Origin of the sequence: Massilia sp. CFBP 13721 (genome assembly GCF_014842025.1) — a bacterium.
GTDB lineage: Bacteria > Pseudomonadota > Gammaproteobacteria > Burkholderiales > Burkholderiaceae_D > Telluria.
In genome coordinates, this window is sequence record NZ_JACYUY010000020.1 from 57,672 (window position 1) to 113,317 (window position 55,646).

The 55,646-nt window shown below is 65.3% G+C and carries 55 protein-coding genes (2 of these 55 cut by a window edge); 33 read left to right on the forward strand and 22 right to left on the reverse strand.

Annotated elements, in window-relative coordinates; genetic code table 11:
• Nucleotides 1–912, forward strand: the 3' end of a protein-coding gene (locus tag IFT60_RS18315) for a hydantoinase B/oxoprolinase family protein (protein WP_192054196.1). Its footprint begins 2,685 nt before the window's first position; 912 of the gene's 3,597 nt are visible here — the last part of the coding sequence; its start codon lies off the left edge, out of view; the stop codon is at nt 910–912.
• A gap of 381 nt (nt 913–1,293) precedes the next feature.
• On the opposite strand, the gene IFT60_RS18320 is transcribed toward IFT60_RS18315, so the two are convergent.
• Nucleotides 1,294–2,916: a response regulator gene (locus IFT60_RS18320; RefSeq protein ID WP_192054198.1), complete on the reverse strand. Its 1,623-nt coding sequence runs from the start codon at nt 2,914–2,916 to the stop codon at nt 1,294–1,296.
• Between the two features lie 157 nt (nt 2,917–3,073).
• On the opposite strand from IFT60_RS18320, the gene purL reads away from it, so the two are divergent.
• A complete protein-coding gene (gene purL / locus IFT60_RS18325; RefSeq protein WP_192054200.1) occupies nt 3,074–7,096 on the forward strand; it encodes a phosphoribosylformylglycinamidine synthase in 4,023 nt (1,340 codons plus the stop codon).
• Between the two features lie 237 nt (nt 7,097–7,333).
• Here purL and IFT60_RS18330 read toward each other — a convergent pair whose 3' ends face one another.
• The 6 genes from IFT60_RS18330 to IFT60_RS18355 form a co-directional block, all read right to left on the reverse strand.
• The gene (locus IFT60_RS18330) at nt 7,334–8,113 is read right to left on the reverse strand and encodes a peptidylprolyl isomerase (RefSeq protein ID WP_192054202.1); all 780 of its coding nucleotides are present in this window, start codon (nt 8,111–8,113) and stop codon (nt 7,334–7,336) included.
• 82 nt (nt 8,114–8,195) lie between these two features.
• On the reverse strand, nt 8,196–8,984 hold the full coding sequence (locus IFT60_RS18335) for a peptidylprolyl isomerase (RefSeq protein WP_192054204.1): 789 nt from the start codon (nt 8,982–8,984) through the stop codon (nt 8,196–8,198).
• A gap of 230 nt (nt 8,985–9,214) precedes the next feature.
• Nucleotides 9,215–9,511 (reverse strand): BolA family protein, encoded by a 297-nt coding sequence (locus IFT60_RS18340; RefSeq protein WP_192054206.1) that lies wholly within the window; start codon nt 9,509–9,511, stop codon nt 9,215–9,217.
• Complete coding sequence (locus IFT60_RS18345; RefSeq protein ID WP_192054208.1) at nt 9,508–10,146, reverse strand: septation protein A; 639 nt, start codon at nt 10,144–10,146, stop codon at nt 9,508–9,510. Before IFT60_RS18345 ends, IFT60_RS18340 begins: the two co-directional genes overlap by 4 nt.
• A gap of 13 nt (nt 10,147–10,159) precedes the next feature.
• Nucleotides 10,160–10,555, reverse strand: coding sequence for a peptide-methionine (R)-S-oxide reductase MsrB (gene msrB / locus IFT60_RS18350; RefSeq protein WP_192054210.1), 396 nt, complete (start codon nt 10,553–10,555; stop codon nt 10,160–10,162).
• Between the two features lie 33 nt (nt 10,556–10,588).
• Nucleotides 10,589–12,079 (reverse strand): protein adenylyltransferase SelO, encoded by a 1,491-nt coding sequence (locus IFT60_RS18355; RefSeq protein WP_192054212.1) that lies wholly within the window; start codon nt 12,077–12,079, stop codon nt 10,589–10,591.
• A 192-nt stretch (nt 12,080–12,271) separates the two neighbouring features.
• Between IFT60_RS18355 and IFT60_RS18360 the strand changes: the two genes are divergently transcribed.
• Together IFT60_RS18360 and IFT60_RS18365 are read left to right on the forward strand one after the other, a co-directional pair.
• Nucleotides 12,272–13,921: a 3-(methylthio)propionyl-CoA ligase gene (locus IFT60_RS18360; RefSeq protein ID WP_192054214.1), complete on the forward strand. Its 1,650-nt coding sequence runs from the start codon at nt 12,272–12,274 to the stop codon at nt 13,919–13,921.
• Nucleotides 13,921–14,346: a hypothetical protein gene (locus IFT60_RS18365; protein ID WP_192054216.1), complete on the forward strand. Its 426-nt coding sequence runs from the start codon at nt 13,921–13,923 to the stop codon at nt 14,344–14,346. Before IFT60_RS18360 ends, IFT60_RS18365 begins: the two co-directional genes overlap by 1 nt.
• A 73-nt stretch (nt 14,347–14,419) precedes the next feature.
• On the opposite strand, the gene IFT60_RS18370 is transcribed toward IFT60_RS18365, so the two are convergent.
• The gene (locus tag IFT60_RS18370; RefSeq protein WP_192054218.1) at nt 14,420–15,187 is read right to left on the reverse strand and encodes a hypothetical protein; all 768 of its coding nucleotides are present in this window, start codon (nt 15,185–15,187) and stop codon (nt 14,420–14,422) included.
• 254 nt (nt 15,188–15,441) lie between these two features.
• Between IFT60_RS18370 and IFT60_RS18375 the strand changes: the two genes are divergently transcribed.
• From IFT60_RS18375 to IFT60_RS18395, 5 genes are all read left to right on the forward strand, one after another.
• Entirely contained in the window at nt 15,442–15,837 is a 396-nt protein-coding gene (locus IFT60_RS18375) for a hypothetical protein (RefSeq protein ID WP_192054220.1), read from the forward strand.
• Nucleotides 15,838–15,983: 146 nt separating this feature from the next.
• A complete protein-coding gene (locus tag IFT60_RS18380) occupies nt 15,984–18,071 on the forward strand; it encodes a 3-hydroxyacyl-CoA dehydrogenase NAD-binding domain-containing protein (protein WP_192054222.1) in 2,088 nt (695 codons plus the stop codon).
• 183 nt (nt 18,072–18,254) lie between these two features.
• A complete protein-coding gene (locus IFT60_RS18385) occupies nt 18,255–19,886 on the forward strand; it encodes a sensor histidine kinase (RefSeq protein ID WP_192054224.1) in 1,632 nt (543 codons plus the stop codon).
• A 44-nt stretch (nt 19,887–19,930) separates the two neighbouring features.
• Entirely contained in the window at nt 19,931–21,169 is a 1,239-nt protein-coding gene (locus IFT60_RS18390; protein WP_192054226.1) for an MFS transporter, read from the forward strand.
• Nucleotides 21,166–21,789: a helix-turn-helix transcriptional regulator gene (locus IFT60_RS18395; RefSeq protein WP_192054228.1), complete on the forward strand. Its 624-nt coding sequence runs from the start codon at nt 21,166–21,168 to the stop codon at nt 21,787–21,789. Before IFT60_RS18390 ends, IFT60_RS18395 begins: the two co-directional genes overlap by 4 nt.
• A gap of 80 nt (nt 21,790–21,869) precedes the next feature.
• Here the strand turns inward: IFT60_RS18395 and IFT60_RS18400 are convergent, their stop codons facing one another.
• On the reverse strand, nt 21,870–23,570 hold the full coding sequence (locus IFT60_RS18400; protein ID WP_229510973.1) for an MFS transporter: 1,701 nt from the start codon (nt 23,568–23,570) through the stop codon (nt 21,870–21,872).
• Nucleotides 23,571–23,861: 291 nt separating this feature from the next.
• Between IFT60_RS18400 and IFT60_RS18405 the strand changes: the two genes are divergently transcribed.
• Genes IFT60_RS18405 through IFT60_RS18420 form a run of 4 tightly spaced genes read left to right on the forward strand, consistent with a single transcriptional unit; the run spans nt 23,862 to nt 27,119 of the window.
• A complete protein-coding gene (locus tag IFT60_RS18405) occupies nt 23,862–25,040 on the forward strand; it encodes an acetyl-CoA C-acyltransferase (protein ID WP_192054230.1) in 1,179 nt (392 codons plus the stop codon).
• 55 nt (nt 25,041–25,095) lie between these two features.
• Complete coding sequence (locus IFT60_RS18410; protein WP_192054232.1) at nt 25,096–25,398, forward strand: Dabb family protein; 303 nt, start codon at nt 25,096–25,098, stop codon at nt 25,396–25,398.
• Nucleotides 25,399–25,429: 31 nt separating this feature from the next.
• Entirely contained in the window at nt 25,430–26,212 is a 783-nt protein-coding gene (locus IFT60_RS18415; RefSeq protein ID WP_192054234.1) for an SDR family oxidoreductase, read from the forward strand.
• A 10-nt stretch (nt 26,213–26,222) separates the two neighbouring features.
• Nucleotides 26,223–27,119 (forward strand): SDR family oxidoreductase, encoded by an 897-nt coding sequence (locus IFT60_RS18420; RefSeq protein ID WP_192054236.1) that lies wholly within the window; start codon nt 26,223–26,225, stop codon nt 27,117–27,119.
• 64 nt (nt 27,120–27,183) lie between these two features.
• Here the strand turns inward: IFT60_RS18420 and IFT60_RS18425 are convergent, their stop codons facing one another.
• The 4 genes from IFT60_RS18425 to ygfZ form a co-directional block, all read right to left on the reverse strand.
• Nucleotides 27,184–27,327, reverse strand: a complete 144-nt coding sequence (locus tag IFT60_RS18425; protein ID WP_192054237.1) for a hypothetical protein — start codon at nt 27,325–27,327, stop codon at nt 27,184–27,186.
• Nucleotides 27,328–28,048: 721 nt separating this feature from the next.
• Nucleotides 28,049–28,792 (reverse strand): NRDE family protein, encoded by a 744-nt coding sequence (locus tag IFT60_RS18430; RefSeq protein ID WP_192054239.1) that lies wholly within the window; start codon nt 28,790–28,792, stop codon nt 28,049–28,051.
• A complete protein-coding gene (locus tag IFT60_RS18435) occupies nt 28,783–29,067 on the reverse strand; it encodes a DUF4936 family protein (RefSeq protein ID WP_192054241.1) in 285 nt (94 codons plus the stop codon). The genes IFT60_RS18430 and IFT60_RS18435 overlap by 10 nt, the downstream gene beginning before the upstream one ends.
• Before the next feature lies 1 nt (nt 29,068).
• A complete protein-coding gene (ygfZ, locus tag IFT60_RS18440) occupies nt 29,069–30,130 on the reverse strand; it encodes a CAF17-like 4Fe-4S cluster assembly/insertion protein YgfZ (RefSeq protein WP_192054243.1) in 1,062 nt (353 codons plus the stop codon).
• A gap of 151 nt (nt 30,131–30,281) precedes the next feature.
• Here ygfZ and mltG point away from each other — a divergent pair, with 151 nt between their 5' ends.
• The 11 genes from mltG to lpxO all read left to right on the forward strand — a co-directional run bounded on the left by mltG (nt 30,282) and on the right by lpxO (nt 38,775).
• Nucleotides 30,282–31,283, forward strand: coding sequence for an endolytic transglycosylase MltG (gene mltG, locus IFT60_RS18445; protein WP_192054244.1), 1,002 nt, complete (start codon nt 30,282–30,284; stop codon nt 31,281–31,283).
• Nucleotides 31,280–31,906, forward strand: coding sequence for a dTMP kinase (tmk, locus tag IFT60_RS18450; protein WP_192054246.1), 627 nt, complete (start codon nt 31,280–31,282; stop codon nt 31,904–31,906). The genes mltG and tmk overlap by 4 nt, the downstream gene beginning before the upstream one ends.
• Nucleotides 31,907–31,933: 27 nt before the next feature.
• A complete protein-coding gene (locus IFT60_RS18455) occupies nt 31,934–32,965 on the forward strand; it encodes a DNA polymerase III subunit delta' (protein WP_192054248.1) in 1,032 nt (343 codons plus the stop codon).
• Between the two features lie 35 nt (nt 32,966–33,000).
• Nucleotides 33,001–33,378 carry a PilZ domain-containing protein gene (locus IFT60_RS18460; protein ID WP_192054250.1) on the forward strand — a complete coding sequence of 126 codons (378 nt, stop codon included), beginning with the start codon at nt 33,001–33,003 and terminating at the stop codon, nt 33,376–33,378.
• A 29-nt stretch (nt 33,379–33,407) separates the two neighbouring features.
• Nucleotides 33,408–33,929 (forward strand): GNAT family N-acetyltransferase, encoded by a 522-nt coding sequence (locus IFT60_RS18465; RefSeq protein ID WP_192054253.1) that lies wholly within the window; start codon nt 33,408–33,410, stop codon nt 33,927–33,929.
• Between the two features lie 461 nt (nt 33,930–34,390).
• A complete protein-coding gene (locus IFT60_RS18470; protein ID WP_192054255.1) occupies nt 34,391–35,173 on the forward strand; it encodes a TatD family hydrolase in 783 nt (260 codons plus the stop codon).
• A 1-nt stretch (nt 35,174) separates the two neighbouring features.
• Entirely contained in the window at nt 35,175–35,849 is a 675-nt protein-coding gene (locus tag IFT60_RS18475; RefSeq protein ID WP_192054257.1) for an ankyrin repeat domain-containing protein, read from the forward strand.
• Between the two features lie 202 nt (nt 35,850–36,051).
• Nucleotides 36,052–36,984: a class I SAM-dependent methyltransferase gene (locus IFT60_RS18480; protein ID WP_192054259.1), complete on the forward strand. Its 933-nt coding sequence runs from the start codon at nt 36,052–36,054 to the stop codon at nt 36,982–36,984.
• 163 nt (nt 36,985–37,147) lie between these two features.
• Nucleotides 37,148–37,348 carry a hypothetical protein gene (locus IFT60_RS18485; protein ID WP_192054261.1) on the forward strand — a complete coding sequence of 67 codons (201 nt, stop codon included), beginning with the start codon at nt 37,148–37,150 and terminating at the stop codon, nt 37,346–37,348.
• A 124-nt stretch (nt 37,349–37,472) separates the two neighbouring features.
• On the forward strand, nt 37,473–37,697 hold the full coding sequence (locus tag IFT60_RS18490) for a DUF6139 family protein (protein ID WP_192054263.1): 225 nt from the start codon (nt 37,473–37,475) through the stop codon (nt 37,695–37,697).
• Nucleotides 37,698–37,875: 178 nt separating this feature from the next.
• Nucleotides 37,876–38,775, forward strand: a complete 900-nt coding sequence (gene lpxO, locus IFT60_RS18495) for a lipid A hydroxylase LpxO (protein ID WP_192054265.1) — start codon at nt 37,876–37,878, stop codon at nt 38,773–38,775.
• Nucleotides 38,776–38,823: 48 nt separating this feature from the next.
• On the opposite strand, the gene IFT60_RS18500 is transcribed toward lpxO, so the two are convergent.
• The 3 genes from IFT60_RS18500 to IFT60_RS18510 all read right to left on the reverse strand — a co-directional run bounded on the left by IFT60_RS18500 (nt 38,824) and on the right by IFT60_RS18510 (nt 41,333).
• Entirely contained in the window at nt 38,824–39,261 is a 438-nt protein-coding gene (locus tag IFT60_RS18500; RefSeq protein WP_192054267.1) for a universal stress protein, read from the reverse strand.
• A 130-nt stretch (nt 39,262–39,391) separates the two neighbouring features.
• Entirely contained in the window at nt 39,392–39,991 is a 600-nt protein-coding gene (locus tag IFT60_RS18505) for an outer membrane beta-barrel protein (protein ID WP_192054269.1), read from the reverse strand.
• A 244-nt stretch (nt 39,992–40,235) separates the two neighbouring features.
• Nucleotides 40,236–41,333 carry a branched-chain amino acid aminotransferase gene (locus IFT60_RS18510; protein ID WP_192054271.1) on the reverse strand — a complete coding sequence of 366 codons (1,098 nt, stop codon included), beginning with the start codon at nt 41,331–41,333 and terminating at the stop codon, nt 40,236–40,238.
• A 140-nt stretch (nt 41,334–41,473) separates the two neighbouring features.
• Between IFT60_RS18510 and IFT60_RS18515 the strand changes: the two genes are divergently transcribed.
• The 3 genes from IFT60_RS18515 (at nt 41,474) to IFT60_RS18525 (ending at nt 43,810) form a co-directional block, all read left to right on the forward strand.
• Complete coding sequence (locus IFT60_RS18515) at nt 41,474–42,337, forward strand: MaoC/PaaZ C-terminal domain-containing protein (protein WP_192054273.1); 864 nt, start codon at nt 41,474–41,476, stop codon at nt 42,335–42,337.
• 86 nt (nt 42,338–42,423) lie between these two features.
• On the forward strand, nt 42,424–42,900 hold the full coding sequence (locus tag IFT60_RS18520) for an acyl-CoA thioesterase (RefSeq protein WP_192054275.1): 477 nt from the start codon (nt 42,424–42,426) through the stop codon (nt 42,898–42,900).
• A gap of 103 nt (nt 42,901–43,003) precedes the next feature.
• The gene (locus IFT60_RS18525) at nt 43,004–43,810 is read left to right on the forward strand and encodes a DODA-type extradiol aromatic ring-opening family dioxygenase (protein WP_192054277.1); all 807 of its coding nucleotides are present in this window, start codon (nt 43,004–43,006) and stop codon (nt 43,808–43,810) included.
• Nucleotide 43,811: 1 nt separating this feature from the next.
• On the opposite strand, the gene IFT60_RS18530 is transcribed toward IFT60_RS18525, so the two are convergent.
• Entirely contained in the window at nt 43,812–44,543 is a 732-nt protein-coding gene (locus tag IFT60_RS18530; protein ID WP_192054279.1) for a siderophore-interacting protein, read from the reverse strand.
• Between the two features lie 102 nt (nt 44,544–44,645).
• Here IFT60_RS18530 and IFT60_RS18535 point away from each other — a divergent pair, with 102 nt between their 5' ends.
• From IFT60_RS18535 to IFT60_RS18550, 4 genes are all read left to right on the forward strand, one after another.
• Nucleotides 44,646–45,068 carry a MarR family winged helix-turn-helix transcriptional regulator gene (locus IFT60_RS18535; RefSeq protein WP_374001165.1) on the forward strand — a complete coding sequence of 141 codons (423 nt, stop codon included), beginning with the start codon at nt 44,646–44,648 and terminating at the stop codon, nt 45,066–45,068.
• Nucleotides 45,069–45,138: 70 nt separating this feature from the next.
• Nucleotides 45,139–45,534, forward strand: coding sequence for a DUF2946 domain-containing protein (locus IFT60_RS18540; protein WP_192054283.1), 396 nt, complete (start codon nt 45,139–45,141; stop codon nt 45,532–45,534).
• A gap of 183 nt (nt 45,535–45,717) precedes the next feature.
• Nucleotides 45,718–47,844: a TonB-dependent receptor gene (locus IFT60_RS18545; RefSeq protein ID WP_192054285.1), complete on the forward strand. Its 2,127-nt coding sequence runs from the start codon at nt 45,718–45,720 to the stop codon at nt 47,842–47,844.
• Nucleotides 47,845–47,859: 15 nt separating this feature from the next.
• Entirely contained in the window at nt 47,860–49,404 is a 1,545-nt protein-coding gene (locus IFT60_RS18550; RefSeq protein WP_192054287.1) for a PepSY domain-containing protein, read from the forward strand.
• On the opposite strand, the gene IFT60_RS18555 is transcribed toward IFT60_RS18550, so the two are convergent.
• The 4 genes from IFT60_RS18555 to IFT60_RS18570 form a co-directional block, all read right to left on the reverse strand.
• The gene (locus IFT60_RS18555) at nt 49,350–49,760 is read right to left on the reverse strand and encodes a c-type cytochrome (protein ID WP_192054289.1); all 411 of its coding nucleotides are present in this window, start codon (nt 49,758–49,760) and stop codon (nt 49,350–49,352) included. The genes IFT60_RS18550 and IFT60_RS18555 overlap by 55 nt on opposite strands.
• Nucleotides 49,757–50,236, reverse strand: a complete 480-nt coding sequence (locus IFT60_RS18560; RefSeq protein ID WP_192054291.1) for a hypothetical protein — start codon at nt 50,234–50,236, stop codon at nt 49,757–49,759. Before IFT60_RS18560 ends, IFT60_RS18555 begins: the two co-directional genes overlap by 4 nt.
• A gap of 70 nt (nt 50,237–50,306) precedes the next feature.
• A complete protein-coding gene (leuA, locus tag IFT60_RS18565; protein WP_192054293.1) occupies nt 50,307–51,995 on the reverse strand; it encodes a 2-isopropylmalate synthase in 1,689 nt (562 codons plus the stop codon).
• A 380-nt stretch (nt 51,996–52,375) separates the two neighbouring features.
• Complete coding sequence (locus tag IFT60_RS18570) at nt 52,376–52,726, reverse strand: hypothetical protein (RefSeq protein WP_192054295.1); 351 nt, start codon at nt 52,724–52,726, stop codon at nt 52,376–52,378.
• 386 nt (nt 52,727–53,112) lie between these two features.
• Between IFT60_RS18570 and IFT60_RS18575 the strand changes: the two genes are divergently transcribed.
• Nucleotides 53,113–54,243, forward strand: coding sequence for a branched-chain amino acid ABC transporter substrate-binding protein (locus IFT60_RS18575; RefSeq protein ID WP_192054297.1), 1,131 nt, complete (start codon nt 53,113–53,115; stop codon nt 54,241–54,243).
• Here the strand turns inward: IFT60_RS18575 and IFT60_RS18580 are convergent, their stop codons facing one another.
• Nucleotides 54,244–55,326: a serine hydrolase domain-containing protein gene (locus IFT60_RS18580; RefSeq protein ID WP_192054299.1), complete on the reverse strand. Its 1,083-nt coding sequence runs from the start codon at nt 55,324–55,326 to the stop codon at nt 54,244–54,246. It abuts the gene before it with no gap.
• A 230-nt stretch (nt 55,327–55,556) separates the two neighbouring features.
• Here IFT60_RS18580 and IFT60_RS18585 point away from each other — a divergent pair, with 230 nt between their 5' ends.
• Nucleotides 55,557–55,646 carry the beginning of a putative bifunctional diguanylate cyclase/phosphodiesterase gene (locus IFT60_RS18585; RefSeq protein ID WP_192054301.1) on the forward strand. 2,013 nt of this gene lie beyond the right edge of the window, so only the first 90 of its 2,103 coding nucleotides appear in the window; the start codon lies at nt 55,557–55,559; its stop codon lies off the right edge, out of view.

Consider the following 55,646-nt stretch of genomic DNA (forward strand, 5'->3'; position numbering starts at 1 on the left):
GGGCTGGACGTGGTGCGCGCCTACATGGGCCACGTGCAGGACAATGCCGAGGAAGCGGTGCGGCGCGTGATCACGGCCCTGAAGGATGGCGCATACACGGTGGAACTCGACAACGGCGCCCGCATCGCCGTCGCCATCACCGTCGACAGGATGGCGCGCAGTGCCCGCATCGATTTCACCGGCACGTCGAGCCAGCTGCCGAACAACTTCAACGCCCCATCCGCCGTCTGCATGGCGGCGGTGCTGTACGTGTTCCGCACCCTGGTCGCCGACGAGATTCCGCTCAACGGCGGCTGCCTGAAACCGCTCGAGGTCATCATTCCGCCCGGCTCGATGCTCAATCCCCACTACCCGGCGTCGGTCGTCTCGGGCAACGTCGAGACCTCGACCTGCATCACCAACGCCCTGTACGGCGCGCTCGGCGTGATGGCGGCCTCGCAGGGCACGATGAACAACTTCACCTTCGGGAATGCCCGGTACCAGTACTACGAAACGATCTCCGGCGGCAGCGGCGCAGGCGACGGCTTCGACGGCACCGACGTGGTCCAGACCAACATGACCAATTCGCGCCTGACCGACCCTGAAATCCTCGAGTTCCGCTTCCCGGTGCGCCTGGAAAGCTATGCGATCCGCCCCGGCTCCGGCGGCGCCGGACGCTGGCACGGCGGCAACGGCGGCGTGCGCCGGGTGCGCTTCCTGGAACCGATGACGGCGGCGATCCTGTCGAACAACCGCATCTACGCGCCGTTCGGCATGGCCGGCGGCGAACCCGGCGCGCGTGGCGTCAACACGGTGCTGCGCGCGGATGGGCGGGTTGAGCAGGTCGGGCACATCGGCAAGGTCGAGATGGGGGCGGGGGACATGTTCGTCATCGAGACGCCGGGCGGGGGAGGGTACGGGCAGGTCGATTAATGTAGGGTGGACTCCGTCCACGCGGTACGGCCGTCGATCATCGTTAGTGCCTAGCGCAGCATGTCGACATGCATGCGTTCGACCGCGTGGACGGAGTCCACCCTACGCCTGCCTCGACGTACGAGTCCGTACGCGCTGTGCGGGGTGGCGCGCCTTCATGATCAACGACGCCGGATTCCTCGCGACCGTAGGGTGGACTCCGTCCACGCGTGACGGTGGATCAGCCCGCTGCCAACCCGGAGGCGCGGGCCGTTCATGCGTCACGCGTGGACGGAGTACGGCGGTCGAGCAGGGTTGGCGCCCGAGAGGAACGTTTCGACATGCATGCGTTCTACCGCGTGGACGGAGTCCACCCTACGACGCACGTGTCTCCATCAAGGCTCACCCCGTAATCCCGTACTTCCTGCGCATGGCCGCATATTCCGCCTCCAGCGGCGCCAGCCGCGGATGCTGCGCATCGATCGCCCGGATCTTTTCTAGCTGCGCCAGGCACAGTTCCCCCAGCGGGTGGTCCCAACCGAGTTCGTTGATCTGCCGGAGCACGCCGCCGGCCACGGCGATCACGACCTGCAGGTTCGACGGCGCCATGTGCAGGGCTTCGAGCAGGGTTTGCACCGCGCCGCGCACGTCGCCCATGTTGCGCTTCTCGTCGGCGACGCCGAGCAGGATCTGGGCCTGGGCCTTGATCTGCTGCTGGACGCCGTCGACCAGGTCGCGCCGGCCCGCGTCCAGGAACAGGTCAAGGGCGTCCTGCGCGCTGACCCCGCTCCCTTGGTCGTTCACCACCGCCATCATGACGTCCTGCGCGCCCTTGTCGAAGCGGTGGTCGAGGCAGGCGCGCACCAGGCCGAGCTTCAGGCCCGTCGACAGACCGCTGCTGTTGCGCACCGCCCCAACGGCAGCCTGCAGGTCGGACAGCGCGCCGGCGCGGTTGCCGGCGGCATCATGCACGGCGGCGTGCGCCACGGCGACGCAGGCGTCGAGTTCGGGGCTGGTCTTCATCGAGCGCTCCAGTTCGCGCACCACGCCGGCCGCGCCGAGCACGTCGCCGCGCTTGACCAGCACCTTGACCAGGCGGACGTGGTCTTCGGGATCGCGAAACTCCGAATAGCGCGCCTTGGTCACCACCTGCCTGAACGATTTCTCGGCGGCGGCGGCGTCGCCGGCTTCGAGCGCGACCTCGCCGAGTTTGCGCAGGCGCCGCACCATGTGCGGCGAGATGGCGACTGCTTCCTCGAGGATTTTCTGGGCCTGCGCGTGGTTGCCGGCCGCCTCGTGGCAGCGCGCCAGCAGGTCGTAGGCGGCCATCAGGCGCGGATTGGCGGCCACCAGCACCTGCAGCGTTTCGCGCGCGTCGTCGACCTGTCCCAGCGCGAACTGCGTGCGCGCCAGTCCCAGCCCGGCCCAGCCGAGCGGCTTCCAGGCCAGCACCTTGCGGTAGATTTCCTCGGCCTCGCCGTGTTCGCCCAGGTTCACGTGCAGTTCGGCGCGCAGGCGTGCGAACTCGAGCGCGTGGCGCGGATGGGCGATCTCGGCGGCGGCGGCCGAGCGGATCGCTTCGCGCAGGTTGTTCTGGGCGATCAGCTGATAAGTCGGCAGGAACAGCGCGCGCCGTTCGAGCGCGCGGGCGATGCGCGCGCCCAGCGTCTCGGCCGTGAACGGTTTCAGGACGTAGTCGGTCGGCGCCAGCTCGGCCGCGCCGATCACCTTGCCGTAGACGGCTTCCGAGGTCAGCATGATGAAGATCGACCAGGGCCTGATCAGGCGGTGGTGGCGCAGGTCTTCCAGCAGTTGCTGGCCATCCTGGCCTTCACCGCTCCCCAGGTCATACTCGCACAGCACGATGTCGTAGCCGCGGCGCGTCAGCTGGCGCACCGCGGTGCCGGCATTGACCGCATACTCGACCTTGCTGATGCCCGATGCGTTGAGCATGTTCTGCAGGTTGCTGCGCATGCCCGGATTGGGGTCGATCACCAGTACCGACAGGTTGCTGTTTTCTTGCATCGTCTCTCTCGTGGGCGCGGGGCGCGCCAGTTTCAAACGCTACAATACCGCCGACGCACTCCGCCATCAAGCCGGGCGCATAGGTACTATTGTCAAGGCTGTATAATAGCGGGCCATCTTCCACCCGCAGCCACGCTGCATCAACCGACTTCCAGCCATGTTGATTCTGCCGGGTTCCAATGCCCTGTCCGTATTTCGTAGCCAACGCCTCCTGAGCCAACTGCAAGCTGCCGCCCCCGCGATTGCCGCGGTCCAGGCGCGCTTCGTCCACTTCATCGACAGCGCAGCGCCGCTCTCCATCGATGATACCGAGCGTCTCACCGCCATGCTGACCTACGGCGAGCCGGTTCCCGAAACGCTGTACGAGGGCAGCACCGCCGAGTTCTTCGTGATCCCGCGCCTGGGCACGATTTCACCCTGGGCCTCGAAGGCGACCGATATCGCCCACAACTGCGGCATGACGCACGTGCACCGCATCGAGCGCGGCGTGGCCTACAAGGTGGTGCTGAAAAGCGGTATCCTCGGCAGCAGCATCGGCGCGCCGAAGAAGCTGTCCGACCTTGAGCTGGCGAATGTCGCCGCGCTGCTGCACGACCGCATGACGGACACCGTGCTGCGCAATGCCGACGACGCTGCGCAACTGTTCCAGGAACTGGAAGGCAAGCAGCTCGAATCGATCGACGTGCTGGGGCAGGGCCGCGACGCCCTGCTGCGCGCGAACACGGAACTCGGCCTGGCGATGTCGCTCGACGAGATCGACTACCTGAACGAGGCGTTCACCAAGGCGCAGCGCAACCCGACCGACGTCGAGCTGATGATGTTCGCCCAGGCCAACAGCGAACACTGCCGCCACAAGATCTTCAATGCCGACTGGATCATCGACGGCGTCAAGCAGGACAAGTCGCTGTTCGGCATGATCAAGAACACGCACCAGCTGCAGCCGAAGGGGACGGTCGTCGCCTACAGCGACAACTCGTCGATCATGGAAGGCGCGACCGTCACACGCTTCTTCCCGCAGGCCGGCGGCGAATACGCCCCGATGACCGAGCTGACCCACACGCTGATGAAGGTGGAGACGCACAACCACCCGACCGCGATCTCCCCGTTCCCGGGCGCCTCCACCGGCGCCGGCGGCGAAATCCGCGACGAGGGCGCCACCGGCCGCGGCGCCAAGCCAAAGGCGGGCCTGACCGGCTTCACAGTGTCGAACCTGCTGCTGCCCGATGCGCAGCGGCCGTGGGAAAACGCGGCGGACGTGACTTCGGCGCAGAAGGGTGAAGCACCGGTCTACGGCAAGCCGGAACGCATTGCATCCCCACTGCAGATCATGATCGACGGTCCGCTCGGCGGCGCCGCCTTCAGCAACGAATTCGGCCGTCCGGTCCTGGGCGGCTATTTCCGTACCTACGAGCAGAACGCGCAGGCGGCCGGCGGTGTCTATGGCTACCACAAGCCGATCATGATCGCCGGCGGCATCGGCAACATCTCCGACCAGCACACGTTTAAAAACGACATCCCGCCCCGCAGCCTGCTGATCCAGCTCGGCGGTCCCGGCATGCGCATCGGCATGGGCGGCTCGGCCGCCTCGTCGATGGCGACCGGCACAAATACCGCCGACCTCGATTTCGACTCGGTCCAGCGCGGCAATCCGGAAATGGAGCGCCGCGCCCAGGAAGTCATCAACGGCTGCTGGCAGCTGGGCGCGGACAATCCGATCATTTCGATCCACGACGTCGGCGCGGGCGGCCTGTCGAATGCTTTCCCGGAAATCGTCAACGACGCCAAGCGCGGCGCGATCTTTGACCTGCGCAAGATTCAGTTGGAAGAGTCGGGCATGGCGCCAAAGGAAATTTGGTCGAACGAGTCGCAAGAGAGATATGTATTGGCAATATCGCCTGAGAACCTTCCTTTGTTTGCATCGCTGTGCGAGCGCGAGCGTTCGCCATTCGCCGTCATCGGCGTCGCGACCGAGGAACGGCAACTGCAGGTCGTCGACAAGGAAGCCGGCAACAACCCGGTCGACATGCCGATGGACGTCCTGCTCGGCAAGCCGCCGAAGATGACGCGCGACGTCGAGCACGTCAAACGCGATCTGCCGGCCGTCGACCTCACCGGCATCGAGCTCGAAGAAGCGGCGCGCCGCGTGCTGCTGCTGCCGACCGTGGCCGACAAGTCCTTCCTGATCACCATCGGCGACCGCTCGGTCGGCGCCATGACCGTGCGCGACCAGATGGTCGGCCCGTGGCAGGTGCCGGTGGCCGACTGCGCCGTGACCGCCATGAGCTACGAAGGTTTCAAGGGCGAAGCGATGGCGGTGGGCGAGCGCACCCCGCTGGCCGTGATCGACGCTGCCGCTTCCGGCCGCATGGCGGTGGGCGAGGCGATCACGAACATCGCTTGCACTCCGATCGCCAGCATCGAAGACATCAAGTTGTCGGCCAACTGGATGGCCGCGTGCGGCCAGCCCGGCCAGGACGCGGCGCTGTTCGACACCGTCAAGGCGGTCGGCATGGAACTGTGCCCGGCGCTGGGCATCAGCATCCCGGTCGGCAAGGATTCGCTGTCGATGCGTACAACCTGGAACGATGACGGCGAAGCGAAATCGGTGATCTCGCCGGTCTCGCTGATTGTCTCCGCGTTCGCCCCGGTGCCGGACGTGCGCCGCTGCCTGACGCCGCAACTGCGCACGGACGTGGGCGACACGGTGCTGGTGCTGATCGACCTCGGCCGTGGCAAGAACCGCATGGGTGCCTCGGCGCTGGCGCAGGTCACCCAGCAACTGGGCGATGCGGTGCCGGACGTCGATTCGCCGGACGACCTGAAAGCCTTCTTCGCCGCGATCCAGCGTTTGAACGGTGAAGGCAAGCTGCTCGCCTACCACGACCGTTCCGACGGCGGCCTGTTCGCCACGCTGGTCGAGATGGCCTTTGCCGGCCGCGCCGGCGTCTCGGTCAATCTCGACATTTTGACCATGGAAGGCGAGCACGCCTCCGACTGGGGCGACGCCAAGAACTGGGCGGCGCAGGTCGGCGAGCGCCGCAACGAGATGACGCTGCGCGCGCTGTTTTCGGAAGAACTCGGCGCCGTGGTCCAGGTGAGGGAAAGCGACAAGCGCGACGTGATGAATGTGCTGCGCGAGCTGAACCTGGGCGCCTGCAGCCACATCATCGGCAAGGTCAACGAACGCGGCGCGATCGAATTCTCGCGCGACGCCAAGGTGATCTACAACCAGAAGCGCAGCACGCTGCACCGCCTGTGGTCCGAGACCAGCTGGCGCATCGCGCGCCTGCGCGACAATCCGGACTGCGCCGATCAGGAATACGAACGCCTGCTCGACGAAGCCGATCCCGGCATCACGCCGAAGCTGACCTTCGACCCAAGCGAGAACATCGCTGCGCCCTTCATCGCGACGGGCGTGCGTCCGCGCGTGGCGATCCTGCGCGAGCAGGGCGTCAACTCGCACATCGAAACCGCCTGGGCGATGCACCAGGCCGGCTTTGCGGCGGTCGACGTCCACATGAGCGACCTGATCGCCGGCCGCACCACGCTGGCCGACTTCCACGGCGTGATCGCGGTCGGCGGCTTCTCCTACGGCGACGTGCTCGGCGCCGGCGAGGGCTGGGCCAAGACCATCCTGTTCAACAACGGGCTGGCCGACCAGTTCGCGGCCTTCTTCGCGCGCCAGGATACCTTTGGGCTGGGCGTGTGCAACGGTTGCCAGATGCTGGCCAACCTGAAGCCGATCATCCCGGGCGCCCACGCCTGGCCGAAGTTCACGCGCAACAAGTCGGAACAGTTCGAGGCGCGCTTCGGCATGGTCGAGGTGCTCGACTCGCCCTCGATCTTCTTCGCCGATATGGCCGGCACCCAGGCCCCGTTGGCGATCGCCCACGGCGAAGGCTTCGCCGACTTCTCGCTGACCGGCGATCTGTCGTCGGTGGTGCAATCGCTGCGCTACGTCGACAACCGTGGCCAGGCCACCGAACAGTACCCGTTCAACCCGAACGGCTCGCCCGGCGGCCTGACCGCCGTGACCACACCCGACGGCCGCTTCACCGCCATGATGCCGCACGCCGAACGCGTGTTCCGCACGGCGGTGCACTCGTGGGCGCCGCCGGACTGGAGCGACGACGCGCCGTGGATGCGCATGTTCAGGAATGCGCGCAAGTGGGTCGGTTGACCGCTTTGATCGTGTAGACGAGAACGCCTCTTTCGGGAGGCGTTTTTTTATGGCGGCGCCAGACGAACGTAGGGTGGGCGCCCCGTGCCCACGCGTAAACGATGCGCCATGTTGGCCTGGCCGTTTTCAGGACGAAGCCAACACCATGCGCACGTCACGCGTGGGCACGGGGCGCCCACCCTACAAAAACAAAAAGGCGCTTCCGTGGAAGCGCCTTTCTCTCGCAGCCGATCGATATTACTTGATCGTCGCCTTCTTCAACAGCGACTCGCGGTATTCCGCCAGTTTACGCTGCTGCAGCTGTTCCGCGACCTGCTGCTTGACCTGGTCCAGCGGCGGGATCGTCACTGGGCGGGTTTCTTCCAGCTTGATGACGTGGAAGCCGTACTGGGTCTTGACCGGGGTGTCGGTGATGGCGCCGACTTTCAGCGCGGTCATGGCCTTCGAGAACTCAGGCACGAAACGCGACGGGTCGGTCCAGCCGAGGTCGCCGCCATTGGCTGCCGAGCCAGGGTCCTTGCTCTGCTTGGCCAGTTCGTCGAACTTGGCGCCGCCCTTGAGCTTGGTGATGATCGCTTTCGCGTCGTCCTCTTTCTCGACCAGGATGTGGCGCGCGTGGTATTCCTTGTCCGGTGCGCCGGCTTTCGCCTTGTCGTACTCGGCCTTGATGTCGGCGTCCTTGATCGGGTTCTTCTTGACGTAGTCGGCCAGCATCGCGTTGATGATGATGCTCTGGCGCGCGTTGTCGATCGCGGCCTTGACGTCGGCGCGGGCGCCCACGTTCTGCTTGTCGGCTTCCTGGATCAGCACTTCGCGGCCGATCAGGTCCTTCTTGATCATTTCGCGCAGCTGCGGCGAATCCGCTGCACGGCCCTGGGCGACGACCTGCTTGACCATCTGGTCGACCCGCGCCGCCGGGATCGGCTTGCCGTTCACGGTCGCAACGTTCTGGGCGAAGACAGGTGCTGCCACGATGAACGACATGGCAAGCAACAGGCGGGTTGGCTTCAAAATCATTGTTCAGATCCTATAAAAACACGAAAAGTCGCCCGCTGGCGACGGTGATCCGGCGCCAGCGACGGCGCCGGTGGCAACTATATTACTGCACCTTCGCCTTCTTGACCATTTCCTCTTGGTAAGCCGCCAGCTTGCTCTGCTGCAGGCTTTCCGCGATCTGCGGCTTGATTTCGTCCAGCGCCGGCACCTTCACGGCGCGCACGTCGTCGACCTTGATCACGTGGAAACCGGCGCCGGTCTTGACTGGCGCATCGGTGACCTGGCCCTTGGTCAGCTTGGTGAAGCCGGCCGCGAATTCAGGCGGGAAGGCCGATGGCGCTGCCCAGTCGAGGTCGCCACCATTGGCAGCCGAACCGGTGTCCTTGCTGGTCTTCGCCAGTTCTTCGAACTTGGCGCCACCCTTGAGCTTGGTGATGACGGCTTTCGCTTCGTCTTCGGTCGTGGTCAGGATGTGGCGGATGTGGTATTCCTTCTCGCCCGACTGGGTCTTGGAGAAGCGGTCGTACTCGGCCTTGATCTCGGCATCGGTGACCGGGTTCTTGGCGATGTAGTCGCGCGCCAGCTGGTTCACGACGATGGCCTGGCGGGCGCTGTCGAGGGCTTGCTTGACGTCGGGCTTCTTGTCGTAGCCTTGCTTGATGGCTTCCTGCATGAGTACTTCGCGGGCGATCAGGTCACGCTTGATGGCGTCGCGCAGTTGCGGCGAATCCTGGCCCTGGCCCTGGGCGACGACCTGCTTGACGATCGCATCGACGCGCGAGGTCGGGATGGCCTTGCCGTTCACGACGGCCAGGTTCTGTGCGAAGGCGGGCGCTGCGAGCGTGGCAGTGGCGATCAGGGCTGACAGCAGGCGTGCTGGCTTAAAAGTCATTATGGAATTTCCTGTGGAGGGAGTTGCTTGGACAGATTAGAGTAGTTATTTTGCAGAGCGGTTCAATACAGATTTTGCGATACATTCCTTAAGCGAGCCTGAGCAACTTGCTGCGCGTCGGATTCTTGGCCTGCGATGCTCGCTGTACGAAAGTACAGCTGCGCTTCTTAACCAAAACTCCTTCCGCTCGCTGGCGTTGCTCAGTCCCGCTACGCGACCCTGAACCGGCCTCAGTCCGTTTCAGAAGGCGCCAGCGCCGTGATGGCAAGGGCGTGGATCTCGGCCCGCATCATTTCGGCCACGGCATCATACACCAGTCGATGACGCATGACGAGTCTCAGTCCATGGAAGCGTTCAGAAACGATTTTCACGCTGTAATGCCCACCGCCCGAGGCCGCGCCGGCATGGCCGGCGTGTAGGTGCGAGTCGTCGGTGACCTCGAGAAAGCTGGGGTCGAAGGCGGCAGCGAGTGCCAGGTGGATGCGCTCGAGGCGTTCGTTGGCGAATTTGGTGACTGGTGCGGTCATTTCGTTGCTTCCTCCTGAGGAATATGCTTCATGAGCAGCATCGACTGCGCGATGGTGAACAGGAAGAAGATGGCGGTCATGCCGAAGACCTTGAAATTGACCCAGGCCGCCGTGTTGTCGCGAAACACGACGAAGGCCATCAACAGGTTCAGGGCGCCCAGCAGGAACAGGAACACGACCCAGGTATAGCCCACGCGCGGCCAGACCGGATCCGGCAGCGGCAGCGCTTCTTCCATGGCCTTGCGCATCAGGTTCTTGCCGAAGAACACCTGGCTGATGAACAGCGCAGCGGCGAACACCCAGTAAATGATGGTCGGCTTCCATTTAATAAAGGTTTCGTCGTGCAGGTAGATGGTCATGCCGCCGAAGACGACGATCACGAACAGCGACACCCACAGCATGCCGTCGACCTTGCGCTTGCGCGCCAGCAGGTAGCCCACCTGCAACATGGTGGCGATGATGGCGACAACGGTGGCGAGCATGGTCGGCGCCTGCTCGGCCAGGATCTTGCCGCCCGAAACCATGCCGCCAAGGTATTGCTCGGCAATGGCCAGGGCCGCGGCCTCGTTGCCGTTGCCGATCTTGTAGACGACGAAGAACAGGATCAGCGGGAAGAAATCAAACAGGAATTTCATACGGCTCCGGGACTCAGACTTCTTCGAAACGCAGTGCAGCGGAATTGATGCAATAGCGCAGGCCGGTCGGCGGCGGGCCGTCCGGGAACACGTGGCCGAGGTGGGCATCGCAGACGGCGCAGATGATCTCGGTACGCACCATGCCGTGGGTACGGTCGGTCTTCTCGATCACGTTGTCCGGATCGAGCGCCTTGAAATAGCTGGGCCAGCCGCAGCCGGACTCGAACTTCGCGTCGGACTCGAACAGCGGCGTATTACAGCAAACACAGGTGTAGATGCCGTGCTCGTGATGATCCCAGTACTTGCCGGTAAAGGCGCGTTCGGTGGCGGCGTGGCGCGTGACCTGGTATTCCATCGGGTCCAGCTGGGCACGCCACTCGGCGTCGGTCTTGGTTACTTTATCGGTCATCGTTGTCTCTTTATGAAAATGAGGCGAACTCAATTAGGACGAGCAGCTTACTTCGAGGTGGGCCGCCCAGTCCGGCGGCAGCGCGGCATACTGTTCCTTGCCGGGCTGCTCGTCGAAAGGCTGCTCGAGCACGGCCAGCAGCTCGCGCACAACCGAATAGTCGCCGTTCTGCGCATGTTCGATCGCCTGCTGGGCCAGATAGTTTCGCAGAACGTACTTGGGGTTGACAAGGTTCATGGCGCTGCGGCGCTCGGCATCGGTACGGGATTCGCGCCCCAGGCGCTCGCGGTAGCGCAGCGCCCAGGCATCGAAAGCGGGACGGTCGATGAACAGGTCGCGCAGCGGCTCGTCGCTCGACTGGTCTTCGACTCGCAGGTTGCCGAGGCGACGGAACAGCAGCGTAAAGTCGACGTGGCTGGCCTGCATCACACTAAACAGGCCATCGAAAAGCGCGCGGTCGCCTTCTTCATACGTGGCCAGGCCCAGCTTCGCATGCAGCAACTCGTCGAGTTTTGCTTCGAACACGGGCATGTAGACCGCCAGCGCGGCTTCGGCTTCCTCGACGGTACCGATCAGCGGCAACAGCGCATTGCCGAGCGCATAGCAATTCCAGTGGCCGACCGCAACCTGGTTCGCATACGAATAGCGCCCGCCCTGGTCGGTATGGTTGCAGATGTGGTTGACGTCGAAGGCTTCCATGAAACCGAAGGGGCCGTAGTCGATCGTCAAGCCGAGGATCGACATGTTATCGGTATTCATCACGCCATGCATGAAGCCGACCGACTGCCAATGGGCGATCATGCGCGCCGTGCGCCGCGTGACTTCGGCCAGCAGGGCGGCGTAGGGATTGGCGGCGTCGCGCAGTTCCGGATAGAAGCTGTCGATCACGTAGTCGGCCAGCGTTTTCAGTTCGTCCGGCTTGTCGCGGTAATGCCAATGTTCGAAGGAACCAAAGCGCACGAAGGAGGGCGCCATGCGCGTCACGACGGCGGCGGTCTCGATGCTTTCGCGCATCACGCGCTGGTTGGAACCGGTGACGACCAGGGCGCGCGTGGTCGGGATGCCGAGCGCGGCCATGGCTTCAGAGCAGAGGAATTCGCGGATCGAGGAACGCAGCACGGCGCGGCCATCGCCCATGCGCGAATAAGGCGTCTTGCCGGCGCCTTTCAGCTGCAGTTCCATGCGCCCCTGCGGGCCATCGACGTCGCCGAGCAGGATGGCGCGGCCGTCGCCCAGCTGGCCGGCCCAGACGCCGAACTGGTGGCCCGAATACACGGCCGACAGCGGCTCGGAGCCGGGCAGGAGCGCATTGCCGGTCAGCGCCGCCACAAAATCTTCCTGGGCCAGCGCCTCGGCGTCGAGGCCGACCAGGCTGGCCGCACGGCTGCTGGCCGCGACGAAATAGGGCGCGGACAGGGGCGTGGGCATCAATCGGGTATAGAACGCGGGCGGCAGGGCAGCGAAACCGTTCTTGAGGTGCAGGTCGTCGGACTTGATGGCAGCTCCAGTGAAATAGGGGGACACAGCGCGATTCTACCGTACCCGGCGGATTCTATTCGCGCGCGCCCTTTATGCAACGGCCCTTACACTTGGTAACCAGCGGGTAACGAATAGCACGATCGTGCTGCGTCGCAACATCGAAACGTCTTGACGGGCTGCGCAGGGGCGAATCACACTCGACCGAAGTTAGCTTTCCGACCACAGGAGACCCCGCACATGTCCTATCCGAAGAGCCCGCTCATGGGCCAGATGATGAACCAGCCGCTGCTCATCTCGAGCATCATCGAATTCGCCGCGCGCCATTACGGCAACAACGAAATCGTGTCGCGCCGCGTTGAAGGCGACATGCACCGCTACACCTACCGCGACTGCGAGCAGCGCGCGCGGCGCATGGCGCACGTGCTGCAGGGGCTGGGCGTGCAAATGGGCGACCGCGTCGCGACCCTGGCCTGGAACGGCTACCGCCACCTCGAGCTGTACTACGCGGTCTCCGGCTCGGGCGCCGTCATGCACACGGTGAACCCGCGCCTGCATCCGGAACAGATCGCCTACATCGTCAACCACGCCGAAGACCAGTACCTGTTCTTCGATCTCACCTTCCTGCCGCTGGTCGAGGCCGTCGCCGCCCATTGCAAGACCGTGAAAGGTTTTGTCCTGATGAGCGACCGCGCGCACATGCCGCAAGAAACGAAGATCGCCAACCTGCTGTGCTACGAAGACCTGATCGCATCGAGCAGCGACGACTACACCTGGCCCCTGTTCGACGAAAACTCGGCCGCGACCCTGTGCTACACCTCGGGCACGACCGGCAACCCGAAGGGCGCGCTGTACTCGCACCGCTCGACCATCCTGCACGCCTACGCGTCCGCCATGCCGGGCGCGCTGAACGTCTCCTCGCTCGACTCGGTGCTGCCGGTGGTGCCGATGTTCCACGTGAATGCCTGGGGCTTGCCGTATTCGGTGCCGCTGTCGGGCGCCAAGATGGTGTTCCCCGGCGCGGCGCTGGACGGCAAGTCGCTCTACGACCTGTTCGAGGCCGAAGGCGTCACCTTCTCGGCCGGCGTGCCGACCGTCTGGCTGGGCCTGATCAACCATGCGATCCAGAATAACCTGCAGTTCTCGACCTTCCGCCGCACCGTGATCGGCGGCTCGGCCTGCCCGCCGGCGATGATGGACACCCTGATCGACAGGCTGAACGTGCACGTCATCCACGGCTGGGGCATGACGGAGATGTCGCCGCTCGGCACCACCGGCGGCCTGCAAATGAAACATCTGGCCATGCCGAAGGAAGAGCAGCGCAAGATCCTGCAAAAGCAGGGCCATGCCATCTACGGCGTCGACATGAAGATCGTCGACGACGACGGCGCCGAACTGCCGTGGGACGGCACGACCTACGGCCACCTGTACGTGAAAGGCCCGTGGATCGTCTCGGGCTATTTCCGCGGCGAGGGCGGCGACGTATTAAAAGATGGCTGGTTCCCGACCGGCGACGTCGCCACCATCGACGGCGACGGCTACATGCAGATCACCGACCGCAGCAAGGACGTGATCAAGTCCGGCGGCGAATGGATCGGCAGCATCGACCTGGAAAACATCGCCATGGCGCACCCCGCCGTGCTGCAGGCCGCCTGCATCGGCGTGGCGCACCCGAAATGGGACGAGCGGCCGATGCTGGTGGTGGTCAAGCGCCCCGGCCAGGACGTCTCGCGCGAGGAACTGCTCGGCTTCTTCGAGGGCAAGATCGCCAAATGGTGGCTGCCGGACGACGTCGTGTTCACCGAGGCGCTGCCGATGGGCGCGACCGGCAAGATCCAGAAGAACCGGCTGCGCGACCAGTATCGGGAGCACAAGCTGCCGACGGCTTGATGCATCTGGAGCAGGTTCTCTTCGAGCGGGTGTTCGACGCCCAGCAGATGAATGGCGTCTTCAGTTTCGAAGGCGGCGGCCAGGTCAGGTATGGCGTCTGGCTCCCGGGCGACGCCGTGCCGGCGAACGGCAAGCGGCTGATCCTCGCTTTCGGCGAGGCCGGCAACTGGTCGACCGTGCTCGGCTGGATCGATCCGGCGACCGGCGAGCTGGGCCTGCGCCGCACCTGGTCGATGGCGGCCGACTGGCTACGGGCGCTCGGCGCGGTCAGCAAACTGACCATCCTGACGGCAGGCGCGATGCTTGGCTTGCGCTACGTCGTGCCGCTCGCGGCGCTGGGCGTGTGCGGCATCGGGTGGCTACTGTGGCGCGCCATGCGCCGCAACCGCGTAGTGCGGCGGGCCTTGCAGGAATTTCCGGCCTAGTGTGTGATTTGGTAGGGTGGTCGGCTCCACCACAAACGATGCGTCTACGCGGCCCCATGCGCCGCCCACGCGTTCAGCGTGCGCCGGCCGACCCGAGGATGTGCCGGAAGGTCGGTTCGATGTTCTTCGCGTGCAAATGGCGCACGATGTCTTCCAGCGTGGCGTCGCGCAGCAGCAGTTCGCCGGATCCCTGTGGTGTGGACGGCGTGGGTGTTACCGGGGCCGCTGGCGCCGGCGCCTGCTGCTGGACTGGCTGTAATGCAGCCAGCGCATCCCGCAACTGCTGCATGCCGATGGTCTCCAGCTGTTCCAAAAATGCCGCCTGTGCCAGCGCCGGCGGCGCCATCTCCAGGCCGGGTTCGTCGACGAACGAAGCCCCCATGCCGGGGTGGATAAAGGCAGCCCAGCGGCCGGTCTCCGGGTTGCGGCAGGGCGGCAGCTCGACCGGATGGGTCGCCGCATCCGGCGTCACCGAGAGGTCGGGGAAGGCGGCGTCGCGCAGGCTCTCTAAAAATTGCTGCGCCAGCGCGACCGGCACCGGCGCTTCGAACGACAACCACAGGCGGAAGCCCGAAGCGGCGGAAATGCTGACGCCGGGCGCGGGAAAGCCGTAATCGACCTGCAGGGCGCGGGCGACTTCGCACAGGCGCGTCCAGTGCTGGCCGTCCTCCTCGTACCTCGCCTTGTCGAAGGGAATGACGAGGGCGCGCGTGGTGCCGTCGCCGGACGCCAGCGCAACGGGAAAGGTGTCTTCGCCGCGCGCCTGGCGGGCCAGCAATTCGGGCGCGACCTGGCCTTGCGGGACATACAAGCGCAGCAATTGCGCGATCAGTTTTTCCATCTGTCTCTCCACATGCGTTCACGGGCGCATTCTGACACAGCGGGCGGTGTGCCGAGTGCTTTACGATAGGGGACGGCTTGGGACAGCGTTCGCGCTTGCGCGGGTGCAGGGTCGATGAACGATGCCGGTTTAACGAAGTACCTCACAACTGCTCTCGTTATGAAAGCAAGAAGTCAATATACTGGCCCATCTCGAAGGTCCAGGGCGGCCAAAGCCGGAAGCCTCGAATAGTAGAGCCATAAGATAGGAAAAACGTGTTTTTCAAGAAGAGCGAGAAAGTAGAGAAGCTGGACGACACTGTTGCCGCAGTGTTTTGGGGAGCAAGCGACCGGATGATCTGTTGCAAAGGCATTGAAGGGGAGACAAATGAATTCAACATCACTAGTCATCCGAAGCTCGCACAGCAAGGATATGTCGCAACGCTGGAAATTAGCACTGCTCAGGGCGAACCGGCGCTTCTGCTTCATGCCTTTTATTCGGGGCATTGGTCGTTTGCCGTCAGTCCGGCAGCCGAAGATGCCGATGAACTACCGGCCTGGAAGATGACGCGCGAATGGGGTTCGGTGAATGCGCATTCGGAGACCCTGACGGTGTTTTGTCCTGCAGGATGCACGGTTTCGGCAGTAGACAGAATTGCCGATCACTATTGATGGGCGGACGTCGGCTCCGGGTCGAGAGCAGCCCGATGGAAAAATTCTCACCTGCTCTTGAGGAAATAACACGACCGTACTTTTTAGCGCTATAGTGGAACGCGCTGGTTCAACTCGCCGCTATAACCAACTACAAAGGAAGAGACATGAGTGCAGACTACGTCGTGCATGGCAGCGTTGCCGTCATCACCCTGAACAATCCGCCCGTCAATGGCCTCGGCATGGTCACGCGCACTGCCGCGGTCGAGGCGCTGCGGCGTGCCGAAGGGGACGAGGCGGTGAAGTCGGTCGTCATCACCGGCGCCGGCAAGGTGTTCTCGGGCGGTGCCGACATCCGCGAATTCAATTCGCCGAAAGCGCTGGCCGAGCCGAATCTGCACACCCTGATCGCCACCGCCGAAGGCCTCAAAAAGCCGGTCGTGGCAGCCATCCACGGCGTCTGCATGGGCGGCGGTCTCGAGCTGTCGCTCGGCTGCCATTACCGCGTCGCCACCCGCGGCGCCCAGATCGGCCTGCCGGAAGTCAAAATCGGCCTGGTGCCGGGCGCCGGCGGCACCCAGCGCCTGCCGCGTGTGGTCGGCCTCGAGCAGGGCTTGAACATGATCGTCTCGGGTAATCCGGTGTTGTCGGAGCAGCTGGCCGAGACGCGCCTGTTCGACCGCGTGTTCGACGAAGGCGCCGACCTGGTCGCGTCCGCCGTCGAGTTCGCAAGCAGCATCGCCGACGCGCGGCCGCTGCCGAGCGTGCGCAACCTGAAAGTCGATTATCCGAACCACGAAGCGTTCCTGCAGTTTTCGCGCAATACCGTGAAAGCCATGGCCGGTCCGTTCCCGGCGCCGCTCGAATGCGTCGATTGCGTCGCCGCCAGCGTCACCATGAAGTTCGAGGATGGCCTGAAGTATGAGCGCGAGCGCTTTTTCGCGCTGGCCCAGACGAATGAATCGAAAGCCCTGCGCCACGCCTTCTTCGCCGAACGCGCCGCCAGCAAGGTGCCGGACGTCCCGGCCGACACGCCGACCCGAAAAATTGAAAAAGTGGCCGTGATCGGCGCCGGCACCATGGGCGGCGGCATCGCGATGAACTTCGCGAACGCCGGCATCCCGGTGACGATCCTGGAAACCAAACAGGAAGCGCTCGACAAGGGCCTGGCGACGATCCGCAAGAATTACGAGAACACGGTCAAGAAGGGCAAGCTGACGCCGGAAAAAGCGGGCCAGCGCATCGGCCTGATCACGGGCACGCTGGCGTACGACGAGATCGCGCAGGCGGACATCGTCATCGAAGCCGTGTTCGAAGATTTACAAGTCAAGGAAACCGTGTTCCGCCAGCTGGACAGCGTCATGAAGCCGGGCGCGATCCTGGCCTCGAACACCTCGACCCTGGATCTCGACAAGATCGCCGCTTTTACGAAGCGTCCGCAGGACGTGATCGGCCTGCATTTCTTCAGCCCGGCCAACGTCATGAAGCTGCTGGAAATCGTGCGCGGGAAAGAGACCGGCAAGGACGTGCTGGCCACGGCGCTGGCGCTGTCGAAAAAGATCAGGAAGACCGGCGTGGTCTCGGGTGTGTGCGACGGCTTCATCGGCAACCGCATGCTGGAACAATACCTGCGCCAGGCCTTCTTCCTGCTGGAGGAAGGCGTGCTGCCCGAGCAGGTCGACAAGGCGATCGAGCGCTTCGGTTTCGCCATGGGCCCGTTCCGCATGAGCGACCTGGCCGGCAACGACATCGGCTGGTACATCCGCAAGCGCCGCTATGTCGAGACCCCGGACATCGAATACTCGAAGGTGCCGGACCTGCTGTGCGAACAGGGCCGCTTCGGCCAGAAGACCGGCGCCGGCTGGTACGACTACAAGGCGGGCGACCGCACTGCCTATCCGTCGCCGGTGGTGAACGAGATGATCATGTCGCACCTGGAGGCCAGCGGCGGCACGCGGCGCAAGGTGTCGGACGAGGAGATCGTCCAGCGCCTGGTGTTCGCGCTGGTGAACGAAGGCGCGCGCATCCTGGAAGAGGGGATCGCCTTGCGCGCCTCGGACATCGACATGGTCTACCTGACCGGCTACGGCTTCCCGCTGCACCGCGGCGGCCCGATGCTGTACGCGGACACGGTCGGCTTGAGCAACGTGCTCGCCACCATGCGCGCCTTTGCACGCGGCCCGCATGGCGACGCCTGGACGCCGGCGCCACTGCTCGAGCGGCTGGCGGGCGAGGGCAAGGGATTCAATGGCTGACACCGGTCGCCCGGTGAGCCGTTGAAGTGCAGACAACGCCGCTGGGTCCAGCGGCGTTGTCGTTTCCAGCCGCCGTGTGACAAGCGGGTCAGGCGCATGATTTTGACAGCCTGGTCGGCATTTTCGGCGAATTGCCATGCTAGTATGAAACGGTCTCTGCATATTCACTAAAAAATTTGTCCGATGGCTCTTCCGACGTCGCCCCCACTTGGTTCATTACAAGAAAGCCTGAGCGGACAGGCTGCGGCAGCGCGACGCACGGCGGCGCCGGGCGCCGTCCAGCGTGCCGATGGCGGCGATGGCGCCCTGGCGCTTTACCGCGCGCTTGCCGAGCAGTTGCCGCGCGGCGCCGTCTTTGTTGTCGACCAGGCGCTGCGTTATGTGCTGGCCGCCGGTTCCGGGCTGCGCGTTGCCGGCTTCGTTCCGGCCGACTTCGAAGGGCGCAGCCTGTGCGAGGCCTTGCCACCCCATCTGCTGGCGCAGCACACCGAGGATTACCGCGCGATCCTGGCCGGCGGCACCATCGTGCGCGAACACGAGGTGGGCGGCCAGTGGTACCTGTCGCACGGCGTGCCGCTCGCCGACCAGCATGGCAGCGTGCATGCGGCGCTGGTCATCTCCTACGACATCAGCGAAAGCAAGCATGCCGAAGCGCGCCTGCGCCTGCTCGACCGGCTGGCCGATGGCATTCGCGCGGCCGCCGGACCGGACGACATCGGCGCCGCCGCCTGCGCCCTGATCGAGGAAGTGTGTGGCGCCGTGCGCTGCGTCGTCGCGCGCGTCCATGGCGAGATCGGCGCGATGGAGATTGACGCCGGGGAGGTACACAGCGTGGCGCTGGCCGAGTTCGGCGCCGGGGTCGTCGCCCGGCTGGCGCGCGGCGAAACCGTACAGGCTGGAGCACCACCCATGGCGCCGGCCGCTGCGTACGTGCTGGTGCCGCACATGGCCGCCGGGCGGCCGGCCGGCATTACCGCCATCGTCGGGCACGCCGCCAGGACCTGGCGCGGCGACGACCTGGCGCTGGCCGCCGAGATTGCCGACCGCGCCTGGGTGCACATGGACCGCCTGTGGCTGATGGACGCCTTGCGCGAGGCCGACCGCTGCAAGGACCAGTTCCTGGCCGCGCTGGCGCAGCAGCTGCGCAGTCCGCTGAGCGTGGTGCGCAACAGCCTGGCGCTGCTGGGACGGCCCGGCAGCGCGGTGATGCCGGAAGCGGTGGTCGCGCTGATGGAACGGCAGTTCGGCCACATGAACCGCCTGATCGAGGACGTGCTCGATACCTCGTATATCTGTTACGGGCAGGCCCAGCTGATGCGCCACCGCCTGGTCCTGCAGGATGCGGTGGTGGCCGCGGTCGACGCCGCGCGCGCCATGGTGTCGGCGAAAACGCACCAGCTGTCGGTGGCGATGCCGCGCGAACCGATCCTGCTGATGGCCGACCCGACCCGGCTGGCGCAGGCCTTCAATGCCGTGCTGGCGAATGCGATCAAGTACTCGCGCGCGCCGGCGCGGATCCTGGTGGAAGTCGAATTGCGCGGCGCGCAGGCGCTGGTGCGGGTGAGCGACAACGGCATCGGCATGTCGCCACGCACGCTGGCGCGCCTGTTCGAACTGTTTACGCGCGTCGGCGCCGACGGCGCGCCGGTGCCGGGCGGCGGGCTGGGCGTCGGCTTGTGGATCGCGCGCCAGCTGGTCGAGGCGCATGGCGGCAGGATTGCCGCTGACAGCCGGGGCGCGGACCTGGGCAGCACGTTTACGATCACGCTGCCGGTCGATGCGGGCGCAGGAGTGAATACAGCATCGAATAAATAAACAAGTTCGTTTACTTATCGCCATGACAAGCCGACAATACGTGCATGAACCCGCACGCACAGTCGACCCGCAACACCCTGCTGATTGCCAGCGCCTGCCTGCTCGGGCTGTTGTCCACCACCGGCGCCTCGCTGCCGTATCCGATCCTGGCGCCGCTCTTTGGCGGCGACGATGGCGGTAACGGCCTGACCAGCTTCCTCGGGCTGCCGGCCGAATTGCTGCTGGGCGTGGCGCTGATGGTCAATCCCCTCGGCTTGCTGATCGGCAGCGCGGTGCTGGGCACGCTCTCCGACCGCTTCGGACGGCGCCGCATGCTGCTCGCCACGGCGCTCGGCAGCGCGCTGGGGCACGGGTTGACGGCGGCGGCGCTGGTGGCTGAATCGTATCCGCTGTTCCTGCTGGCCCGTTTCGGCACCGGCCTGCTCGAGGGAAACGGGGCAGTCCTGCGCGCCATGCTGGCGCAACAGCTGACAGGGGGATTGCGCAACCACGCGCTGTCCTGGCTGAACGGCGCCTTCCACCTCGGCTGGCTGGTAGGGCCGCTGCTGGCGGGCCTGACGGTCGGCATCGCGATTACGCTGCCGTTCGCGATTGCCGCCGGCGCACTGGTGCTGGGCGCCGGCCTGGCTGCATTCTCGCTCGAGCGCGAAGCGGCGGCCCCGGGGCGCGGCGAGCGCTGGTGGTCGGTCGCGCGCGAGCGCCACGCGTTTACGCTGCTGCGCCACGCGCCGCTGCGCACGCTGTTTTCCGTGCACTTCGGCTATGCCTGCGGCGTGGCCGCGTTTTACGAATTCTTCCCCTTGTGGCTGGTCGACTTCGGCCGCTACGACGTGCGCCAGATCGCCTTCGTCAACATGGGCCTGTGCGCGCTGATGACCTTTGCCGCGCTGTTCGCCGGCCGCGCCAGCAGCGCCGACCCGCGCCGCCGCGCCGCCGTCCAGGCCGGCTTCGCGGCGCTGGCCATTCTGGCAGTCGGCTTCGGCAACCTGGGCGTCGGGCTGGCGGCCATTGTCCTGTTCGGCCTGCCGCACGCGTATTACAACGCGACCGTGCAGGGCTGGGCCGCCGACCAGTTCGCGGGCCATGGCCAGGGCGCCGTCATGGGGCTGCTGTCGACCACCTTTTGCCTAGCGAATATCGTGATGGCGCTGGCCGGCGGCGTCATGGCGATGGTGGACACGCGCATCGTGCTGGTCGCGGGCGGGGCGATGGCGGTGTGGGCGGCGCTGGCGATGCGCGGCTGGAGCGCGCGCGGCGCACTGGCTGGACTGGAGACGAAATGAATTCGATGGAACAGGTGCTGCTCTTGCTGAAAACGCGCGGACCGCAGACTGCCCAGGCGTTGTCGAACCTGCTCGGCCTGACCTCGATGAGCGTGCGGCGCCAGCTCGAAGCGGCGGTCGACGACGGCCTGGTGCGCTTCCAGGACAGCGCCGGCAAGGTCGGGCGCCCGGTGCGGCGCTGGATGCTGACCGATAGCGGGAATGCGCGTTTCCCTGACCGCCATGCCGAGCTGACGCTTGACCTCATCCAGGGGGTGCGTACGCTGTTCGGCGAGACCGGGCTGGAGCAGCTGATTGCACTGCACGAGGAGGCCGGCGAGCGCGCCTACCGCGCGCGCCTCGCAGGCAAACTGACACTCGACGAGCGGGTGGCCGCGCTGGCCGAAGCACGCTCCCTGGAGGGCTACATGGCCGCGACCGAGCCCCGCATCGACGGCAGCGTGCTGCTGCACGAGAACCATTGTCCGATCTGCACGGCCGCCCAAGCCTGCCAGCAGTTCTGCCGCTCCGAGCTCGATGTGTTTCGGCGCGTGCTCGGGCCGGCGGTAGTCGTCGTGCGGATCGAGCACCAGCTGGAGGGGGCGCGGCGCTGTACCTACCTGGTGAGTGAGCCCGGGTAGGGCGACCGGACAGGAGGTCGCACACGTTAAAAAAATGCCGCTGTCTCCAGCGGCATTTTCGTTTGCAACGCCTGCGACGCTCAGTCGGCGGCGTAGATGTTGTTGTCCTTGGTTTCGCGCACGAAGAGCGCACCGATGACGACGCAGACCAGGGCGACGATGATCGGATACCAGAGGCCATAGTAGATGTTGCCGTTGGCCGCCACCAGGGCGAACGAAATGGTTGGCAGCAAGCCGCCGAACCAGCCGTTACCGATGTGGTAAGGCAGCGACATCGAGCTGTAGCGGATACGGGTCGGGAACATCTCGACCAGCATCGCCGCGATCGGGCCGTAGACCATGGTCACGTACAGTACCAGGATGAACAGCATCAGCACCAGCATCGGCTTGTTGATGCGGGCCGGGTCGGCTTTCTCGGGGTAGCCCGCGGTCTTGAGCGTGGCGACGACTTCCTTGTTGAGGGCAGTCTGGCGTGCCACGTCGTCCTTGACGAAATTCAGGCCGTCCGGAGTCATGGTCGCGTTGAACGACTGGATGACCTTGTCGCCGACCTTGATTTGCGCCACGGTGCCGGCCGGTGCGGCGACGGTGTCGTAGTTGACCGAAGCGTTGGTCAGCATGCGCGTGGCGATGTCGCAGGAGGACGGGAATTTCGCGGTGCCGGTCGGGTCGACCTGGAAGTGGCAGGTGGCCGGGTCGGCGACCACGGTGACCGGCGAGGTGGCGATGGCCTGCTCCAGGGCCGGGTTGCCGTAGTGGGTGATGGCCTTGAAAATCGGGAAGTAGGTGGCCGCGGCGATGAGGCAGCCGCCGAGGATGATCCACTTGCGGCCGATCTTGTCCGACAGCGTGCCGAACACGAGGAAGAAAGGCGTACCCAGCAACAGGGCGACGGCGATCAGGATGTTCGCGGTCGAGCCGTCGATCTTCAGGATTTTTTCCAGGAAGAACAGGGCGTAGAACTGGCCGGTGTACCAGACCACGGCCTGGCCCATCGTCAGGCCGACCAGGGCCAGGATGACGATCTTGGCGTTCTTCCAGTTGAGGAAGGCTTCCGACAGCGGCGCTTTCGAGGTCTTGCCTTCGGCCTTCATCTTGGCGAAGGCCGGCGATTCCGCCATCGACAGCCGGATCCAGACCGAGACGCCCAGCAGGACGACCGACAGCAGGAAAGGAATGCGCCAGCCCCAGGCGGTAAATTCGGCTTCGCCGACGGCGGTGCGGGTGGCCAGGATGACCAGCAGCGACAGGAACAGGCCCATGGTCGCGGTGGTCTGGATCCAGGCGGTGAAGAAGCCGCGCTTGCCTTCCGGCGCATGTTCGGCAACGTAGGTCGCCGCGCCGCCGTATTCGCCGCCCAGCGCCAGGCCTTGCAGGATGCGCAGGGTGACCAGGATGATCGGGGCCGCGATGCCGATCGAGGCGTAGCCCGGCAGCAGGCCGACGATGAAGGTCGAACCGCCCATCAGCAGGATGGTGACCAGGAAGGTGTATTTGCGGCCGATCATGTCGCCCAGGCGGCCGAACACGAGGGCGCCGAACGGCCGCACGATGAAGCCGGCCGCGAAGGTGAGCAGGGCGAAGATAAAGGAGGTGGTGGGATCACCAAGGAAGAACTGCTTGCCGATGATGGCGGCAAGCGAACCGTAGAGGTAGAAATCGTACCATTCGAAAACGGTGCCAAGCGAGGACGCAAAGATCACCTTGCGTTCTTCCTTGGTCATCCCCTGGGAGGAAGGCACTGCCTTGCCGCCCGCGGTCATGCCGGGTGTGATAGCCATTGTTGTCTCCGTATTAGTCTGTATGCATCGGATAGCCGAAACTCTGTCAGCTGCGACGCAGTGTGTACCGCCAAACTTACGTCATGCTTGCTCCAAACTTACCCCAAACTTACAGCTTATTGACGAGCCCGATTGCGGCCAGTTGAATGGGCTCGGCTCTCATTATTTGGACAGCGGGCAGGGCTGGAAAGATCCGGAACAATGCGTTGAGGCCGGTCAGAGAATTTGCGAACGGTCGTACTTAATCGTGTTATTCTCAACTGTCAAAAACCAATAACCAGGGAGACCAGCATGCAAGACGCAGTGATCGTATCGACCGCCCGTACCGGGCTGGCCAAGTCGTGGAAGGGCGCCTTCAACATGACCCACGGCGCCACGCTCGGCGGCCACGTGCTGGCGGCGGCGGTCGCACGCGCCGGCATCGAGCCCGGTGAAGTCGAGGACGTGGTCATGGGCTGCGCCAATCCGGAAGGCGCCACCGGCGCCAACATCGCGCGCCAGATCGCGCTGCGCGCCGGCTGCCCGACCACCGTGCCCGGCATGACGGTCAACCGCTTCTGCTCCTCCGGCCTGCAGACGATCGCGCTGGCGGCCCAGCGCATCATCGCCGGCGAGAGCGACATCATCGCCGCCGGCGGCGTCGAATCGATCTCTTGCGTGCAGCAGGAAATGAATACGCACATGCTCACCGACCCCTGGCTGCGCGCGCACAAGCCGGAAATCTACTGGCCAATGCTGCAGACCGCCGAGACGGTCGCCAAACGTTATGGCATCCCCAGGGAACGCCAGGATGCCTACGGCGTGCAGAGCCAGCAGCGCGCCGCCGCCGCCCAGGCCGCCGGCCTGTTCAACGAGGAAATCGTGCCGATGACGACGATCATGGGCGTGGCCGACAAGGCGTCGGGACGGCTGATGACGCGCGAAGTGACGATCGCCGCCGACGAGGGCATCCGCGCCGATACGACGCTCGAGGGCGTGGCAAAGATCCGCACGGCGTTGCCCGGCGGCGTGATCACGGCCGGCAACGCGAGCCAGTTTTCGGATGGCGCATCATGCTCGATCCTGATGAGCCGCGGCGTGGCCGAAGCGAAGGGCTTGCAGCCGCTGGGCGTGTTCCGTGGCTTTGCCGTCGCTGGTTGCGAGCCGGACGAGATGGGCATCGGTCCCGTGTTCGCGGTGCCCAAGCTGCTGCATAAGGCTGGCCTGACGGCCGCCGACATCGGCCTGTGGGAACTGAACGAAGCCTTTGCGGTGCAGGTACTGTATTGCGCCGACAAGCTCGGCATCCCGATGGAGCGCCTGAACGTGAACGGCGGCGCGATCGCCGTCGGCCACCCGTATGGCGTGTCCGGCGCACGCCTGGTCGGCCACGCGCTGATCGAAGGCAAGCGCCGCGGCGTAAAATTTGTCGTGGTCACCATGTGCATCGGCGGCGGACAGGGCGCGGCCGGGCTGTTTGAAGTACTGTAAGCTCGACTGTGATTCGCAAAACCATTCAAAAATACTGCTGAGATTCGAGAAAACTATGATCAAACACATCGTCATGTGGAAACTGAAAGACGAGGCCGAAGGTCGCGACCGCCTTGCCAATGCCCACGAGATGAAACGCCGCCTCGACGAGTGCGCCACCATCGTGCCGGGCATCCGGACATTCGAGGTGACCCTGGCCCAGCCGGGGCTGGAAGCGACCTACGACGTGGTGCTGTACTCGGAATTCGAGAGCAAGGCGGCGCTCGAAGCCTACGCCGTGCACCCGACCCACAAGGCGCTGGTGCCTTTCATTGGCGCGATCCGCGAAGGGCGCCAATGCATGGATTACGAAGTGTAGAAATCCCAACCATAAAAACGACGGAGACAGCATGCGCACTACCAAGGAATTATTCTCTTTAGAAGGCAAGACCGCGCTGGTGACCGGCGGCTCGCGCGGGCTCGGCCTGCAGATGGCCGAGGCGCTCGGCGAGCAGGGCGCGCGCGTCGTGATTTCGTCGCGCAAGCAGGACGAGCTCGACACCGCCGTAGCCCACCTGGCGGCGCGCGGCATCGAGGCGTCCGCCATCGCGGTCGACCTGCAGGACGAGGCCAGCGTGCAGCCTTTCGTGGAAGAAGCGCTGCGCCGCCTCGGCCGGATCGACATCCTAGTCAACAACGCCGGCGCCAGCTGGGGCGCGCCGGCGGAAGAGCATCCGCTCGAAGCCTGGGACAAGGTCATGAACCTGAACGTGCGCAGCATCTTCCTGGTCTCGCAGGCGGTCGGCAAGCTGTCGATGATTCCGCGCGGGTACGGCAAGATCGTCAACATCTCCTCGATCGCCGGCCTGTTCGGCAATGCGCCGGGCACGATGAGCACGATCGCCTACAACACCTCGAAGGGCGCGCTCGTCAACTTCACGCGCGCGCTGGCCGGCGAGTGGGGGCGCCACGGCATCACCGTCAACTCGATTGCGCCAGGCTTTTTCCCGTCTAAAATGACCAAGGGCGTGCTGGCATCGATCGGCGTCGACCGCCTGGCGCAGGGCGCGCCGCTGGGCCGCCTCGGCGACGACGAAGACCTGAAGGGCGCGGTGGTGCTGTTCGCCTCCGACGCCAGCAAGCACATCACCGGCCAGATCCTGGCCATCGACGGCGGCGTGTCCGCGGTCTAGGGAGAGTTGCATGAAACATTTCAAGGGGAGAGTCGCCGTGATCACCGGCGCCGCCAGTGGCCTCGGCCGTGAATTCGCCGACCGCGCCGCCGAGCTGGGCATGAAGCTGGTGCTGGCCGACGTCCAGGCCGACGCGCTCGAACGCGCCACCGACGAGTTGCTTGAAGGTGGCGCCGAGGTGCTGGCCATGGTCTGCGACGTCAGCAAGGGCGCCCACGTGCAGGAACTGGCCGACGCGGCGATCGCGCGCTTCCATGGCATCCACCTGGTGTTCAACAATGCCGGCGTCGGCTCGGGCGGGCTGGTCTGGGAAAACACCGAGGCCGACTGGCAATGGGTGCTGGGCGTGAACCTGTGGGGCGTGATCCACGGCGTGCGCGTGTTCATGCACGCGATGCTCGACTGCGCCAAGCGCGATCCGGACTACGAAGGCCATATCGTGAACACCGCCTCGATGGCGGGGCTATTGAATGCCCCGGCAATGGGCGTCTACAACGTCTCCAAGCACGCGGTGGTGTCGCTGTCGGAAACGCTGTACCACGACCTGCAGCTGGTCAACGCGCCGATCGGCGCCTCGGTGCTGTGCCCGTATTTCGTGCCGACGGGCATCCACCAGTCGCACCGTAACCGTCCCGAGGAATTGAAGCCGGAGCTGCGCCCGACCGCCAGCCAGCTGGCGTCGCAGGCGCTGACCACCAAGGCGGTCGAGTCGGGCAAGGTGTCGGCGCTCGACGTGTCGCGCCTCACCTTCGAGGCGATCCGCGAAGGGCAGTTCTACATCTATTCGCACCCGCAGGCGCTGGGCGGCGTGCAGGAGCGGATGGACGCCATCGTCAGCGGCGCCAATCCGCCCGACCCGTATGCGGCCACGCCGCACGTGCGCCAGATGCTGCGGTCGCGCTTGTAGTCGGGGGCGCCTGGTCGGGTACATCGAGCGGAGCCTGCGGGCTCCGCTTTTTTTCATGCCTGCGTTATTCGCCGTCGGCCAGCCCGGTGCTCACGGCGGTCGGGTCGCTGCTGGGTAATTCGTCGATCCCGCCGCTGCCGGAAACACTCTGGCAGCCGAGCAGGGCGGCGACCAGCAGGGCCGGGAGCAGGCGTCGTGCAGTGCGCATGATGTTCTCCGTGCGTACGAGTCAAACAAGGACGCTAGCGCCATGCGACAGAGCAGATTTGACTTGGATCAAGCAGACTTCGGGAACCAATTTCTGGACATACGCTCCATATTATTTTGTAACTAACCAACAGGTGTCAACCTGCAGGACGCAGCACCACATACATCGACGGCCAAACTTCAATCTTAAATTTGTAACTAACAAACATGAGCCTGCGTGACCCACAAAGCCTAGCCACCGAGAACGAGGGTCGCCATCGGACAGGGCGTCGCAGGAATGACGACCTCAACCATGGCTGCGGCGGGAATATATCCTCTTACCGTAGGGTGGACTCCGTCCACACGTGAAGGATAATCAGCGTTTGCGTTTGCGTTCGACGTTGGACGAAACGCCGGCTGCTTAGGGTGCAGCGCTCGCATATTCGAGAAATGAAACACAGACTTATCGGAGCGCGACCAGACGTGGCACGATCCGATGCTAACTATAATCAAGCGTCACGCGTGGACTCGGGAGTCCACCCTACGAGGATGTGAAAAAATCGCCATGGCTGCGTTGCCTCGTCTCGCCGTACACTCGTACTGTCTTCGACTCGGCGCCTTGCCCTGACGTTTTTTTCACATCCTCTACGGCTACAGTACGTCGCTTTATATATCGACATGCAAGCGCCGTACCGCGTGGACGGCGTCCACCCGACGAAAAGCGTCACCTTAATCGCCAGCCCTTACGGCCGCACCACCCGCTCGTGCAACTCCGCCGGCGCATTCTCGTACAGCTTCACCACCGTCGACGTGCGCGTTCCGTACCCCGGCGTCTCGATGCACACCGCCGACAGCACCCGCTCCAGGTCGAGCGGCACGCCGGTTGCGGGCAGGCGCTGGTCCGGCGCACGCGTGGTATCGGCCAGCATTTCGAAATAGGCATCCTCGGGCGCGCCCTGGCACAGCAGGCTGGCGAACTGGGCTTTCGTGCGCGTGACTTTCGGCCACGGTGCGTCGAGCAGGCCGTTCGAGACGCCGTAGATGCGGCCCGGTTCGAGCGGCTGGCCGTTGCGCGGGTCGTCGCCGGCGCGGTTCGAATACCAGTACAGGGCAGAGCGGTCGCCCAGCACGAGGTTGAAGCCGTTGTAGACGTCGCCGCGCGCGGCGATGACGTCGAGGTATTCGGCCACCGACAGCGAGCCTTTCAGGAAATCGGCCACCAGTTCGCCGCGCGAGGGTGCGTCCGTGCGCCGTTCTCCTGGCGCGCGAATGTTGGTCAGGGCCGCGAAGCGCGGGCCGTCCGGTCCTTCGCGCGTGATGCCCATCCAGCTGCCGCCATGTTCCAGGTCGCGGCCGGCGATCAGGTTCGGGTGCTCTGGCCAGGGCGCGGCCGGTGCGGCCGGGCGGTCGTAGAATTCGTCGCGGTTGGCCACCGCGATCACCGGCACGCCGGGAATGACGCGCCAGGCAAAGACGATCAGGCACATGGTGGAAACTCCATGAAAACTTCGACGCGGCGCGGGCCTTCGACCAGGCCGTCCAGCCCGGCGCCGTCCAGCGCCGCTTCCAGCGCGGCGGCAAAGGTGTCAGGCACGCCAGGGTAGACTTCCATCCAGGTTTGCAGGCCGTCGCGACTTTCCAGACGGCGTTGCAGGCGCGCGGCGCCGGACCCGGCCACCCGCGCCTGCAGCGCGCGCACCCGCGGCAGGAGCGCCGCGGCGTGCTCGTCGCGCACCCTGTAATACACGTAGAGGTCGACCATGCTACAGGTCGAGCGCGTCCAACGCGTAGGGCATCGGCAGGAAGCGCAGGGCCGCGCCGCCGCTCGAACCCAGGTGCACTTCTTCCTCGAGCGCGGCCAGCTTCATCTCCACCAGCAGGTCGGCGCCGCCGGCGCCGTTCGGCGCGGCGTTCACCACCATGCCGCAGGGCTGGTCGGGGTCGGCGCTGGAGAACACTTCGTCGCCGGCGCGCGCCGCCGCGTTGTCGACGCTGGCCAGCGCGGTGCGCCGCTTGAGCTTGCCGAGGTACTGGCTGCGCGCGACGATTTCCTGGCCCGGATAGCAACCCTTCTTGAAATTCACGCCGCCGAGCAGTTCGAGGTTGATCATCTGCGGCACGAACTGTTCCTGCGTCGCGGCGGTCACCTGCGGCACACCGGCGTGGATCGCGGCCAGTTGCCAGGCGGCGTTGCCACCGAGTGCCAGCTGCTGCGCCAGCGCGGGCAGGGCGGCTTCGGCTTCCTGGCTGGACGTGATCCACAGGTAGCGCGGCGCGCCGAATGCATCCGCCAGGCGAATCACGCTGCCGCGCTCGCCGTGCGTGACTGCGAAGGCTGCATCCGGCAAGTCCAGGCCCTGGGCGCGCAGGGCGGCTTCGGCTCCCGCACCACCGGCGCCGATGAGCGCGGCAACCGCATCTTCTTCGGTTGCATCGCGCAGCTTGGCCTTCGAGCGCATGACGAACATCGACAGGCGCTTTTGCAGCGGCGCCTGGATCGCGCGCGGCAGTTGCAGCCAGACGGTATCGTCAGGGCTGCGCCACATCAGGAAGGTCGCCTGCAGGCGCCCCTTTGGCGTGCAGAAGCCCGCCAGGCGCGCCTCGTGCGTGCCGAGGTGCTCGACGTCGTTGGTCAGCTGGCTGTGCAGGAAGCGGGCGGCGTCCTCGCCGGCGACGGCGATCAGGCCGAGGTCGGTCACAGGGGCGACGAAACCGGCGCCCAGGTCAGCCGTGCTCAAGGTACGGCCGAAGTCTTCGACCTGGGTCGCTTCATCGAGATGAAAGCGGGCTCCATGGGAGCTGAGATATTCTGTCCAGTTGCTCATAAATGCAATATGCTTTGCGGTTTAGGCTTTATCATTACGGCCTCATTATAGAGTTGTCGAGCAATTCGCGCCGGAGACGGTAAAACGAAACGCCGTACATACAAGAACAACAGACAAGAACGACAGACGAAAACAGAACGACGAAAGCAGAATGGCATTCATAAAAAAAACACTCGTCGCCGGCGTCATCGTGTCCCTGGTGGCCGCCGGTGGTTTTAGCTGGTGGTCAGGGCACGCGCTCACTAGCGGTGGAGCGCCGATCGAATTCACGATCACCCCGGGCAGCGGTGTCGGCGCCGCCGCCCAGCAGATGGTCAAGGCCGGAGTGCCGGTCAACCCGACCTTGTTCCAGATCCTGGCGCGCATCACCGGCGACGCCGCCCGCATCAAGGCCGGCAGCTATGAACTGAAACCGGACACCTCGCCGCGGCGCCTGCTGACCCAGCTGGTGCGCGGCGAATTCGCCCAGGAAGCGCTGACCATCATCGAAGGCTGGACCTTCCGCCAGATGCGCGAAGCGATCGCCGCCACCAAGACCCTGCGCCAGGAGACGGCGAAGCTGAGCGACGCCGAACTGATGGCCAAGGTGTCGGCCAAATACACCCAGCCGGAAGGCATGTTCTTCCCCGATACCTACCTGTTCGCCAAGGGCGCCAGCGACCTGCAGATCTACAGGCAGGCGCACCAGATGCTGCTCAGCCGCCTGAACGCCGCCTGGGAAAAGCGCGAGCCTGGCTTGCCCTATAAAACGCCCTACGAAGCGCTGATCATGGCCTCGATCGTGGAAAAGGAAACCGGGCAGAAAAGCGAACGCGCGATGATCGCCGGCGTGTTCGTCAACCGCCTGCGCACCGGCATGATGCTGCAGACCGATCCAAGCGTGATCTACGGCATGGGCCTGCGCTACGAAGGCAAGATCGCCAAGAAGGATCTGACGACCGATACGCCATATAACACCTACACCCGTTACGGCTTGCCGCCGACGCCGATCTCGCTGCCGGGCACCCAGTCGCTCGCCGCCGCGCTGGCGCCGGCCAAGACCGGGGCGCTGTACTTCGTGTCGCGCAACGACGGCACCAGCCAGTTTTCGGAAAACCTGAACGACCATAACCGCGCCGTCAACCAGTATCAACGTGGAGCGACCAAGCCATGAGCGATCACGACCAGGCACGCGGCAAATTCATTACCGTCGAAGGCATCGACGGCGCCGGCAAGTCGACCCATATCGGTTTCGTCACGCAATGGCTGCAGGCGCGCGGCAAGACGGTGGTGTCCTCGCGCGAACCGGGCGGCACGCCGCTCGGCGAACAGCTGCGCGACCTGCTGCTGCACGAAAAGATGCACCTCGAGACGGAAGCGCTGCTGATGTTCGCCAGCCGCCGCGAGCACATCGCGCAGGTGATCGAACCGGCGCTGGCCCGCGGCGACTGGGTGCTGTCGGATCGCTTTTCCGACGCCAGCTTCGCCTACCAGAGCGGCGGGCGCGGCATGGACCGCGCCAAGATGGAAGCGCTGGAAGCCTGGGTCCATCCATACCTGCAGCCCGACCTGACCCTGCTGTTCGACGTCCCGCTCGACGTCGCGCGCCAGCGCCTCGATGCGACGCGCACGCTGGATAAATTCGAGAGCGAACAGGCGGAATTCTTTGCCCGCTGCCGCGCCGAATACCTACGCCGCGCGGCAGAGTATCCGGACCGCTTTGCGGTCATCGATTCGACGCGCAGCATCGCCGAGACGCAGGCGCGGATCGAAGAGGCGCTGGCGGTGTTAATGTAATGAGGTTGCTGTAGTGAGTGTGTCTTTATGATTTATCCCTGGCAGCAAACCGCCTGGACCCAGCTCCAGGCAATGCGCGCGCGCATGCCGCACGCGATCCTGTTCCACGGCCCGGCCGGCATCGGCAAGGCGGGCTTCCTCGAAGCCTTTGCCCAGTCGCTGCTGTGCGAAAACGTGCAGCCCGACGGCCAGGCCTGCAACAGCTGCGCCTCTTGCGGCTGGTTCGTCCAGCATAACCACCCGGATTACCGCCGCGTGCGTCCGGAAGCGCTGGAAGACGAGCCGGCCGGCGAGGGAGAGGGTGCCGAGGGCGACGGCGACAAGAAATCGAAGTCCACCAAGGCGCCCTCGAAAGAGATCAAGATCGAGCAGATTCGCGCGCTGGCCGACTTCATGAACATCTCGACCCACCGCCAGGGCTTGCGCGTGGTGGTGCTGTATCCGGCCGAAGCGCTCAACATGCCGGCCTCGAACGCGCTGCTGAAAACGCTGGAAGAACCGCCGCCGGGCACCGTGTTCCTGCTCGCCTCGAACAGCCTCGACCGCTTGCTGCCGACGATCTTGTCGCGTTGCCGCAAATTCGGGCTGCCGATGCCGGACCATGCCGCCGCGCTGGCCTGGCTGAAGGAACAGGGCGTGAATGATGCCGACAGCTGGCTGCGCGAAGAGGGCGGCGCCCCGCTGGCCGCGTTCGAGAAGGCCAACGGCGGCAGCCGCGAGGAACTCGACACGCTGCTGGGCTTCCTGGCGCGGCCCAGCGTCGAGTCGGCGCTGCGCCAGGCCGACAAGCTGAGCAAGACGCCGCTGGCGGCGCTGGTCGCCTGGCAGCAGCGCTGGCTGTATGACCTGTTGTCGAGCAAGCTGGCCGGCAGCGTGCGTTACTATCCGCGCTACCAGAAGGAACTTGCAGCCTTGGCCGGCAACGTGCACACTGCGAATCTGTTACGGGCAATCAAGTCCGCGAACGAACGGCGCGCCGTGGCGGACCATCCGCTGTCCGCCAAGCTGTTTATCGAAGACATGTTGCTGGACTATGCAGCCTGCTGCAACCCAGTTTGAATACGATGGGAGAAGCGAGCGATGGGAGAAGCGAGATGAGCGGCAATACCACCGACCCGAACGCCTCGCTGGTGCCGCGCCCGTCGGTCCTGTCGCTGGCGATCAAGGAAAAGGCGGCGCTGTACGCGGCCTACATGCCCTTCCTGAAGAACGGCGGCATGTTCGTGCCGACGACAAAGCCGTACAAGCTCGGCGACGAGGTCTACCTGATCCTGTCGCTGATGGACGATGCCGGCAAATACCCGATCGCCGGCAAGGTTGCCTGGATCACGCCTGCCGGCGCCAACAACAGCAAGGCGCAGGGCATCGGCGTGCATTTTCCGGCCGACGACACCGGCCAGCGCGCCCGGGCCCGCATCGAAGAAATCCTGGGCGCGGCGCTGCGTTCGTCGCGCGCCACCCATACCCTGTAATCCACTTTTTAACGCTTAGTTTCACGCTCATGCCGTCCTACGTCCACCGTCTTGCCCGCCGCGACGACTTGCCCGTCATCGTCGACATCTACAATTCCACCATCGCCTCGCGCGAAGTCACAGCCGACACGGAGCCAGTGAGCGTCGCCTCGCGCGAAGCCTGGTTCAACGACCACACGCCCGAGCGGCGCCCGCTGTGGGTGATCCACGATGCCAACGACGTCTCCGATCACCCGACCGTGATCGGCTGGATGTCCTACTCGAATTTCTATGGCCGCCCGGCCTACTCGGGCACGGCGGAACTGTCGATCTATATCGACGAAGAATGGCGCGGCCGTGGCTTGGGCAAGTATTGCCTGGAGCAGGCGATCGCCTTTGCGCCGCAGATCAAAGTGCATACGCTGCTCGGGTTCATCTTCGGGCACAACGCGCCGAGCCTCAACCTGTTCCGCAAGTTCGGATTCGACACCTGGGCCAATTTCCCGCGCGTGGCGAATCTCGACGGGATCGAGCGCGATTTGATCATCCTGGGTAAACGCGTCGTCGATTGATTCTTCGTCGGATTGCACGCGTGCGTTGCACGCGTGGGCGGCGCATGCGCAGCGTATCCTCATATTGCCGGGTGTAGCCGACCACCTTACATCCTGCTGCGTGGGGTGGTCGGCTATACCCGACGGCGTGCAAGCACGCTGCGGTGACGCCGCCCACGCGTTCAACCGGCGCCGGATTCATTGCGTCGTCGTGCCCTTCGTGTGATTGCGCGCGGATGCAACTGTGCGTTGAACGCGTGGGCGGCGCATGCGCTGCGTGTCCGCACACTGCAGGGTGCAGCCGCCCACCCTACGTCCTGCTGCACACTTTATCGCGACATCGTGCAGCAGGCCGTAAGGTGGGCGGCTCCACCGAGCGCACGAACACCCGGCTACGCCGGCGCCGCCCACGCGTCCAGGCAACGCCAGCATCTCCGGCAACGCGCGTGACGCGCCGCGCCGGCTGCCCGTACAATACCGGCATGTACATCGATTCCCACTGCCACATCAATTTCCCCGAGCTCGCCGCGCGGATGCCCGAGGTCCTCGCCAAGATGGCGGAAAACCGCGTCACCCATGCGCTGTGCGTGTCGGTCGACCTGCCGGACTTTCCCTCGGTGCTCGCCCTGGCCGAGCAATATCCCCACATTTACGCGTCGGTCGGCGTCCACCCGGATTATGAAGACACGCCGGAACCAACGGTCGAGCAGCTGGTCGAACTGGCTGATCATCCGAAAATCGTCGCCATCGGCGAGACCGGCCTCGACTATTACCGCCTCGAGGGCGACCTCGAATGGCAGCGCGAGCGCTTCCGCACGCATATCCGGGCTTCGCGTATTACGCGCAAGCCGCTGATCATCCATACCCGCGCCGCCAGCGTGGACACGATCCGGATCATGCGCGAGGAAGGCGCCGGCACGCTTGATGGCGGCGTAGCCGGCGTGATGCATTGCTTTACCGAGTCGATCGAAGTGGCCGAAGCCGCGATCGAGATGGGGTTTTATATTTCGTTTTCCGGCATCGTCACCTTCAAGAGCGCCAAGGATTTGCAGGCGGTGGCGCGCGCGGTGCCGATGGAGCGCATCCTGATCGAAACCGATTCGCCCTACCTGGCGCCGGTGCCTTTCCGCGGCAGGATGAACGAACCGGGCTATGTCGCGCACGTGGCCGAATACATCGCCACCTTGAAAGATGTGCCGCTGCGCGAAGTGGCCGACCGTACCAGCGAGAATTTCTTCAACCTGTTCCAGCACGCAAAGGCCTGACATGCACCCGAAGCGCCGCCTCGTCCTGAAAGGCATCGTACTCTCAGTCGGTCTCGCCAGCGGCCTTGCCGCCGCGGCCCTCAAGCCACCGAGCGAGGCCGAGCTGACCACCTTCTTCCGCTCGGTGCAGGTGGACGACGTCAGGACGGTCAAGGCGATGCTCGGCACGGTTGTCAACGCCAACCAGCCCAATCCGATTGGCGGCGAGCCGGGCATGGTGCAGGCGCTGCGCGAGGAGGCGATGAGGGTGTTCCAGGTCTTCCTCGACCATCCCGGCACCAACCTGGAGGCGAAGGCGGCGAACGGCAATACGGCGCTGATGATGGCCGCCTTCAAGCGCAACCGCGCGGCGGTCGAGGCGTTGCTGGCCAAGGGCGCCGCCGTCAACCAGCCGGGCTGGACGGCCTTGCACTATGCCGCCGCCAGCGGCGACGAGGACATCGTGCGCCTGCTGATCGCGCGCGGTGCGAAGGTCGACGCCGTCTCCCCGAAAGCCAGCGGCGCCTACACGCCGATGATGATGGCCGCGCGCGAAGGACACGACGGCGCGGCGCTGGTGCTGATCGCCCATGGCGCCGACCGCATGCGCAGGAACACCGAAGGCCTGACCGCTGTGCAGCTGGCCGAGCGGGCCGGCAAGCCGCGCGTGGCCAGGGCGCTGGAGCAGGGCGGCTGAGCGACGTGGCATCTAACCGGAGCCGGCTCGATGAGCCGGCTTTTTTTTCGTCGATTCGCGTCTGCCAGCGCCGGTACGTCGCTCGAACTGGCGGGTATTCCCGTCTTTGCTCGCGCTATTGGGGGTCTCCGCCGCATCAGATAATCTCGTCACCGAATTAAAATTGCGGCACAGCAACAGTGCCGCCCACCAAGGATCCTCCATGCTGAACGAACGCGAAATCGAAAGCTGCTACCTCGGGCAATTCATCCCGGTCCATTATCACCACAACATGCTGATGGACCAGAACCGCATGAATGCGTTCCAGGCGGCGATCGGCCACGCGGTGCGTCCGGGCATGAAAGTGCTGGAACTCGGCGGCGGCACCGGCGTGCTCTCGTATTTCGCGGCCCAGCAGGCCGACAAGGTGTACTGCGTCGAGTTCAACCCGGACCTGGTGAAGGAAGCGCGCCGCTTCCTGGCGATGAACCCGAACGGCCACAAGGTCGAGGTGATCCATGCCGACGCCTTCGACTACCTGCCTCCCGAGCCGGTCGACGTCGTCATCTGCGAAATGATCCACGTCGCCATGCTGCGTGAAAAGCAGGTGGCCGTCATCGAAGCCTTCAAGGAGCGCTACCTGGCCCGCTTTGGCGGCCCGCTGCCGATCTTCATGCCGGAGGCGGTGGTGATGGCGGTGCAGCCGCTGCAGCAGGACTATGCCTTCCACGGCTACTACGCGCCGATCGTCCAGTTCCAGGACACCACGGTGGCCTATCCCGGCACGGTCGAGCTGGCCCAGCCGGCCGTGTACAGCGTGCTCGACTTCGCCGCACTGGTCGACAGCCTGATCGCCTGGCGCGGCAGTTTTACCGTCGAGCAGGACGGCACGCTGAACGCCCTGCGCTTCGTGACCAAGAACGTGCTGTCGATCGTGCAGGAACGCGGCGCCACCATCGACTGGCTGAACCACTACATGACGCTGCCGCTGGCGAAAGCACTGGACGTCGTCGCCGGCGACGTCGTCGAGGTGTCGTTCCAGTACCGCGCCGGCGGTTCGATCCCGAGCCTGCAGGCATCGATCCGCGCGACGCTGGCCTTCGACGAGGTCGAGGCCATGCCGGCGGTCTCCATGCGTACCGTCGAATTCGCCTGACGTCGGGCGGGCCGGGCCACGAATGGCATGCCCGCCCGACGGAATGCTGGTTCATCGCACATTTGCGCAGCTTGGCCGCCCCAGCCTGCCATTCGTCGCATTCCATCCGCCGCCCGACTGCGCCCGCCGTACACTCGCTCCACACCTTCCACTGGAGCATACGATGTTCGGTTTCCTGCTGTGGCTCTTACTCCTGTTCCTGTGCTGGCCGCTCGCGCTGCTGGCGCTCGTGCTGTATCCCATTGTCTGGCTGGTCTTGCTGCCGCTGCGCCTGTTGGGGATCGGCGTCGAGGCCGTCTTCAGCCTGCTGCGCGCGATCGTGATGCTGCCGGCCCGCGTGCTGGGGCTGTCGCCGGGGCGCTAGCCCAGCACGGCGCCCTGTCCAGCAGAGTGTGGGGCAATTAACAGACGCGCGCGGCGTGATCGCCTACTGTGGAGTCGTTCGCTTTCATCCGAAAGCGCGCTTTTTTCACTGTAAGGAAACGATTATGCGCCTGGACATTTACCGCAGAGCCGAAAGCGACGGCAAGTTATCCTACTTGGCCGTGCCGGAAACCCGCAACATCCCCGAAGAAGCCACCAACACCGATTGGGAAGTGGAGGCGAAAGCCTTCGAGATCGACGACGACGCCGATCAGTTGCCCGACTACGAGATCGACAACCTGGCTGGCCAGCTTGCCGAAAAAGGTTACGCGATCACGGCGCTTCATTAAGCGTCAGCCGCTCGCCGTCGCCCATTTGCGGTTGCGCGCGGCGTGAGCGTGCAAGCTTCGGCATGCACGCGACAGGCAATGCCGTTTTCACCGGGTCCCCGACGGGTACCTGGTGGATATGCTATTCTTGCGCCCTGTTCAAGTTGACGCCGGCCGCAGAGGCCGGGCTGGGGGAAAGATGAAGTGGGCGTTGGTTGGTTTTTATTTCCTCGCGGTTCTTCACATCCACTTCCGCGGCAAGGTGCGCCTGCCGTTCGGACGCCAGTTGTTCGACCATTCGTCGTTCATGGCGCCGATCAACTTCTTCATGCACCTGTTCTCGCGGGTGCCGAGTACGCCCTACATTCCCGTGCGCGATTTTGCCGAACTGGCGCCGTTGCAGGCGAACTGGCAAATCATCCGCGCCGAAGCGGAAAACCTGCTGGCGCTGAAAAAGATCAAGGCGGCCGAGCAGAACGACGACGCCGGCTTCAATTCCTTCTTCAAGACCGGCTGGAAGCGCTTCTACCTGAAGTGGTACGATGCCAGCCACCCGTCGGCGGAACGCCTGTGTCCGCAAACCCATGCGCTGCTGCAAGCGATCCCGACGGTCAAGGCGGCGATGTTCGCCGAACTGCCGCCCGGCGCCAAGCTCAATCCGCACCGCGACCCGTTCGCCGGCTCGATGCGCTATCACCTCGGCCTGGCCACGCCCAACGACGACCGCTGCTTCATCGAAGTCGACGGCCAGCGCCATAGCTGGCGCGACGGCGAAGGCGTGATCTTCGACGAAACTTATATTCACTGGGCGATCAACGGCAGCGACAGTGACCGCATCATCCTGTTCTGCGACATCGAGCGGCCGATGCGTTACCGCTGGATGTCGGCGATCAACCGCTGGCTCGGCCGCACCATGATGACGGCCGCCAGCTCGCCCAACGAAACCGGCGACCAGACCGGCCTGGTAAGCAAGCTGTTCCGCATCTCGCACGTGATGGGCCAATACCGGCGCCGCTACAAAGCCTGGAACAAGACCGCCTATAAAGTCACCAAGGTGGCGCTGATCGTCGCGCTGGCGGCCTTCGTCTACTGGATCTAATGCGGCCGCGGCCGTCAGGCGCCGGCTCTGCGCTCAGTTAGCGCTCATTTACCTGTACACCAGCACCGGAATCGCACCGTGCACCAGCACCTTCTGCGTTTCGCTTCCCAACAGCAGTCCACCCAGGCCGCGCCGGCCGTGCGAGGCCATGACGATCAGGTCGCAGCCGCGCTCGCGCGCGGTACGCAGGATCGCTTCGTGCGGATCGTCCGAGCGCACCAGCACGGTTGCGCATTCGACGCCGAGCGAGCGTGCCGCGTCGGACACGGTCGCCAGGTACTTGCCGGCGCGCGTTTCACTGGCGGCCAGGTATTCGTCCTCGGTACTTTCGATCATGGCGGCGTCGGCCGTGAAGGTCTTGAAGTCGGGCAGCGCGGTCATGCCGATGACCTGCGCACCAATCTCTTTGGCAAAACTCACGCCCGCGAGCACGGCGCGCGAGGACAGTTCGGATCCGTCGGTCGGTAACAGGATGCGTTTGAACATGATGGCTCCTCCGTCAAGGGGATCGCTGCGCGTGGATGCGCATGCGGAACCAGTCTGACGGCCGACCCGAGGGCGTGGTTGATCAGGCTCAAACGTGCCGAATGGCCTTTTCAGAGCATTGCGGCGAGACTTAGAAGTAGAAATTCACCAGCGCGCCGACGTGGTCGCCCTTGACGGTCGCGTTGAAAGTCTTGTCCTTGAACTTGTCGTTTACGTAGCGCAGCTTGAAGCCGAGGCGGGGCGAGTACAGGTATTCGATTTCGGCGACCGGGCTGGTCGTGTCCTTGAATTCGTAGTCGCCGATGTCGGCCACGCCGCTGGTGCGCAGCGCGGTCGCGGTGACGTAGCGCAGGCCGCCGCCGACGCGCACCTTGTCGTTCACGTGGTAGTAGCCGAGCAGTTCGAGCGGCACGCGTTCGAAGCGGATGTCGCCGTTGCTGCCGGCGGCGTTGTCGACGTGGTAGCCGACCGTGGCCTGGACCGAGAACTGCGGATTGACGCGGTAATCCAGGCCGGCCAGCAGGGTCACGGTGCCGCCGCCGTCGATGTCGACCTTGTCGCCGTCGGTGTACTGTGCCGTGATGAGTTTTTCGCCGCCGTAGGTGATGCCTGCGCCGACGACGAAACGCAGCGGTTTGGTGGCGATGTCCTCGACCGGGACCCAGGTCTGGGCCTGGGCGGCGCCCAGCGACGCGAGGGCGAGGGCGAATGCAAGTGCGATTTTTTTCATGTCGTTTATCAGTGGAGTGATCGTTCAGGGACTGCGCGAATCCGCGTCGTCAACCATGATAAAGAGGCAATTGCTCACATGCAACAAAACAACCAACATTTGTTGTTGTTTTGAAACATATGTTTGGTGCGGTATGGAGGGGAGGCGCTGCGGACGCGGCAAGCCGCGCCCGCAGGCAATACGAAATAAAACTTAGCGAATCAACTTAGCGAATCAACTTAGCGAATCAACTTAACGAATCAACTTAAAACACGCGCTGCAGCCAACCGTGCTTGTCCTCGCCGCGGCCGTTCTGGATGTCCAGCAGCGTGGTTTTCAGGCGCGTGGTGACGGGGCCGGCTTCGCCGTTGCCGATGGTCGCCTCGAAGCCGCTGCCCTTGACCTTGCCGATCGGGGTCACTACCGCCGCCGTGCCGCAGGCAAAGGCTTCGGTGAGGCGGCCGCTGGCGGCGTCCGCTTTCCACTGGTCGATCGAGTACGGCTCTTCGCGCACGGTGATGCCGGCGTCGCGCGCCAGCACGATCAGCGAATCGCGGGTGATGCCCGGCAGGATGGTGCCGGTCAGCGGCGGGGTCTGGATCGAACCGTCTTCGAACACGAAGAAGATGTTCATGCCGCCCAGTTCCTCGACCCATTTGCGCTCGACCGCATCCAGGAACACGACCTGGTCGCAGCCTTCGCGCGTGGCTTCGGCTTGCGCGGCCAGGCTGGCGGCGTAGTTGCCGCCGCACTTGGCGTCGCCGGTGCCGCCGGGCGCGGCGCGGATGTAGTTCTCGGACACCCACAGCGTGATGCCGGCGCTGCCGCCCTTGAAGTAGTTGCCGGCAGGCGAAGCGAAGATGCAGAACAGGTATTCGCTGGCCGGACGCACGCCGAGCGCGGCTTCGGTGGCGATCATGAACGGGCGCAGGTAGAGCGCGGCGCCTTCGGATTGCGGAATCCAGTCGCGGTCTTCGCTGACGATCGCGTGCACGGCTTCCAGGAACAGCTCTTCCGGCAGCGGCGCCATCGCCAGGCGGGTGGCCGACTTCTGGAAGCGGCGTGCGTTGGCTTCCGGACGGAACAGGGCGGCGCCGCCGTCCGGCAGCGGGTAAGCCTTCAGGCCTTCGAAGATTTCCTGGGCATAGTGCAGCACCATCGTCGACGGATCGAGCGGCAGCATGCCGCGTGCCTCGACCTTGCCGTCGTGCCAGCCACGGCCTTCGGTGTAGCGGATGGTGACCATGTGGTCGCTGAACGCGCGGCCGAAGCCGGGGTTCTCGAGCAGCGCGGTGCGCTCGGGGGTGGGAAGGGGCATCAGGCTTTTCTGGATCGACAGGGTCGATGGACCAACTTTGTTCATACAGTCTCCGTAAAACTTGCGCGACAGTGCGGTAGTGCGTCGTCAGGCGGTATTATCGATCAATCACAGCATTTTCGCTGCGAGAAATTCGTCGGGGCGCGCCATCCGATTGCGTGCCGGGCTCATTTGAGGGAGAAAACGTGCTTCGTTTGATCGATGCCGGCCTGGCGCCGGTACTGCCGCGCATGGGTCCAGGCTTCATCCTGCGCGTCCTTTCCAAGCGAACGCGCGCGGTGCTGGCCGGTCCGGTCGCGCCGCTGACCTCGCGCTTCACGCTGCCGCGGCTGGACCTCGCCCACGTCGCACGCTACCGCGCGGCGCTGGGGTTCACAGCGGACGCGGTGCCGCTCACCTACTGGTACCTGCCGGTCCAGCGCGCGCACATGGCGACCTTGTTATCAAGTGCGTTTCCTTACCGGCTGGCAGGCATCGTCCACGTCGAGAACGCATTGATCGCCCACGTATCTGCGCCTGCCGCGGCGCCGATCGTGCTTGCCACCCGCATCGACGTCCTGCCGCCCAGTGCCTCGGGCGCCGTCTACTGCGCGCTCGAGACCGTGGGGAGCGCCGGCGGCGAACGCATCTTCACCTGCACCAGCAAATACCTCGCCGTGCGCGGCGCCCGGTCGGGCCAGCCGAAGGGGCAGCGCCCGGCCGCCGCCGCCGGGGCCGTCATCGACAGCTGGACGCTGGGGCCGTCGAGCGGGCGCGATTACGCGCGCGTTTCCGGCGACTGGAACCCGATCCACCTGACGCGCTGGAGCGCGCGCCTGATGGGACTGCCGGCACCGATCATCCACGGCATGCACTCGGTCGCCAGGACCTGCGCCGCGCTCGACGCCAGGGCGGGGCGGCAGGTTGCGGCGCTCTCAGTGCGCTTCACGGCGCCGGTGCCGCTGGGCGAGGCCGTCGTGTTGAAGGAGGGTGACGCAGCGGACAGTTATGTCCTGTTCTGTGCCGGCGTGCCGGCAGCCTCGGGCACGTTCGCATTCGGCGCGGGCTGAAAAAAAGCGTTGTCTGTAAAGACCGGCAAAGCCCCGTACAATCGTTGTGCAGGACAACCTTGTCCCAACCCCGACCCGGAACCAGCATGAACGACCACCACGGAAGACCCGTCCACGAACTCTCGATGACGGTCCTGATGACCCCCGACATGGCCAATTTTTCCGGCAATGTCCACGGCGGCACCATCCTCAAATTCCTCGACAGCGTGGCCTACGCCTGCGCCAGCCGCTATTCGGGTTCATACGTCGTGACCCTGTCGGTCGACCAGGTGATGTTCCTGCAGCCGATCCACGTCGGCGAACTGGTGACTTTCCTGGCGTCGGTGAACTACACCGGCACCAGCTCGATGGAAATCGGCATCCGCGTCGTCACCGAAAACATCCAGCAGCGCACCCAGCGCCACGCCAACAGCTGCTACTTCACGATGGTGGCCGTGGACGCCAACCGCAAGCCGCAGCCCGTGCCGACGCTGGTGCCCGAGACCGAGGAACAGAAGCGGCGCTTCGAGAAAGCGGAGGAGCGCAAGCGCTCGCGCCAGGCGCTGCATGGGAAGAAGCGGTAGGATTGTCCCGCTGGCGGCATTCTGTTTTCCGCCCTGGCCAACTGGTGCAAAGCCGCATGCCCCGTTAGAGTAAGGGCATTCGCCCACGTACCGAGGACCCACTATGCCCACCTCCCGACTCCCCGTCTTTTTCCTCTCCCACGGCGGCGGCCCGTGGCCGTGGATCGAACAGATGCGCGGCATGTACGCACGCACGGCGCGCGAATTCGCCGCGCTGCCGGGGCGCCTGCCATCGAAACCGGCAGCGATCCTGGTCGTGTCCGGCCATTGGGAAGCGAACGAATTCACGGTCGCGACCGCGGCGCGGCCACCGATGGAATACGATTACTACGGTTTCCCCGAGCACACCTACCACATCCGCTATCCGGCGCCGGGCGCACCGGAACTGGCGCTGCGCGTGCGCGCGCTGCTGGCAGGTGCCGGCGTCAACGTCGCCGAGGATGCACGGCGCGGCTTCGACCATGGCGTTTTCGTGCCGCTGAGCCTGATGTATCCGGATGCCGACGTCCCCATCCTGATGCTGTCGATGAAATCAAACTACGATCCGGCCGAGCACCTGCGCCTGGGCCGGGCGCTGGCGCCGCTGCGCGACCAAGGCGTGCTGATCGTCGGCAGCGGGCTGACCTACCATAACATGCGCGGTTTCGGCCGCGACGAGTCGACGCCGGCGGCCGAAGCGTTCGAGGCCTGGTTGAATTGCGCCATTGCCGAGCCGGACGCCGGCGCGCGCAACGCGCTGCTGGCCGACTGGGAACAGGCCCCCGCCGCACGCCTGGCCCATCCGCGCGAAGACCACCTGGTGCCGCTGATGGTGGTGGCCGGCGCGGCCGGCGACGACCCGGGCCGGGCGCTGTTCGTCGACCACGTGATGAAGGTGCCGATGGCGTCCTACGAATTCGGCGCGACCTGAATCAGTCGAGGTTCTCGTGGTGGTCGGCGACGCCGCGCTTCCAGTAGGCGGAAACGCGCATCGCTTCCTTGGCGAGTCCCCTTTCTTCGCCCAGCACGGTGCGCAGGCGGCGCATCGCCTGTGCCTCGCCGGCGGCCCAGACAAAACCTTCGCCGGGCGGCAGGGGCAGGGCGCGCACGGCGTCCACCAGGGCGTCGTCGCCGTCGACCCATTGCACGTTCGCCTGCACCGCGCCGCCAAAGGCGGCCCGGTCATCTTCCGGCGCAGCCGCGATCACGAAGACACGCGCGTTGGCCGGGAGTTCTTCCAGGCGCCGCCGCATCGCCGGCAACGCGCTGGCGTCGCCCGCCAGCAGGTGCCAGTCGTAGTCCATCGGAATGATCATCGAACCGCGCGGGCCGCCGATGACGGCAGTGTCGCCCACTTGCGCGCGGCGCGCCCAGTTGGCCGCGGCGCCGTCGCCGTGCAAGGCGAATTCGATCGTCAGTTCGCGTGCTTGTGCGTCGAAGCGGCGCGGCGTATAGTCGCGCCGCACCTGCTCGGAACCGCCGTCGTCGAACATGAATTTCACGTGGTCGTCGAAAGAAAGCGAGAGGAAGCCGGCCAGCGACTCGGCGTGGAAGGTGATCGCCACGAAGTGCGCGCCGAGCGGCGCGATGCGGCTGACGGTCACGTCACGGCGGTGCAGTTCGTGGCGTACGCGCTCGATGGTCCTGCGCTTGGATTGTTCCATCATGAATCCTGAAAATGGTTGATAATGTCTCCTATTATGAAAAAACACGTTGATAAAGTCAACCAAAATCACTCGGCAGTTCCAGCGAACTCCGCACAGGACGTGTTCGAGTCCATCCACGCGATCATGCACCTCTACCGCGCGCGCCAGCTACGCGCCCCGCTGGGTGCCGAAGCGGAGCTGACGCACATGGAAGGCAAGGTGCTCGGCTTCTTCGCGCGCAACCCGGGCGCCACGCTGAGCGACCTGGTGGCCCATTCGGGGCGCGACAAGGCCCAGCTGACGCGCCTGATCCGCGCGCTGCGCGACAAACAATTGCTGGAAGCGCAGCCGGACGAGACCGACCGCCGCAGCACGCGCCTGCGCCTCAGTCCCGGCGGAGAGGCAATCCATGGCGAGTGGCACCGCCATGGCGCCGGCGCGGCCGAACAGGCGCTGGCGGGCGTGCCCGAGGCCGAGCGCGCGCAGTTGCTCGCCCTGCTCGAACAGGTGCGCGGCAACCTCGATGCCAACAGCATCGATTGACAGCGCATTGACAACATTTCCCGCACGCCAGGTCAAATGCCGTTTCGCGCGCTTGATCTATAATGGATTCATGTACAAGACGACAACACAGCTGATCGCCGTTGCCTGGCTCGCCATCCTGGCGATCCTGTTCAACGCGCTCATGCCTGCCGTCTCGCATGCGCTCAGTTTTTCCCCGACCCCTGCACAGGTAGAAGTCTGTACCGCCATGGGCATGGAAATGATGGCGATGCCGGCGCTGCCGAACGGCGAGAACGGCGCGCCATCGGACAAGCTGCTGAAAAGCATGACGCATTGCGCCTACTGCGCTACCCATGCCGGCGCCTTTGGCCTGGCGCCGCCGGCGACCAGCGTGTTCGCCGTCCTCGGCGGCCACGACGACTTTCCTCCTCTCTACTACCAGGCCGCGCGCACGCTGTTCCCGTGGCTGCTGGCGCAATCGCGCGCTCCTCCTTTCCTGGCTTGACCGGTTTTGACCGGTTTTGACCATATGTCGCTCAGGCGGCATATGCGCTTCCGACCGCGTCTCCGCTCCTGCGGCTGACGCGTCGCGCACACGCTCGCCGACACCGCTGTCCCACCCGGACAGCGGCGACTGGACGCACCTGGCTCCCATGCAGGCGTCCACGTTCACGCCACAGGAAACATCATGAAGAAGAACATCGCATCACTCACGCTGACCACGCTTGCCACCGCCATGTCCGGCGCTTTTGCACAGGAAGCGCCAACGCCACGGAGCGACGCCATCGTGCCACAGGTAATCGTCACCGGCACCGCCGACAATGGCCGCCTGGGCCAGCGCAGCAGCACCGGCTCGAACCTCGGCCTGACGCGCCTGGAAACGCCGGCCAGCGTCGACGTCATCAGCCGCAAACAGCTCGAACAGCGCGGCGACACCGACCTGGTCGCGGCGATTACCCGCGCCGCCGGCATCAGCAGCCTGCCGCACCCGGGCAATGGCGGCTCCTCGCTCGCGTCGCGCGGCTTCACCGACACGGTTTCGGTGCTGCGCCTGTACGACGGCATGCGCCAGTACGGCGGCGCCGGGCTCACCTTTCCCTTCGATACCTGGGCGGTCGAGCGCATCGAAGTCTTGCGCGGCCCGGCTTCGGTGATTTATGGCGAGGGCGCCATCGGCGGCGTGGTCAACGTGGTGCCCAAGCAGCCGACGCGCGCTGCGGTGCAGAACGAGATGCAGGTGGCGGTCGGCACGCAAGGCACGCGCCGCCTGGCATTCGGCAGCGGCGGGGCGCTCGACGAGCGCTGGTCGTATCGCTTCGACGCCAGCGGCGAGCGCTCGGATGGCTGGGTCGACATGGGCGAGTTCAGCAACCGCGCGTTTTCCGGCGCGCTGCGCCTCGACGTGTCGCCCGAACTGAACTTCAAGCTGAGCGTCGCCCATGGACGCCAAGAGCCGATGCGCTATTTCGGCACGCCGCTGGTCGAGGGCCGCCAGCTGGAAGCGCTGCGGGAAAAGAATTACAACGTCCAGGACAGCACCATCGACTACAAGGACACCTGGGTCGACCTGCTGGCCAACTGGAAGCCGAACGCGAACACGACCGTGCGCAGCCGCCTGTACCACGTGAACAGCGACCGCCACTGGCGCAATGCCGAAGCCTACCTCTATAACCCGGCCACGCGCCTGGTCGACCGCTCGGACAATACCGAGATTTACCATGAGCAGAAACAGACCGGGAATACGACGGACGCCAGCTTCGAGGGCCGGTTGTTCGGCTTGAAGAACCGGGTCTCGGTCGGCTTCGACGTCAACGCCACCTCGTTCACCCATACCAACAACACCTATGTCGGGTCCTCGCCCTCGGTCGACCCGTTCAACCCGGTGCCCGGTTTCTTTGCGAGTGACGAACCGACCATTCCGCGCTACCGCGCCAGGGCGCGCCAATACGCGCTGTTCGCGGAAAACCGCCTGGAATTGAACGACCAGTGGTCGGTGCTGGGCGGGCTGCGCTACGATCACGCGAAGCTGGAGCGCCAGAACCTGGTGGCGGGCGTGCTGGCCTACGACAAGACCTTTACCGACGTCGGCTGGCGCCTCGGCACGGTCTACGACGTCACGCCGGGCCTGGCGGTCTACGGCCAGGTCTCGAAAGCGGCCGATCCGGTCGGCTCGCTGCTGTTCCTGTCGCCGGCCAACAGCCGCTTCGAGAACGCCACCGGGCGCCAGGTCGAGATCGGCGTCAAGCACAGCTTCTGGGGCAAGACCGGCGAGTGGACCCTGGCCGCCTACGACATTAACAAGGATAACCTGCTGACGCGCGATCCGGCCAACCCGGCGCAGAGCATCCAGGTCGGCCAGCGCTCTTCGCGCGGCATCGAGGGCACGCTCAACATGGCGCTGGCCGAAGCCTGGACGCTGGAAGCGAACGCCTCGCTGCTGCGTGCGCGCTTCGACGATTTTCAGGAGTCGCAAGGCGGCGTACTCGTCTCGCGCGCCGGCAATCTGCCGCCCGACGTGCCCAAGCGCCTGGCGAACGTCTGGCTCGGCTGGGACGCCACGCCGGCATGGACGCTCGGCGCCGGCCTGCGTTACGTGGGCACGCGCTTCGCCGACAATGCCAACACCTTGCGCATGGCCTCGTACACGACCACCGACCTGTCGCTGCGCTGGAAGGCGGCGCCGCGCACGACGCTGACCCTGCGCGGCTTCAACGTCTTCGACAAGCGCTATTTTGCGACCGCCTACTATACGCCGACCCAGTGGCTGGTGGGGCCCGACCGCCGCGTCGAGCTGGTGCTGGATCACCGGTTCTAAGCGGGAGGTACGCGCGTGAACTTCAAGCGCAATGTCTTGCTGGTCCATCGCTGGACTGGTGTGCTGATGTGCGTCCTGATGGCGCTCTGGTTCGCCAGCGGCATGGTGATGCTGTTCGTCGGCTATCCGAAGCTGACGCCGTGGGAGCGGCTGGGCAGCCTGCCGGCGCTGGCGCAAGCCGGCTGCTGCGTGAGTCCCGAGCGGGCGCTGGCGCACAGCCGCGCTCCGGGCGAAATCAAAGGGTTGGTGCTGACGTCGGTCCGCAACCATCCGGTATATGTCGTGACCGAAGCTGACGGCAAGCCGCTCGTGGTCGACGCAGTGACGGGTGCAGCGGGACCGCCGGTTGACGCTGCGGCCGCATTGGCGGGTGCACGCGCTTTCTTCCCCGGCGCCGCCGCGCGCTACGCCGGCCAGGTAATCGAGGACCGCTGGACCCATTCGCGCTCGCTCGAGCGCCACCGTCCCCTGCACGTGGTCGAGATGGGTGACGCTGCGGCCACCCGCCTGTACCTGTCGTCCAGCACCGGCCAGGTCGTGCTCGACGCGCCGCGCGGCCAGCAGTTATGGAATTACGTTGGCGCCTGGCTGCACTGGCTGTACATGTTCCGCAACCAGCCGGTCGACCCGGTCTGGAGCTGGACCGTGATCGCGCTGTCGGCGCTCGGCGTGGTGTCGTCGCTGACGGGCGTCCTCAACGGCATCTGGCGCTGGCGTTTTGCGGGCAGCTACAAGAACGGGGCCAAGACGCCGTTTCGCGAGGGCGTCATGCGCTGGCACCACCTGCTTGGACTGGTGTTCGGCACGATCCTGTTCGCGTGGATCCTGAGCGGGCTGATGTCGATGAACCCGGTCGGCGTGTTCGACGCCAAGGGTCAGCGGCCCGACCTGGCCGCCTTCGAGGGCGGGCAACCTGGAACCACCAGGCTCTCGATCGATGCGGCGCAGGCCGTGTCATTGCTGAAGGCGCAGGGATTCACGGCGAGCGAACTCGAATGGCGCGTGCTCGGCGGCCAGCCGGCGATCCTGGCGCGCGACGCGGGCAATCACACGCGCCTGGTGACGGCTTGGGAAAACGGTTTTGTGGTACGCGCACGCTGGACGGACGCCGCGCTGCTGGCCGCGGCGCAGCGCCTGCTGCCGGCGCCGATCGTGCAGCAGCAGGTGCTGGACCGCTACGACACCTATTACTACAAGCGCGCGCTGCAATCGATGTACGGCGCCGACGAGCGCCGCCTGCCGGCGCTGCGGCTGGTATATGGCGACGGCGGCGCCACCTGGGTCCACCTGGACCCGTACACCGGCGCGGTCGCGTCCAGCCTGGACCGCTCGCAGCGCACCGGCAGGTGGCTTTTCAACTTCCTGCACAGCTGGGATTTGCCGGCGATGCTGGATGCCGGCTGGCTGCGCGACGCGGTGCTGATCCTGCTCGGTGTCGGCGGCCTCGCGCTCTGCGCCACGGCGACCGTGCTCGGCGCGCGCCGGCTGCGCAGCTGGTGGAAGGCTCAGCGCGCGGCGGAAGCGGAAGCAGGGGCGGCGGCGGGCATGCTGCGCAGGTAAGCCAGCAGGTCGCCGACCTGCCTGGCATTGCTCATGCCCCAGAAGCGCATCCTGGTGCCGGGGACCACCTCGTCCGGCGAATCGATAAAGGCGGTCAGCGTCTTGTCGTTCCAGACGATGCCGGATCTGGCCATCGCCGTTGAATAGCGGAAGTCCGGCGTGCCGCCTGCGCGGCGGCCGAAGATGGCGTTCAGCTGCGGGCCGAAGCCGGCGCGTGCCGACGGGCCGACGCTGTGGCAGGAGCCGCAGCGCGAGGCGAACAGGCGCTGGCCGTTGGCGAGATCGGCGGCGCCGGCCAGCGACGGCGCCGCCAGCAGGGCAAGCAACAAGGCGCGCCGCCGTGCCTCGATCTTCATTGACTGGCCTGGTCCACCCGTGTCACGCGCGCGGCGCTGGTGTGGCCGCCGACCTGCAGAAAGTAGGCGCCCAGCAGCCCGCGCGAGACTTCGGCCTGCGGATTGTTCATGACCGGCAGGACGGCGTCGCCGTCGACCACGCGCCATACCTGGCCGTTGGCCAGCGTGATGCGGCTGCCGGGCGACCAGCCGCTGATGGTGCCGACCACCGTGCTGCGGATGCTGGCAGGGACTTCTTCTTTCTTCGGCGCGGGCGGACGCCTGCCAAAGTCCTGCACCGGCGAGCTGGCCGGGGCCGCCGCCGCGACAGGCGCCGCGGCTGGCATTGTGGCTGCGGCACCGGCCAGCGGCATCGCGTCGTAGCACACCAGGCGGCTGGCCGCATCCGGCAAGGCGCGGCACTTGAGGACCGCGGCATCGTCCGCCACTGCGGCGCCCGAGACTAACAACGACAACAGCATGCAGGCTTTCTTCATCCAGGCTCCCAATCAAGCGTGCCGCGGCAGGCGTGCGCGGCTGGGCCTCGCGGCTCGGCATATTATAGCGTCAGGCCGCCAGCGCCGGAGCGCTCTCCGGCACGCTGGCCGCATGCCGGTTCACCGCCGACAGCACCGCCTTGAACGAGGCGGTCACGATATTGCTGTCGATGCCGGCGCCGAACAGGGTCGGGCCATTCCCTACGCGCAGTTCGACGTAGCAGGCGGCGCGTGCATTCGCGCCGGAGCCGATCGCGTGTTCGTGGTAATCCATCAGGCGGATGTCGATGCCGAGCGCATTGACGAAGGCGTCGATCGGACCGTTGCCGGCGCCGCGCAGCGCGCGCTGCACCTGGCGCTCGAAGGCGGTGACCTCGACCTGGACGGGCTCGCCGGCGGCGGCCGTGTTTTCATTCATCTTGTGCGCCACATAGCGGTACGGCGTTTCCTGTTCCAGGTATTCGCGCACGAACAAGGCGTGGATATCGCTGGCGGCGATTTCGCGGCCGCTGCTGTCGGCCAGTTGCTGCACCACGCGCGAGAATTCGATCTGCAGGCGGCGCGGCAATTCGAGGCCATATTCCTGTTCGAGCAAATACGCCATGCCGCCCTTGCCGGACTGGCTGTTCACGCGGATCACGGCGTCGTAGCTGCGGCCCAGGTCGGCCGGGTCGATCGGCAAATACGGCACTTCCCACAGCGCGTCCGCTTCCTGGCGCGCGAAGCCCTTTTTGATCGCGTCCTGGTGCGAACCCGAAAATGCCGTGAACACCAGGTCGCCCGCATACGGATGACGCGGATGCACCGGCAACTGGTTGCACTCCTCGACCAGCTGGCGCACGCTGTCGATGTCGGAAAAATCCAGGCCCGGATGCACGCCTTGCGTGTACAGGTTCAGCGCCAGCGTCACCAAATCGACGTTGCCGGTGCGTTCGCCGTTACCGAACAGGCAGCCTTCGACGCGGTCGGCACCGGCCAGTACCGCCAGTTCGGCCGCCGCCACCGCCGTGCCGCGGTCGTTGTGCGGATGGACGCTGATGACGAGCGATTCGCGCCGCTCGAGGTGGCGGCACATCCATTCGATCTGGTCGGCGTAGACGTTGGGCGTGCTCGCTTCCACGGTCGAGGGCAGGTTGACGATCATCGGATTGCCTGGCGTCGGCTGCCATTCGGCGCTCACGGCGTCGACGATGCGCTTGGAGAAATCGAGTTCCGTGGTCGAGAACGATTCGGGCGAGTATTCCAGGCCCCATTGCGTCTGCGGGTGTTGCGCCACGAGTTCCTTGATCAGGCGCGTGCCGCTGACGGCGATGTCGACGATCTCGTCCTGGGTCATGCCGAACACGACGCGGCGGAACACGGGCGCGACCGAGTTGTAGATGTGGACGATGGCGCGCCTGGCGCCGGCTGCGGACTCCACCGTGCGCCGGATCAGTTCTTCGCGCGCCTGGGTCAGGACGATGATGGTGACGTCGTCGGGAATGCGGTTTTCCTCGACCAGCATGCGCACGAAATCGAAGTCGGTCTGCGAGGCCGACGGGAAGCCGACCTCGATCTCCTTGACGCCTACTTTGACGAGCATCTCGAAGAAGCGCAGCTTTTTCTCCGGACTCATCGGCTCGATCAGCGCCTGGTTACCGTCGCGCAGGTCGGTGCTCATCCAGATCGGCGGCCGGGTGATGGTGTTGTTCGGCCACTGGCGGTCGGCGATGTCGACGGCGGGGAAAGGACGGTATTTGGCGGATGGGTTGGTGATCATGTTCGTACTCCTGCTGTTAGTTTGCGGTGCCAGGTTTGGCGGGAGTGGCGAAAAGGCTGCCGGACGGGCCACGCGTCTCTAGGCCCGGCAACCGATCGGTAGTTTTAGCAGCAGACGAACGAATGCGCGCGCAGCGAGCGACAGGGTGAGAATCTGGGTGGAATTCCGGGAAGCGAACATCGGTACAACTCCTTCTTCTACTTACTTGAAACCGGCAGGGCCGGACGCGGGAAATCAGGCGCGTAGTAGTAGCGCCAGCGATAGGACGCCGGCGTGGTGCAGAAGGGTCGACAGATGCAGTTGGGTAGTCATTGACTTGACTCTAAGCGCGATGCCGGGAGGGTGTCAAGCGAAAATTGTGCGGCGCAACGCGGATGCACTCACGGCTGCTGCGGCTGGGTCAGGAACAGCCAGGCCACCGTGATGACAACGGTGCCGGTGGCCGTGACGCAGCTCCAGGTGAAGAACCAGGCCGAGAGCAGGGTGGCCTGCAGCGCCCGCTCGACCAGGCAGCCGAGGGCGAAGTCGAACACGGTGAGGAAGGACCAGCGGCGCAGGTAGACCGGCAGGTATTTGCTCATGCGCCGGTTGTGCTGGGTGGCCGCATGGCGCTCGACCGGCGTGCGCGCGCCGCCGGCGTCCATGAACAGCCAGTCGAAAAAGATGAAGCGGTAGAGCAGGGTGCGAAAGCGCAGTTCGCTGCCTTCGCCGGCCTGGTGCTCGGTGGTCATGCGGACTCCTGCGCCGTGCGGTGCGGCTAGTATGCCGCAAGCTGGTCGGGTGGCGGCGCGCGTCTTCATCCGTGCGGCGGTCGTGGGGCTGTTGCCTGTAAAGCTGTCGGTATGTTGAATCCGCATGGGCGGAGCCCATCCTACAGAATACGTTCCAGGCGAGTGCAGGCAAAACCCTTTCGCGGTGTTCGGGTTTCGCAAGAACTCGCCGGTAGCCTATCCCGTAGGATGGGCACTTGTGCCCATGCGGATCAAGCACACCGGTAACGGCGCACGCACCAGCGCCCATAACGTCACCGCCCCAAAGCAAGCCCGTCTGATCCTTGCTATGATTTCGCCTTTCGCCGCCAATTCTGTGAGGCGGCAGCACCGATAAAGAGGAATGCATGAAGAAGTCCGCAGTCGCCATCACCCTGCTCAGCGTCGTCATCAGCCAGGCAAACGCCCAGGAAGTCGTCAAGATCGGCCACTCCGCCGCCGTCACCGGCCCCGTCGCCTACTTCGGCAAGGACACCGAAAACGGCGCGCGCATGGCGATCGAAGCGCTGAACGCGCGCGGCGTCAGCGTCGCCGGCAAGAAGGTACGCTTCGAACTGGTGGCCGAGGACGATGGCGGCGATCCGAAGCAGGCGACCAACGTCGCCCAGAAGCTGGTCGACGCCCGCGTCAACGGCGTGGTCGGCCATGAGACCTCGGGCACGACGATTCCCGCCTCGAAAATCTACAATCAGGCCGGCATTCCGCAGATCTCGCCCTCGAGCACCAGCCCGAAATACACCCAGCAAGGTTTTAATACCGCCTTCCGCGTGGTCGCCAACGACGTCCAGCTGGGCCAGGCGCTGGGCCACTACGCGGTCAAGAACATGGGCGCCAAACGCGTGGCCGTGATCGACGACCGCACCGCCTACGGCCAGGGCCTGGCGGTCGAATTCGCCAAGGGCCTGCAACAGCAGGGCGCGCAGGTGGTGGCCAAGGAATTCACGCACGACAAGGCGACCGATTTCAACGCCATCCTCACCAAGATCCGCGCGACCAAGCCGGACCTGGTTTTCTTCGGCGGCATGAGCGCCGTCGCCGGCCCGATGCTGCGCCAGATGAAGCAGCTCGGTTTCAATGCGAAGATGATGGGCGGCGACGGCATCTGTTCGGACGAAATCCACAAGCTCGCCGGCGGCGCCATGGCGGACGGCCAGGTGTTCTGCGCCGAAGCGGGCGGGGTCGACGCCACCGGCCGCGCCGGCATGGACAAGTTCCGCGCCGACTACAAAAAGCGTTTCGGCATCGATGTCCAGATCAACGCGCCCTACGCTTACGACGCCGTGATGACGATGGCCGACGCCATGGTCAAGGCCGGCTCAACCGCGCCGGCGCGCTACCTGCCGGTGCTGGCGAAAACGCAGTACAAAGGCGTGACCGGCCCGATCGCCTTCGACGCACGCGGCGACATCCGCGACGGCACCATCACCTTGTACACCTTCAAGGGCGGCAAGCGCACGGTGCTGGCGGTCACCAAGTAATCACTTCTCCAGCGCTGCCAGCAGGGCCAGGCCGATCCTGGCCTGCTCGGACTGCGCCATGTCGGTATTGTTGAGCAGGACCACGGCGCGGCCATCCGCAGGTGCGTAGGCGAGCAGGGTTTTATGGCCGCCGCTGACGCCCGTCTCCCAGGCGAACAGGCGGGCGCCGACCTCCTTGATGCGCCCGCCCAGCGCATAGTCTTCCGGCGCATGCTGGACCGTCAGCAACTCCCTGCGCGACGCCGCGCTCAGCAGATCCGACCCGTAGACAGCGTCGGCGATTTTCACCAGGTCGCTCGCCGTGCTGTAGAGCGTGCCGCTGGCGGCCACCATCGGCGGCGCCGGCATCATCTTGCGGGTCGTTCCCGTGGCGTCGTAGGCAATCGCCATGCGCGCCATGGCGGCTGTCTGCGCATCGGCGAAGCCGGTGTCGCGCGCGCCGGCCGGTTCCAGCACCAGGCGCGTCACCGTGCGGGTAAACGCTTCGCCGGTCACGCGCTCGACGATGCCGGCGACGATCAGCCAGTTGGTGACCGAATAGTCGAACTTCGTGCCGGGCGCGAAGGTCAAGGGACCGTTGCCGAACCTGAGCGCGGCCTCGAGCGGCGCGATCGTCAGGCGCTCCGGGCTGCGGTCGCGCTTGATCGCCAGCGCCAGGCCATTCTCGATGCCGCTCGTGTTCGACAACAGGGTGCGCAGCGTGACGCCGGCGCTGGCGGCGGGCAGTTCCGGCAGCCATGCTGTGACTGGTGTGTCGAGGTCGAGCTGGCCCCCCTCGACCAGGCGCAGCACGGTCACTGCCGTGATCCATTTCGACACCGAACCGATCATGAAGCGCGTGTCCGCCGTCAGCGCGACGGGCGTCTCGAATTGGGCTTTGCCATAGGCTTGCACCAGTGGCGGCATGGCGCGGCCGGCACGCACCAGTACGACGCCGTTGTAGCCGGGAGCGAGATGGGCGTCCAGCATGCCAGGCGCCGGCGCCGGCGGCGGTGGTGGCGTCGCGGCGCAGGCGCACAGGGCGGACAGGGCGAGCAGCCCCAGCAGCGACAGGCAGCGCCTGCGGATCGAAACGGACGGCATCGGCTTCCTCGATTTATCTTTAACGCAATAGATTATCGTACATACATTATTGTTGTAACCCTATTTTTACGGTTGTGGCTGGTTTGCATCTTTTTCCATGGCGGGGCGCCGGATGTGCCGAAAGTGGAGCAACGGCGCTACACTGGCGAATTCGCATGCCGCCCGGGTAGGGCCGGCAAGCGGCCTGTTCCATAACACGCATGCGCACACGCCGGGGAGGGCAAGACAGGATGAGCACAAGGCAACAAGGCGCTCCACAGGAAACCGACCCGGGGGACGCCGGCAGTCCGGACCCGGTCCAGCTGCGGCGGCTGTGGACG

What these genes read in the sequence shown, in the direction of transcription:
- mltG (WP_192054244.1), top strand. Translation starts at nt 30,282, where the DNA reads ATGGCATTCATAAAAAAAACACTCGTCGCCGGCGTCATCGTGTCCCTG.
- leuA (WP_192054293.1), bottom strand. Translation starts at nt 51,995, where the DNA reads ATGATCACCAACCCATCCGCCAAATACCGTCCTTTCCCCGCCGTCGAC.
- IFT60_RS18500 (WP_192054267.1), bottom strand. Translation starts at nt 39,261, where the DNA reads ATGTTCAAACGCATCCTGTTACCGACCGACGGATCCGAACTGTCCTCG.
- IFT60_RS18365 (WP_192054216.1), top strand. Translation starts at nt 13,921, where the DNA reads ATGCATCTGGAGCAGGTTCTCTTCGAGCGGGTGTTCGACGCCCAGCAG.
- IFT60_RS18480 (WP_192054259.1), top strand. Translation starts at nt 36,052, where the DNA reads ATGCTGAACGAACGCGAAATCGAAAGCTGCTACCTCGGGCAATTCATC.
- IFT60_RS18405 (WP_192054230.1), top strand. Translation starts at nt 23,862, where the DNA reads ATGCAAGACGCAGTGATCGTATCGACCGCCCGTACCGGGCTGGCCAAG.
- IFT60_RS18465 (WP_192054253.1), top strand. Translation starts at nt 33,408, where the DNA reads ATGCCGTCCTACGTCCACCGTCTTGCCCGCCGCGACGACTTGCCCGTC.
- tmk (WP_192054246.1), top strand. Translation starts at nt 31,280, where the DNA reads ATGAGCGATCACGACCAGGCACGCGGCAAATTCATTACCGTCGAAGGC.
- IFT60_RS18340 (WP_192054206.1), bottom strand. Translation starts at nt 9,511, where the DNA reads ATGACCGCACCAGTCACCAAATTCGCCAACGAACGCCTCGAGCGCATC.
- IFT60_RS18360 (WP_192054214.1), top strand. Translation starts at nt 12,272, where the DNA reads ATGTCCTATCCGAAGAGCCCGCTCATGGGCCAGATGATGAACCAGCCG.
- IFT60_RS18380 (WP_192054222.1), top strand. Translation starts at nt 15,984, where the DNA reads ATGAGTGCAGACTACGTCGTGCATGGCAGCGTTGCCGTCATCACCCTG.
- IFT60_RS18490 (WP_192054263.1), top strand. Translation starts at nt 37,473, where the DNA reads ATGCGCCTGGACATTTACCGCAGAGCCGAAAGCGACGGCAAGTTATCC.
- IFT60_RS18475 (WP_192054257.1), top strand. Translation starts at nt 35,175, where the DNA reads ATGCACCCGAAGCGCCGCCTCGTCCTGAAAGGCATCGTACTCTCAGTC.
- msrB (WP_192054210.1), bottom strand. Translation starts at nt 10,555, where the DNA reads ATGACCGATAAAGTAACCAAGACCGACGCCGAGTGGCGTGCCCAGCTG.
- IFT60_RS18520 (WP_192054275.1), top strand. Translation starts at nt 42,424, where the DNA reads ATGAACGACCACCACGGAAGACCCGTCCACGAACTCTCGATGACGGTC.
- IFT60_RS18390 (WP_192054226.1), top strand. Translation starts at nt 19,931, where the DNA reads ATGAACCCGCACGCACAGTCGACCCGCAACACCCTGCTGATTGCCAGC.
- IFT60_RS18395 (WP_192054228.1), top strand. Translation starts at nt 21,166, where the DNA reads ATGAATTCGATGGAACAGGTGCTGCTCTTGCTGAAAACGCGCGGACCG.
- IFT60_RS18505 (WP_192054269.1), bottom strand. Translation starts at nt 39,991, where the DNA reads ATGAAAAAAATCGCACTTGCATTCGCCCTCGCCCTCGCGTCGCTGGGC.
- IFT60_RS18455 (WP_192054248.1), top strand. Translation starts at nt 31,934, where the DNA reads ATGATTTATCCCTGGCAGCAAACCGCCTGGACCCAGCTCCAGGCAATG.
- IFT60_RS18435 (WP_192054241.1), bottom strand. Translation starts at nt 29,067, where the DNA reads ATGGTCGACCTCTACGTGTATTACAGGGTGCGCGACGAGCACGCCGCG.
- IFT60_RS18330 (WP_192054202.1), bottom strand. Translation starts at nt 8,113, where the DNA reads ATGATTTTGAAGCCAACCCGCCTGTTGCTTGCCATGTCGTTCATCGTG.
- IFT60_RS18425 (WP_192054237.1), bottom strand. Translation starts at nt 27,327, where the DNA reads ATGCGCACTGCACGACGCCTGCTCCCGGCCCTGCTGGTCGCCGCCCTG.
- IFT60_RS18460 (WP_192054250.1), top strand. Translation starts at nt 33,001, where the DNA reads ATGAGCGGCAATACCACCGACCCGAACGCCTCGCTGGTGCCGCGCCCG.
- IFT60_RS18345 (WP_192054208.1), bottom strand. Translation starts at nt 10,146, where the DNA reads ATGAAATTCCTGTTTGATTTCTTCCCGCTGATCCTGTTCTTCGTCGTC.
- IFT60_RS18570 (WP_192054295.1), bottom strand. Translation starts at nt 52,726, where the DNA reads ATGACCACCGAGCACCAGGCCGGCGAAGGCAGCGAACTGCGCTTTCGC.
- purL (WP_192054200.1), top strand. Translation starts at nt 3,074, where the DNA reads ATGTTGATTCTGCCGGGTTCCAATGCCCTGTCCGTATTTCGTAGCCAA.
- IFT60_RS18540 (WP_192054283.1), top strand. Translation starts at nt 45,139, where the DNA reads ATGTACAAGACGACAACACAGCTGATCGCCGTTGCCTGGCTCGCCATC.
- IFT60_RS18560 (WP_192054291.1), bottom strand. Translation starts at nt 50,236, where the DNA reads ATGAAGAAAGCCTGCATGCTGTTGTCGTTGTTAGTCTCGGGCGCCGCA.
- IFT60_RS18385 (WP_192054224.1), top strand. Translation starts at nt 18,255, where the DNA reads ATGGCTCTTCCGACGTCGCCCCCACTTGGTTCATTACAAGAAAGCCTG.
- IFT60_RS18525 (WP_192054277.1), top strand. Translation starts at nt 43,004, where the DNA reads ATGCCCACCTCCCGACTCCCCGTCTTTTTCCTCTCCCACGGCGGCGGC.
- IFT60_RS18370 (WP_192054218.1), bottom strand. Translation starts at nt 15,187, where the DNA reads ATGGAAAAACTGATCGCGCAATTGCTGCGCTTGTATGTCCCGCAAGGC.
- IFT60_RS18470 (WP_192054255.1), top strand. Translation starts at nt 34,391, where the DNA reads ATGTACATCGATTCCCACTGCCACATCAATTTCCCCGAGCTCGCCGCG.
- IFT60_RS18580 (WP_192054299.1), bottom strand. Translation starts at nt 55,326, where the DNA reads ATGCCGTCCGTTTCGATCCGCAGGCGCTGCCTGTCGCTGCTGGGGCTG.
- IFT60_RS18420 (WP_192054236.1), top strand. Translation starts at nt 26,223, where the DNA reads ATGAAACATTTCAAGGGGAGAGTCGCCGTGATCACCGGCGCCGCCAGT.
- IFT60_RS18555 (WP_192054289.1), bottom strand. Translation starts at nt 49,760, where the DNA reads ATGAAGATCGAGGCACGGCGGCGCGCCTTGTTGCTTGCCCTGCTGGCG.
- lpxO (WP_192054265.1), top strand. Translation starts at nt 37,876, where the DNA reads ATGAAGTGGGCGTTGGTTGGTTTTTATTTCCTCGCGGTTCTTCACATC.
- IFT60_RS18485 (WP_192054261.1), top strand. Translation starts at nt 37,148, where the DNA reads ATGTTCGGTTTCCTGCTGTGGCTCTTACTCCTGTTCCTGTGCTGGCCG.
- IFT60_RS18430 (WP_192054239.1), bottom strand. Translation starts at nt 28,792, where the DNA reads ATGTGCCTGATCGTCTTTGCCTGGCGCGTCATTCCCGGCGTGCCGGTG.
- IFT60_RS18415 (WP_192054234.1), top strand. Translation starts at nt 25,430, where the DNA reads ATGCGCACTACCAAGGAATTATTCTCTTTAGAAGGCAAGACCGCGCTG.
- IFT60_RS18510 (WP_192054271.1), bottom strand. Translation starts at nt 41,333, where the DNA reads ATGAACAAAGTTGGTCCATCGACCCTGTCGATCCAGAAAAGCCTGATG.
- IFT60_RS18530 (WP_192054279.1), bottom strand. Translation starts at nt 44,543, where the DNA reads ATGGAACAATCCAAGCGCAGGACCATCGAGCGCGTACGCCACGAACTG.
- IFT60_RS18335 (WP_192054204.1), bottom strand. Translation starts at nt 8,984, where the DNA reads ATGACTTTTAAGCCAGCACGCCTGCTGTCAGCCCTGATCGCCACTGCC.
- IFT60_RS18545 (WP_192054285.1), top strand. Translation starts at nt 45,718, where the DNA reads ATGAAGAAGAACATCGCATCACTCACGCTGACCACGCTTGCCACCGCC.
- IFT60_RS18410 (WP_192054232.1), top strand. Translation starts at nt 25,096, where the DNA reads ATGATCAAACACATCGTCATGTGGAAACTGAAAGACGAGGCCGAAGGT.
- IFT60_RS18400 (WP_229510973.1), bottom strand. Translation starts at nt 23,570, where the DNA reads ATGGCTATCACACCCGGCATGACCGCGGGCGGCAAGGCAGTGCCTTCC.
- ygfZ (WP_192054243.1), bottom strand. Translation starts at nt 30,130, where the DNA reads ATGAGCAACTGGACAGAATATCTCAGCTCCCATGGAGCCCGCTTTCAT.
- IFT60_RS18575 (WP_192054297.1), top strand. Translation starts at nt 53,113, where the DNA reads ATGAAGAAGTCCGCAGTCGCCATCACCCTGCTCAGCGTCGTCATCAGC.
- IFT60_RS18320 (WP_192054198.1), bottom strand. Translation starts at nt 2,916, where the DNA reads ATGCAAGAAAACAGCAACCTGTCGGTACTGGTGATCGACCCCAATCCG.